The sequence below is a fragment of the Amycolatopsis acidicola genome (genome assembly GCF_007713735.2).
Lineage (GTDB): Bacteria > Actinomycetota > Actinomycetes > Mycobacteriales > Pseudonocardiaceae > Amycolatopsis_E > Amycolatopsis_E acidicola.
Window position 1 is genome coordinate 1 of the sequence record NZ_VMNW02000049.1, and the last position, 57265, is coordinate 57265.

Below are 57265 nucleotides of genomic sequence, written 5' to 3' on the forward strand. Positions count from 1 at the left end.
CCACCAACCCCAACCACCAACCCCAACCTCAGCCCAGGAGCTTCACCAGCTCCTCTCGCGCCGCCTCGCCACTGCCTGTCGGGTCCTTGCGGGCCAGGAAAATCGGCAAGTCGCCCGCAGGTGCATCGAAGTACGGTGCCGCCTGCGCGGCGGCATCGGCGGCGTCGCGGGCCAGTTCGTGCGAAACCAGCACCGAGACGGCGCCCTCCCACAGCTCCGGCGCATCCACCAGATCCCGCACCGTCCGCACTGGCCGCTGCTCCGGCGCCGGCTCGGCCACCGTCCACGAATGCCGCCCGTGCCGCACCACTTCCGTCCCGCCGCCGGGCAGGTGCACCGTCGCGCGGCTGCCCGGCGGCACAGTGACCTCGAGCGTCAGCTGCGAGTCCGCGCGCCGCCACGAGACCTCGGCCTCACCGTACGGGGTGTCATGCCGGGCCGTCGCGTGCGTCAAAGCCTTGTACGGCAACGGCTTCACCACGATCTCCCGATACCCCGGCGCCGCGGGCGCGAGCCCCGCCACCGACCGGTGCATCCAGTCCGCCACCGCCCCGAGCGCGTAGTGGTTGAAGGACGTCATCTCCCCCGGGTTGATCGTCCCGTCCGGCAGCATGCTGTCCCACCGCTCCCAGATGGTCGTCGCCCCCATCGTGACCGGGTACAACCACGACGGACACCCCTTCTCCAGCAACAGCCGGTACGCCAGGTCCGGCCGCCCGGCCTTCACCAGCGCGTCGGTCATCAGCGGGGTACCCACGAAACCCGTCGCGATGCGGAAACCGTTGCCCCGCACCAGATCCGCGAGCCGTGACGCTGCGTGGGCGCGCTGCGAAGCCTCCGGCAGCAGTGCCCATTCGAGCGCCAACGCGTACGCGGTCGGAGCGTCCGAAAGCACCCGGCCCGAGGGCGTCACGTAATGGCGCACGAACGCTTCGCGCGTCGAAGCGGCCAGGGCGGCGTAGTGCGCAGGGTCCTTGCCGATCACGCGCGCGGATTCGGCCACGATCTCCGCCGAGCGCGCCAAATACGCGGTCGCCACCACGTCGGGATAAGCCTGCGCGGCGAACGGATTGTCGGGCGGCGCGGTCGGGTCGAGCCAGTCACCGAACTGGAAACCGCCCGCCCACACGCCATCCGTGGTCAGCGACGCGATCTTGTCCACCCAGGCGCGCATGCTCTCGTACTGTCGCGCCAGGATCTCCGCATCGCCGAAACGCTGGTACAGCACCCACGGCACGACGGCAGCGGCATCGCCCCAGGCCGTTGCCGTGGGCTCCGGGTCATAGAGCACATCGGGGATCACGTACGGCACCGCGCCGTCCTTGTGCTGGTCAGCGGCAAGATCGCCGAGCCAGCTGGACAGAAAACCCGCGGTGTCGAACAGGAAACTCGCGGTCGGCGAGAACACCTGGATGTCCCCGGTCCAGCCGAGCCGCTCGTCGCGCTGCGGGCAGTCCGTCGGCACGTCGAGGAAGTTCCCGCGCATCCCCCACACCACATTCCGGTGGAACTGGTTGAGATCCTCGTCGGAACAGTCGAACCATCCCGTGCGCCGCAGGTCGGTGCCCACCACGACGGCCTCCGCGGTGAACTCCGCGACCCCGCTGACCTCGGCATACCGGAAACCGTGGAAGGTCAGGTTCGGCTCCAGCACGTGCTCGCCCTCGGGCAGCAGATAGCTGTCTGTCGCCTTCGCCGAGCGAAGCGGCCGCACGCCGAGCTCGCCGTCCTCCAGCACCTCCGCGTGCCGCACCGTGACTTCGCCCGGCCCATGCGCCCGCAGCCGCACCCAGCCCACGAGGTTCTGCCCGAAGTCCACCAGCGTCTTACCCGACGGCGACTCCCAAACCCGCACCGCGGGCAGCACCTGCGTCACCCGCACCGGCGGCCCCTCCGGCGCGACCAGCCGGCCGAGGTCCGCCTCGACCACCTCGACGGAGTCCACAGTGGACTCGCGAGGACGTAGATCCGTGCGCTGCCCGTCGTACAGGTCGTCGGCAAGGATGCCGCTGTCGTGCGCGGACCACTGCTCGTCCGTGCCGATCACCTCGGTGGTGCCGTCCTCGTAGGTGACCTCCAGCTGCGCCAGCAGCGCCAGCCGGTCACCGTAGAATGCGCTCTTGCCCGACCACGTCAGCCTGCCGCGGAACCAGCCGTTGCCCAGCAGCACATCGAGCGTGTTCTCGCCCTCCCGCAACAGCGTGGTGACATCGTGCGTCTGGTAGCGCAAGCGGTGTTCGTACGACGTCCAGCCGGGGGCCAGCACCTCGTCGCCGACCCGGGATCCGTTCAGCGTCGCCTCGTAGACACCCTGTGCCGTCGCGTAAAGCCGGGCCGACCGGATGCCTGGGCGCAGCGTTACGGTCCGGCGCAGGATGGGCGCCGGGCCGTCGTGCGCGGGGCTGATGAACCGAGCCGACCAGTCCTCCGGAGCCAGCAGCCCAGCCTCCACTGTGGACGGTCCGCTCCAGTCCGACCACGCCCCGCCGGAAGCCACCCGCACCCGCACTTCGGCGCGTTCCCGCGAGGCCAGCGGCTCGAACGGCCACGGCACCAGCACCTGCTCGGCCGACTCCACCCGCACCACCGTGCCGCCGGACTCGAGCTCGTAGGCCGTCTGCGCCCATTCCGGGTCTTCGGTTCTCACCTGCCACGACAACCGTGGCGTGGCGGTGCCGACGCCCAGCGCGGAATCAAGGTGCTCGAACCGAACGGGACTGACTGTCATGGCCTCTCTCCGTACTCGATGAGCCGCACCGGCCCGAACAACCCGGTGCGGACCTGCCCGGCCGCGACGGCTGTGGTCGGCGACGCGTCGTCGAGGTACCCGGCGAGGGTGCCCCGCACGACGATCTCCAGCTCGTTTTCCCCGGCCCGCACCACATCGGTGACCTCGGCCTGCCACGGAGCCCACACGAGCCGGTCGACGAGTTCGCCGTTGACCAGCACATCCGCGGTGCCACGCACGCTTCCGAGATCCAGCACCGCCCGGCCGCCCGGAGCGTGAAAAGTCGTGCGGTAACGAACCTGCCCGCCCAGCGCGCGCAGCCCGAGATCTTCCCAGCTCAGCAGGGTTGTCTCGGCTTCGGCGACCTCGACCTCCACAGCCGAATCCACCAGCGCTCCGCCGCGCCGGCCGTCGGTCGCCGTGATCCGCAGGATCACCGGAGTACCGGCGGGCAACGGCTCGGGCAGCCGGACTCGCTGCTCCACCGGCTTGTACTCGGCGTCGCCGACACGCACCACGACGTCGAGATCGGTCGGCACCCGCAACGCGGTCATCCCCAGCGGCGCCGGGAACCCCAGCTCTTCGACGCGCTCGCCGCCGGGCCGGACGTCGGGAATCACCGGGACCACCACATCCCCCTGCGCCGCACCGGGTTCGAGCCAGTGCGCGCCCGGCAGCGGATGCGGCCTCGGCCCCGCGCACAGGAACCGCGGGTCGCGGGTGTGCTTCCGGCGCAGCGTCGCGCCGTCCCACCCCGGCCCGCTGAGCAGGCCGAGTCCGGGCGCGTCCACGCTCGCGAAAGCGTCCTCGGTCAGCTGCAGTGAGACTGTGTTCTCGCCTGACCGCAGAAATTCCCGCAGCTCATAGGGGTGCACCCGGATTTCGCGATGCCCGGGGTACGGATTGAAGTCGCCCTGTTTTCCGACCTCGACGCCGTTGACGAACACCCGGCAAGCTCCTTCGCTGCCGACGTGCATCGTCGCGTCCGCCGGCCACTCGTCGAGCCGGAAGGTGTGGCTGATCTCGGTGCCACAGAGCCATTCCGGCCGTCGGTAGGCGTCGGGATCGGCGACCACGGCGAACGACGCGCGCACCGGCCCGTCCTCGTCAGCCGTGAGCTCCAGCTCCAGTGGCACCGTCCGACTGGCCGTTTCCGCTGGTAGTGGGCTGAAAGTCTGGTAGCCGTCGCCCTCGGCGGCCAGTTCCCGCCCGTCGACCCACACCCGGCGCGCGGCACTCGAGCCGACCGCGAGGAACAGCCCGGACCGCTCGGGCAGCGGCAGATTCGTCCGCACCCGCACCGTTTCCCCGGCTCGCACCTGCCGCCAGTCGAGGAACTCCTCGGGCACGTAACCCTTAGGCCCCAGCGTTTCGTTGTGGATGGGGTCCTTGAGGATGCCCCGGGAAAGCGACCATTCGACGCCCTCGGCGAACTCACCGTAGCCCGCGACTACAGTGCGGCCCTCGTGCTCGAACCGCCACACTTCGATCGGCAGCACGCCATCCCGTGCCGACGCGGCGAGGTCGCCATCGCTGTTGTCCAAAGTGGACTCCGCGAGCGCCCGCCACGGGCCTTCGAGCGCGGTGACGCCGGTGGGCGCAGGTAGCGTGGCGCGGGTCGGCTCTGGCAGGTCGTCACCGAACACCACCAGCGAAACCGGACCGTCGCGGAACGGCACTTCGGTGACTCCGTTCGTCACCGTCAGCTCCGTGCGCGCTCCGGTGCGCGGATCCCATTGCTGCGCACGGGAAGTCAGCCCTTCGACGCGGGCGACTCGCGTTGCGGGCGAGACGAAGTCGTACCCGTTCTCGCGAAGCTGGCGCCAGTAGTCCTCCCAGGGAAAGCCATTGCTCGCCCAGTTCTCGTCGGCCAGGTGGACCATCGGCGCCTGCGTGCCGGTGCGCTCGTCGTGCGCGGTCAGCAGGAGCACGTGCGTGTTCCCGTATCGTCGCAACAGGAACGGCGCGTCCGCGCGAACGGCGGGCGCGGGCAGAGCGAGTTCCGAAGGGCTGTCGATCTGTATTGCTCCGGTCAACCCGTCGGGGATCGAGCCGATGCAGACCACCGTTCCGCCCGAGGCTGCCAGCTCGGAAAGGCGTTGTGTCGCATCGGGATCGAGCAGGGTTACGTCCGGCACGACGACATTGCGGTACGTCTCCTCGCCGATGCGGAGTCCGTTGTGGACGATCGTGCCGCCCGCGATGGTGTGCTCGTCCAGCGCGTCGTGGTCGATCCCGGCCCGTTCGAGCACCCCGCGCTGTTCGGCGAACCAGGCGCTGACCCCGTTGAGTTCGTGGAAACACGCCGCCGCGCGTTGGGCCGGTTCCAGCGGCCCGTCCAGCGTTGTGAACGCCTGCGCCGTCGTGGTCGGCGAGAGCAGGATCGTGTCGCACACGTGCGTACCCGCGCTCAGCACGGAGCACAACCGTGCGACGGCCGTGGAAAACTGGTGGTAGGAGGGCCAATACGGCTGTCGCCAGCACGTCGACGGCGGCGCCCACTCCCACCAGCCGCCGACGGTCGAGTAGTACACGGCGTGCGGGTCGTAGAGGTTCGCGCCACGGCGGAGGAACGGCGCGAGCCAGTCGTAGGTCTCCTCCAGCGAACCGCCCCAGCCAGAAGAATGGAACGCCTCGATCCACGTGCGCGGGCGGCCGTGCGCGTGCGCGAGTGAGCTGTGTACCTTCGGGTCGCCCCAGTGATCGCTGCCGGGCGCGCCGAAGCCCGAATGCGTGCCGAGGTAGTCGCCGTAGAGCTGCACCCCGCCGACCGGATCCCCTTCCCGCGCCGGGGAAGCCTGGTCGAAACCGCAGATCAGGCCGCGGTCGGCGAACCATTCGTCGAGCGGGTCGAAGAACGCGCGCCGGGCCAGCCGCGCGCGGTGTTCGTGGTAGTCACGCCGGATCCACGGCGAATGCCCTTCCTCGAACAGCGCGGGCAGCGGCAGTTCGTAGCCGTAGTGCTCGGCGAACGTCTCCGCGAAATCGCGGCCCCAGGTCGGCATCGCGGGCAGTTCGTCCTGGAAGAAGCCGGGGATGACGGTGCCGAACCAGCGGCCGACCGTGCGCTCCAGCGTGCCGTGGACCTGATCCAGCAGTGCCGCGCAGGCCTCGACGCCGAAGTAGTCGAAGCCACTGACGCGATGCGTGATCTCGCCGCCTTCGCGGTGCAGCGCGAGCCCCGCGAACTCCGGGTTCGCCGCGGTCAGGCGGCCCTGGAAGTTCGCGCCGGAGAAGCCGATCTGGTCGTACATCCACAGGTGGAAACCCAGCTCGGCGGCGTCCGCGCAGGCCGCGTCGAGCAGCTCTGTCCATTCCGGACTGAGGAACGGCGGATCGTCCGCCACCGAACCGAACATCGGGCCGGTGGGAGCCAGGCACATCACGACGGCCTGCCGGACGCCCTGCGCCACGAGCCGTTCCAGCTGGCGGCGCAGCCGGTCCCGGGTCACCCTGGCCCCGCTCCACCACCAGATCGGCAACGGCGAGAACTCGGGGCCAGGGTGGGAAAACCGGTCGAGCAACGTCATGCGGCGGCCCGCTCCGCCTGGATCTGCTCCAGCGACTTACCGGTGGTGTTCGGCATGAAGAAGTACCCGGCGACCCCGCTGATCAGCAGGCACCCCGCCAGCAGCGCGGCGACCGGCCCGATGCCCGCGCTCGCCAGTGTCGGCACGAAGAAGCTCCAGATGCCGAGGAAGGTCCGCGCGATGCCGAAGGTGAAGCCCTGCGCGGTGCCGCGCAGCATCGTCGGGAACAGCTCCTGGCTGAAGATCTTGTACACCGCTTCGCCCGCGAACGCCGCGCCGACGCCGAACAGGACGATGTTCGCGATGATCACCGGGATGTTGAACGGGAACACCAGGTAAGCGACGTAGGCGAGCACCTGCATCACCGCGCCCGCGGCCCACATCCGCTTGCGGGTCAGGTGCCCCTTGTCGACCAGCCGCATGAACGGGATCGTCGCGAGGATGCCGATCACGAACCCGGCGCAGGACAGCGCGACGCTCGCGGCCTGGCTGCCCGCGTGCAGGGTCTTGATGATGTACGGGGTGAAGATGCCGTTCGTGCCTGCCGCGATGTTCCAGAACAGGTAGATCGTCGCGGTCCAGATCAGCGCCTTGAGGTTCGGGCCGGAGAACAGCGCGCGCAGCTTCTGCTTCACCGGCTCCTGGGAAGCGGCCTGCCAGCGGGCGGATTCGGCGAGCCCGCGGCGGAGTGCCCACGTCACGAGCGCGACCACGAACAACATGCCGAACACGATCCGGATGCCGAGCAGGTCCAAAGAGGACAGTGCGAGTGCCATCAGCAGCACGATCACCGGGCCCACGTTCCACGCTATCTGCGTGAAACTCAGCAGTTTCCCGCGATGCTTCGACGGGGAGAACTCGCCGACCAGCGCGAGCGACGTCGGCACGTCCGCGCCGACCGCGAGCCCGACGACGAAGGTGCCGATGAACAGCATCGGGGCGTTCACCGCGAGCCCGATGCAGGCGATGCCCAGCGCGTAGACCAGGAGGTCGTACTTGTAGATGCGTTTCCGGCCGAGCCGGTCGCCGAGCCGCCCGCCGATCACCGCGCCGATCGCGCAGCCGATGGCGTTCGGGCCGATCGCGGCGAGCGCGCCGACCGCGCCGTCGCTGAGCCCGAGGTACACCTGGAACAGGGCGAGCCCGGACCCGAGCGCCACGATGGACCCCGCGTCGAGGTAGGAAGCCATCCCGGCGAGCACGGACCATTTCCACTGTTCACGAGTGACGGTGCCGCCGTCCTCGGCCGGCGTGACGCCGACGGTCTCCGGGGATGTCATGTGGGCCTCCTAGTCGACATTGACGTAGGTCACATATTGAAACGTATTAAGCGGTGAGGGTAGCCAACCGCGCTCGCCCGGACAAGACCCGTTTCGCGATGAGCCGGAATGTTATGAATCGTTTCACGGCGAGTGACCGGATTGGGGACCCGCTGTGTCCGGCGGCGGCCGGGAGCTGGGGGTGATCGAGTGGGGGGCGCTGGGGTTTCTTGGCTCTCCCGGGAGTCCTGGGGTTTCTTGGCTTGGCGGGCCCGCGGGGGCGATTGGGCGGCGGACGGTTTGGGGTGCCGAGGTTTGGTGGTGCGCTGGGATGTCGGGTCTCTTGGCGCGCCGCGAGTTCGGGGTAGCCATGGGTTTGGTGATCCGTCGGCGAGTCCTCGCGGTGGCGAGGTTTCATGATCCGCCGCGGCGCGCTGAAGGTCCAGCGTTTCCTGCTCTGGTGATCGGCACGGCAGGCCGGTTCGCGAGTGCGTGCGACGTCGGCGAGAATACGCGGGAGTCCTTTGCGGGTGCGGGTTTCCTGGTACCTGAAACGTTTCATCCGCGTGGTACGCTGTCGTCCGGACTTGAGCGAGGGGGCCAATGGTCGGCATCAAGGAAGTCGCCCGGCGCGCGGGCGTTTCCATCGGCACGGTGTCCAATGTGGTCAATCGGCCACATGTGGTTTCGGCCGCCACCCGCTCGCGCGTGCTTTCGGTGATCGAGGAACTGGGCTACGTCCGCGACGAGTCCGCACGCCAGTTGCGGGCGGGCCGCAGCCGGATCATGGCCTTGCTGGTGCTCGATCTCGGCAACCCGTTCTTCGTCGATCTCGCCCGCGGCGCCGAGGAAGCGGCGCACGACGAAGGCCTGAACGTGATCACCTGCAACAGCGGGCAGCGCGTGGAGCTCGAGGCTTCGTACCTCTCGATGCTCGCCGAGCAACGCGTGCGTGGAGTCCTGCTCAGCCCGGTGGACAGCAACGGCGCGGCGCTGCGGACGTTCCGCCGCCGCGGGATCCCGTACGTGCTGGTGGACCGCAATGTGCCGGTGGCGGAGGCGAGTTCCGTCTCGGTGGACGACGTGGCGGGCGGGGCGCTGGCGGCGCGGCATCTGCTGGAGACGGGGCACACCGACATCGCCTTCGTGAACGGGCCGACGATCCTGACCCAGTGCCGCGAACGTGAGGAAGGTGTGCGTTCGGCGTTGGAGAACTCGGGCGCGCGGCTTTCCGTGCTGGAGACGGGTGCGCTGGACGTGGCGTCCGGGCGTGACGCCGGTGCGCGGCTGCTCGGGATCAGTCCGCGGCCCACCGCGGTGTTCTGCGCCAACGATCTCCTCGCCTTGGGCGTCTTGCAGGCGATGGTCGCCGCCGGGGTGCGGGTGCCGTCGGAGATGGCGATCGTCGGCTATGACGACATCGAGTTCGCCGGTGCCGCCGCCGTCCCGCTGACTTCGGTGCGTCAGCCCGCGAAACGTCTCGGCCGCACGGCGGCGGAGCTGCTGATCGCGGAGACGAGCGAGCGCGAGGGGCCGGTCGAGCACCGCGAAGTGGTGTTCAAACCGGAGCTGGTGGTTCGCGCTTCGACGAGGCTGCATCGAGAGTGAGCCGTGGCGGACCCCGGAGAGGAGACGCGGAACCAGCAGCTTTCACGCAATGTGAGCGATCTGCTCAGTGAATTGCGCGTCGCGCAGGCCGGGGTGCAAATCCTGTTCGGTTTTCTGCTGTCGGTGGTGTTCACCGCGCAGTTTCGCGAGGCCGCCGGGTTCGAGAAGGGTATGCATCTGCTCGCCGTCGTGCTCGCCGCGCTGGCCACGGCGTTGCTCACCGCGCCGGCGGCATGGCACCGGATCCTCTTCCGCACCGGGAGCAGGGACGTCATTGTCCGCTGGGGCAATCGGGCGGTGCTGGCGGGACTGGTGTGCCTGGCGGCGGCGGTCACCGATACCGTCGCGCTGATCGCGAAGGTGGTTTACGGCCCGGTCGCGATGGGCGTTGTCGGCGGGCTGGTCGGCGTGGGGTTCATCGTGCTCTGGTTCGTCGTCCCGCGATTGATTTCCCGCGCCCGTCCGTAACGGTTTTCGCCGAACCGTACAGCGGGCGCGTCCTTCGCCGATAAACTGCGTGTCCCCGCGTTGTCCTATTCGGAGGTCTCCTTGGCCCGGCTCACCGCATTCCTCGCCTGGTCCACCCAGGCCGGCTCACCGGACGCCGTGAAGAAAGCGCTGTCCGTGATGAAGACCAAGCTCGGTGAGCACGGCTTCGACTATTACGACTGGAACGAGAACCAGAGCGTCAACAAGGACATCGGTGCCAAGGTGTCCGACGAACTGGTGAAATCCGATCTGGTGATACTGGAGGGCAGCAAACAGCGCCCGAACCTGGCCTACGAAGCGGGTTACGCGCACGCACTGCACCTGCCGCTCGTGGTGGTCAAGCAGTACGACTCCGAGCGGCTGCCGGAGAACTTCGGCGAACCCGACTACCTTTCGTACCCGGCGGACGTCGGGGACGAGCTGGGGTTCAAGGATTTCGAGTCCCGGTTCGCCGACTGGCTGGGCAAACTCGCCGCGACCACGCTCTCGCCGGGGCAGCGCTCCGCCCGCCACGGCCGCAACTCGCTGAACGAGCAGATCAACAAGTTCATCGACGGCTACCCCGAGGAGCACGCGAGCCTGCACCTGCTCGGCGGCTGGGCCGGCGCGCTCGCCCACGAGCTGGACTCCGGCGGCGCGTCGCAGCTGGTCGTGGACGCCGACTACTACCTGCCCAGCTTCTCCAGCCTGCGCGGCTGGGACGGCGGTGAGGTCCGCGCGATCGCCGACCTGACCGACGAAACAGAGCAGTTCTGGACTCCGGACCACCCGGAGGAGATGACGGCCAACGTCAGCGAGCGCGTGTTCCTCATCGACTGGTCGTGGTTCTTCGAGGAAGAGAGCAAGCTCGCCCGCCAGATCAACCTGTGGAAGCAGCACCAGGCCCGGCACCGCGACAGGCCGTACGAGATCTTCATCGCCGCCAAGGAGGAGCTGCGGCCGGGCGAGGTGCACCCGATGGGGCCGGGCGCGGTCGGGCATCACCTGCTGCTGCTCGACCCGGACCTGATCGGCGGCTACCGGCCGAACCCCGGCCGCATCGACGGCCGCCAGCTGGTCATCGAGCGAAATGCGCTGCGGTTCGCCAGCGCCACCCAGTTCTACGACTCGATCAAGGCGCGCGCGGTCCGCTTCGAGCCCAGCATGAAAGCGGCCGACCTGCGCCGCGCCTGGGTGGCGCGCAACGACATCGGGCACTGGGACGAGGACTGGACGAGCGAGACGGAATTCCGCTCCCCGGACTACTTCGACGACTACGAACGGCACATCCGGTGCTGGATCCCGAACTACGCGCAGATGATCCGGGACTGCGCGGCCACGGTGTTCCGGGAGATCCTGCGCATCTACGCGGACAGCATGCGGTCGGTCGGCGTGCTCGAAATCGGGTATGGCACGGGCAGGCTGACCAGCGAGATCGTGCCGTGGATCCGCAACATCAACCGGCCGTTCTACGACCTCGAGCACCACGGCCCGGTGCGGCAGTACCGCGGTGTCGACCGGGCGGAGCAGATGGTCCAGTTCGCGCGTGAGCGGCTGATGCCGGAACAGCAGACGGGGCTGGACATGCGGCTCGTCCGCGGCACGGCGTGGGAAGACGTGGACGGCCGGTACGACGTCGTGTTCGGCTCGCTGGTGATGCACTTCCTGATCGGCCCGGACCCGACGGACGAGACGCTCGACGAGTTCTTCGGCAACTGCGCCGAGCACACCACCGAAGACGGCACGCTGATCTTCGCGGACGTGTTCGGCGTCAACGGGGATCGCAAGGGCTCGTCGTCGATGGAGAAATGGCGCGAGTGGATGGCCCGGTACGGCCTCTCGGACGACAAGGTCGAGGGCTACATGGCCGGCAACACCGACATGACCAGCGCGGCGCCGGTTTCGTTGCTGCGCAAGGCCGCGGAGGCACACGGCTTCAAGACGCGCGTGAAGGTGGTCGGAGCGCCGACGCTGCCGTTCCGCATCGTGGTCTTCCAGAAGGACCGGCCAGGCCGCGATTGAGGCAGGTCTTGCCGTTGGGCTCGGCCGTGTTTGCCGGTGGCGTCGGCGTGTTTGCTGTCGGCGCGCGTTTGTTGGCTCGTGGGGTTGGTGTGTTGGTCACCCTCGGCGGCCAACATGCCAGCGGGAGCGCCGACGCGCGGACGGGGGCGGCCCACTCGCTTGACGGGGCGGCCAACATACCCACGTGGCGGGCCAACCCGCGGACGGGGGCGGCCAACATGCCGACGCCACCGGCAAACACGCCCGCGTGGCGGGCCAACACGCCTGCGTGGCGGGCCAACACGCGGATCCTGCGAGCGCTGACGCCGACTACCGTCGCGACCCGGCCAGATAGCCCACCGCCTGCGTCCACGCTACCGCGCCCACCGCTTCCGCCGGTGGTAGGAACTCCGGGTGGTGCAAGGGCCGCGGCCGGAAGCCGGGGGCGTCGCGGAGGCCGACGAAAGCCATGAGTGCCGGGCCCAGCCGGTGCAGGTGGGCGAAGTCGTCGCCGCCGCAGGAGCGCCACGGCGCGGCCACCGCGAGGCCCGCTGCGGGGGCGAGCGCGGCGGCCAGCGAAGCGAGCGAGTCGTCGTTGACCAACGGCGGCTCGCTTTTCGTGAACCGCACCGTGGCCGTGCAGCCGTGGGCCCTGGCGACGGCCTCGATGGTCGAAACAACCGCCTCCCGCAACGTCGCCTGATCGTCCGCGTCGAGTGCGCGCAGCGTCGCCCACGCGCGCGCCCGGGGCGGGATCACGTTTTCCGAAGTCCCGGCCTCGATTTTGCCCACCGTCAGCACCGCCGCGTGCGTCGGATCCACGCGCCGGCCCACCAGCGTGTGCAGCGCGACCACGACCTGCGCCAGCGCCAGCACGGGATCCGACGTGAGATGCGGGTACGCGCCATGCCCGCCGACCCCGTCGAGCACGATCTCCACCGCGTCCGAGGCCGCGTTCACCGCACCGGGCTCCACGCCGATGGATCCCCACGCCAGCAAGGGATGCAGGTGCGCGGCGACCACCGCGTCGAAGCCCTCCGTGAACTCTTCGAGCAACGCCAGCGCACCCGAGGGATGCCGCTCCTCGCTGGGCTGGAACACCGCGGTGAACGGCGCGGGCAGCTCGTCCCGCATCCGGTGCACGGCACGCGTCAGAGCGACCAGCGCGGCACTGTGCACATCGTGACCGCACGCGTGCATGTGCCCGTTCGTCGAGGCGAAGGGCGCGCCCGTCTCCTCGGGGATCTCCAACCCGTCCAGCTCGGCGCGCACGAGCACTCCGCGCGGCCCGCCAATCCTTGACACCAGGCCGGTTCCCGCCACTGGACGCGGTTCGGCGGGCAGCGCCGCGGCGATCAGCTCCGCCGTGCGCACCTCCCGGAAACCGCTTTCCGGAACCGCGTGCAACCGTTCCCGCAGTGCGATCGCGGACGGTAACTCGTCGTCGACTAACCGCAGCAGTTGCTCCACACTGGACACGCCCCTGTTCTTACCGTGCGGAGAGCTCGTTGACGTCACGACCGGCAGTGCTGATCCGGGTGCTCTTCGCCGTACTGGCCGTGGTTTCGCTCGTACTCGGCTACGTCGGCCTCGCCGAGTACCTCGCGGGTTCGCCGCAGTTCGCGCATCGCCCGATCGACCTCGCCTACTACGACCTGCAGCTGTTCGTGATCAACTCCGCGCCGGTGAGCAACGGCGGCCCGTACCCGTGGCCGCTGGAGATCAGCCGCTTCCTGACCCCGGCGGTCACCGGTTACGCGGTGCTGGAAACGGCGCGGTTGCTGTTCGCCAGCGAGATCGCGCGGCTCCGCGCCCGCCGCCGCGCGGGGCACATCGTCGTCTGCGGCGAGTCGGTGGCCGCCCGCACGCTCGTGGCGCACCTCGCCGACGCCGGGCATCGCGTCGTTTCCGTTGCCAGCGCGCGGAACGCGGGCGTGCTGAACGCCGCCGGGCTGGCCCGCGCCACGCGGCTGTACGCCTGCGCGGACGAGACGCCGGCGAACATCGCGACGGTGCTCGCCGCCAGCCAGGTCGAGCGGAAAGTGCACACCCCGCTGGAGATCTACGCGCACGTCGCCGATCCCGAGCTGGGCGAGGCGTTGCGCGACGGGCGCTGGCAGGCGGGACTGGAGGTGGACTTCTTCTCCCTGGACGGCGTCGCCGCGAAGGAGGTCGTGCAGACCGAACAGCCGGACGGCGAACGGCTCGTCGTGATCGGGCTGAGCGCCTTCGGCCGGGCGCTGCTCCTGGAGCTGGCGCGGCGCGCGGACCGGGCCGGGACCGGGCCGGTGGAGGTCACCGTCGTCGACGCCGACGGGGCGGCCGCGGTGGCCGAACTCCGGGCCAGGCACCCGTTCTTCGCCGCGTCGTGCGTGGTCGAGGTGGTGCCTGTCTACCATCCGGAACCAGGTGTGCACCGGGTGTTCGTCTGCCACGATGACGAAGAGCGGGCGCTGCGCGACGGCCTCACGGCGGCGGCTACCGTGGACGCGACCCGGGGCACTGTGATCGTCAGAATGGCGCAGCTGGCCGGTGTAGGTGAGATGATTGTCCAGCACGGTCAAGAGGACCGGCTGCGGTTCGTAGGAGTACTGGACATGGCCAGCGTTTATCTGTCCGAGCGGATCACCGATTCGCTGGCGCGCGCCGTGCACCGGCGTTACCTGCGGGACCAGCAGGCGCTCGGCCAGACGCGGGCCACCAACCCGTCGCTGGTGAACTGGGACGACCTGCCCGAGACGCTGCGCGAGGCGAACCGCGCACAGGCCGGGGATATCGAGCGCAAGCTGGAGCTGGTGGGCTGCGCGGCGGTGCCGAGCCTGGAAGAGGCGCCGTTCACGTTCGAGCCGGACGAGATCGAGCGGCTGGCCGTGATCGAGCACGAGCGCTGGATGAAGGAGCGTCAGGCCGACGGCTGGCGCTACGGCCCGGTGCGGGACAACGAGCGCAAACTCCACCCCGATCTGCGGCCTTGGTCACAGCTGGGCGAGGAAGAACGGCAGAAGGACCGCAACGTGGTGCTGTCGCTGCCGACGGTGCTGGCCGACGCCGGCTACAAGATCGTGCGCCGCGGTCAGCGCAGGCGGTAGAGCCAGGTTCGCCAGACGATCGCCGTCGGCACCCCGATGCAGAGCACGGTGCCGAAGACGATCAGGAACGAAGTGTGGGCTTGCGCACCCGCCACCATCAGGAACAAACCGCAGGCTATCGAACAGAGGGCGCCCAGTATCGCGAGAACCACACTCGGAATCCGCATCGGCCGCAGTTCTGCCAACCGCTGGGCCAGGCGTGGATTCTCCTCGGCGAGCTGCCGTTCGATCTCGGACAGCCGCCGCTGCTCTTCTCCGTGAAGTGCCATGCCCGCACCGCCTCTTCCCATTCATTATGGGCCGGGCCCGGGCGGTTGTCATCGCGACGTTCTGTGTGAACTTTTTTCGGTTGTCAGGCGGTCGCTCACTGTGAGTAGGTAACATAATCTTGCGTTAACACTCTCGTAGGACGCAGAGGCGTAGGGGACGGTGCCTTTCCTGCGAGAACGAACCGCACGTGACCACACGGGCGGGTGAGGAGGGTGTACGACATGAGTGTGTCCCAGAAGGAGCTGGAGACCACCCCGATCTTCGCCGCGTTGACCGCGGAGTTCGGTGTCGAGCGGCTGGAGCAGCTCGTCGGCGGCGACGCCGAGCAGCAGCCCGAAGAGGGCGAGGAGAAGGCCGGCTGATCCCGGCCTGGAGCCCGCCGGCGCCACCGTGACCCGGGACGCCGGCGGCCTCGAGCAGGCGTTCATGCCCCGGACAGGTGATCGTGCCAAGCTGGGGTCATGATCGATGAGATTCGGGCCGGAACGATCTCGATCGCCGGGCACGGTGGCGACGAGATCGAGGCCTACCTGGCGACTCCCGAGGACGGCGCCCCGCACGGCGGGGTCGTCGTGATCCATCACATGCCCGGCTACGACGCCGCCACCAAGGAGATGGTGCGGAAGTTCGCGGTCAACGGCTATCAGGCGCTGTGCCCCAACCTGTACTCGCGCGAAGCGCCGGGCGCCGACCCGGACGACGCCGCCGCCACCGTCCGCGCCGCGGGCGGGGTGCCGGACGCCCGCCTGGTCGGCGATGTCCTCGGCGCCGCGGAGCACCTGCGGGGCCTGCCCGACGCCAACGGCAAGATCGGCGTGATCGGGCACTGTTCCGGTGGCAGGCAGACGTTCCTGGCCGCGTGCAGCCTGGAGATCGACGCGGCCGTGGACTGCTACGGCGCCTTCATCGTCGAGGACCCGCCGCCGCAGATGGCCGACATGAAGCCGCTGCTGGGCCTCGCCCCGCAGCTGTCCTGTCCGCTGCTGGGCCTGTTCGGCGCGGAGGACCAGCACCCCTCGCCGGAGGCCACGGCCCGGTTGAGCGAGGAACTGGACAAGCTGGGCAAGCCGCACGAATTCCACACCTACGAGAACGCCGGGCACTCGTTCTTCGCCGTGGACCGGCCCGCCTACCGCCCGGAGGCGGCGGTCGACGGCTGGCAGCGCATCTTCAGGTTCTTCGGCGAGCACCTCGCGGCGTAAGGAGTTCTCATGTGCACATACCAGACCGACAAGATCGAGGTCACCGGCAGCGGCAAGGCCGCGCGGGGCTGGTTCAAGCTCTCGCACGCCACGGTGTACGTCGACCACCCGGTGCACGCGCCCTTCGGCCACACCGTGAACATCGACTTCATCAACCCCGATGAGGGCCCGTCGGCCCGGGTGCCGGTGGAGCTGACCGAGGAGGCCGCGCTCGCGCTGGCCGACGCGATCCACCGCGCGGTGGCCGCCGCGCCCAAGGGACTGGCTTCGGTCAACCAGTGACCTCACCCGCGGGACTGTCCAGTGAGGACAGTCCCGCGTGAGGCTCACCCGTAGAACGCGGGGCGATCTTTCAGCAGCACGGAAACGACGTGGCCGGAGTGGAGTGCTTCCGTGGTGGCGTCGCTGATCACGGCGGCGGCGTAGCCGTCCCAAGCACTCGGGCCGGCCGGTCGTGCGTCCTCAATGGACGAAACCCATTCGGTGAACTCCAGGTCGAAGGCCGCGCCGAACCGCTGTTTCCAGTCCTGCACCACATTCGCGCGCAGCTGCCCGGCGCCGCGCACCCACACCGATTCCGGGTCCGGCAGGCGCACCGTGCCGGTCTCTCCGACGGTCTCGCACTGGATGTCGTAGCCGTACCGGCAATTCACGAACACCTCGAGGTCCACCCGCGCGCCGCTCGCGGTCTCGAACAGCATGAACTGCGGGTCCTGCAGGTGCTCGAACCGGTTCGACGTCCTGCGCGGTTTCACCACCTGCGCGCTCACGATGTCCTCGTCGAGCAGCCAGCGGATGGTGTCGATCTCGTGGATCGCGGTGTCCTGCACAGCCATGTCGGAGTGGTAGCTCTCGGGCGCGCTCCGGTTCCGGTGCACGCAGTGCATCAGCAGCGGAGCGCCGATTTCGCCGCTGTCGATGACCTGCTTCATCGCGCGGTACCCGGCGTCGTAACGGCGCATGAACCCGACCTGCACCAGCCGCCGCCCCGAGGCTTGCTCGGCGTCGACGATGCGCAGGCAGTCCTCGGCCGTGGTGGCCAGCGGTTTCTCGCAGAACACGTACTTGCCCGCTTCGATCGCGCCCAGCACGTACTCGGCGTGTGTCGGCCCCCAGGACGTGACGACGACCGCGTCCACGAGGTCGTCGTCGATCACGTCCTGCCCGCTTGCGAGCGCCCTGGCGTGCACCCTCGACGCGACCTCTTCGGCGCGGGCGGCGTCCACGTCCGCCACCGCGACCACCTCGGCGCCGGTGACCACGTCGGTGATCCGGCGGACGTGGTCCTGGCCGATCATCCCGGCCCCGATCACCCCGATGCCGACGGTCATGCGGTCACCCCCGGGCGGGTGGTGCCGGCGAGCCCGCGGCTGCCCAGGTACTCGCGGGTGCGCACGGCTATCGGCAACGGCACGTCCGGCGCGCACGGATACAGGTCCTGCTCGACGATCACGAAGATCTGTGCGTCCAAAGTGGACAACGCATCGACGATCTCCGCCGGGTCGGGCACACCGGCGGGCGGTTCCACGCACACACCGCGTCTGACCGCCTCGCCGAAGCTGAGCTTTTCCGCATACACCTGCTCGACGATCGCCGGGTCCATCTGCTTGATGTGCACGTACCCGATCCGTTCGGCGTACCGGCGGATCAGGTCGAGGTTGTCGCCGCGGCCGTACGCCACGTGCCCGGTGTCCAGGCACAGGTTGGCGTACCTCGGGTCGCTCTCGTTGAGGTAGCGCTCGATTTCGGGCTGGGCCTGGATGTGGCTGTCCGCGTGGGGGTGCAGGCACAGCCGGACGTCGTACTCCTCCAGCAGGATCTTGCCCAGCTCGCTCGCGCGTTGGCCGAACGACGCCCATTGCGCGGCCGTCAGCTCGGTCGGTTCGGTGAACTCGCCGGTCTTCTCGTCCCGGTACATCGGCGGGATGTAGACGAGGTGGTGCGCGCCGGCCGCGGTGGTCAGTTCGGCCACTTTCCTCGTCTGGGCAAGCATTTCCTCCCACAGCTCGGGCCGGTGCAGCGCGCCGAAGGTGGTGCCGCCGGAGACCTGCAGGCCACGCCTGGCGAGCTCCTCGGCGAGCACCGCGGGGTCGGTCGGGAGGTAGCCGTACGGGCCCAGTTCGAGCCACTCGTACCCGGCTTCCGCGAGTTCGTCGAGGAACCGGGTGTACGGGGTCTGGTGCTCGTCCTCGGGGAACCAGACGCCCCACGAGTCGGGTGCGCTGCCGAGGCAGAGGTTGCCGATGAGCGACTCCGTTGTCACGTGCACTTCTCGCTCCTACAGGTAGTGGCGCTGGGTCCGCTTGAGCGCGGCGTAGGTTTCGCGGGCCTTGGCGGTGGATTCGAGTTCGGACACCTCGCTGACCGGCACGTCCCACCACGCCGAGCCGGGCGGGTTCGGGCCGTACGGATCGGTTTCCACGTGCACGACGGTGGTCGTGGAGTTCGCCTTGGCCTGGGCGATCGCGGTGCTGAACTCGTCCACAGTGGACGCCGTGAGCACTTCGGCGCCGAGGCTCGCGGCGTTGGCCGCGAGGTCCACCGGCAGCTTCCCGCCGTCGAGCAGCCCGGTTTCGCTCCGATACCGGTACGAGGTGCCGAACCGTTGGGAGCCAAGGGATTCCGAGAGCGAGCCGATGGACGCGAAGCCGTGGTTCTGGACCAGCACGATGATCACCTTGAGCCGCTCGGCGATCAGCGTGACGATCTCCTGCGCCATCATCAGGTACGAGCCGTCGCCGACCAGCACGACGACCTCGCGGTCGGGTGCGGCCAGCTTCGCGCCGACGCCGGCGGCCACCTCGTAGCCCATGCACGAGTAGGCGTACTCGACGTGGTAGGCCTTGGGATCCCTTGCGCGCCAAAGCATCTGCAGGTCGCCGGGCATCGAACCGGCCGCGTTGAGCACCACGTCGCGGTCGTCCAACGCGGCGTTGAGGGCGCCGAGGATCTCGGTCTGCGCGGGTAGCGGGCCGTGGCCGAGCGTGAAGCACTCGTCGGCCTTGCGGTTCCATTCGTCGGCCAGCCTCCGGACGCGCGACCGGTACGACTCGTCCACCTGCCACCCGCGCAAAGCCTTGTGCAGCGAGGTGATTCCGAGCCGCGCATCGGCGAGCAGCGTTTCCGCCGAGTGCTTCGCCGCGTCGAGGCGGGCCACGTTGAGATTGACGAACCGCACGTCCGGGTTGCCGAACACGGTGTGCGAGGCGGTGGTGAAGTCGGAGTAGCGGGTGCCGATGCCCAGCACCACGTCCGCCTCCGCGGCCAGTGCGTTCGCCGCCGACGTGCCGGTGGAGCCCAGGCCGCCGACCGCGCACGGGTGGTCCCACGGAACGGCGCCCTTGCCGGCGTGGGTGTCGGCGACCGGGATGCCGGTGGCCTCGGCGAACTCCCGCAGCACCTGCCCGGCTTCGGAGTACACCACGCCGCCACCGGCCACGATCAGTGGGGTTTCGGCTCCCCGCACCAGTTCTACCGCGCGAGCGAGCGCAGCTTCTTCGGGCGCGGGCCTGCCGATGTGCCAGACCCGGCGGCGGAAGAACTCGTCGGGCCAGTCGTAAGCCTCGGCTTGCACGTCCTGCGGCAGCGCGAGGGTGACCGCGCCGGTCTCGGCCGGATCGGTGAGCACGCGCATCGCGGCCAGTGCGGCCGGAATGAGCTGCTCCGGGCGGCTGATCCGGTTGAAGTACTTCGACACCGGGCGGAAAGCGTCGTTCACCGACACGTCGCCGCCGCGGGTGTCCTCCAGTTGCTGCAGCACGGGGTCGGGGACGCGGGTGGCGAACACGTCGCTCGGCAGCAGCAGCACCGGCAGCCGGTTCGTCGTCGCGAGCGCCGCGCCAGTGATCATGTTCGTCGAGCCGGGCCCGGTGGAAGCGGTGCACGCGAAGGCCTGCAAGCGGTTGCGCATCTTGGCGAACGCGGCCGACGCGTGCACCTGGCCCTGCTCGTTGCGCGCCAAGTAGTACGGCATTTCCCGCGGGTACTGCACCAGCGCCTGCCCGATGCCCGCGACGTTGCCGTGCCCGAAGATCCCCCACATCGCCGGGATGAACCGCTGCTCGACGCCGTCGCGCTCGGAGTACTGCGCCGCGAGGAAGCGGACGAGCGCCTGTGCCGTGGTGAGTCTCATCGGTCGCTCCCGAAGGGCAGGCGCGGGTCGACGTCCTGGGCTTCCCAGGTCTGGCGGACCCAGCCGTGCGCGGGGTCGTCGCAGATCAGCCAGGCCCTGTCCGGCCCGGGCCCGGCCATGACGTTGAGGTAGTAGAGGTCGTAGCCGGGCGCGGCCATCGACGGGCCGTGCCAGCCGTGCGGGATCAGCACCACGTCGCCGCCGCGCACCTCGGCGAGCACGTCGATCGGACGTTCTCCGGTGCCGTAAACACGCTGGTAGCCCATGCCTTCGCGAGCGACTTCGAAGTAGTAGATCTCCTCCAGTTCGCTCTCGTCCTCGCGCGCCTCGTCGTGCTTGTGTGGCGGGTAGGACGACCAGTTGCCGCCCGGCGTCAGCACCTCGCACACCAGCAGCCGATCGGCCTCGAAGGTGTCGGGCAGGCAGTAGTTGTTCACCTGGCGACTGCAGTTGCCCGCGCCGCGCAGCTCCGACGGCGTCTTGTCCGCGGGCTGATAGCGAGCGGGGAGCTTCACTTCGGTTTTCGCCGCAGGCAGGGCGATTCGGCCGCTGCCGGTGAGCGTGGCTTCGGTTTCCCTTGGCAGGTAAGCGAAATCGGTTACGGCGTCGAACACCCCGGCGCGGCCGGTGAGGTCGAACGTCTCCCCGTCCACGGCCACCGTGCAGCGGCCGGACAGTGGTAGCACGAGGCTCTCGAACTCGCCGGTGGTCACGGTTTCGGTGCCGTCGAGTTCGAGGATGCGCAGCCCCGAGTAGCCCCAGCCCGCGGATTCAGGCGTGATCACCGCGCTGAACGGCTTTTCGGCGGTGCTGCCCGCCGGGCGATACAGGTTCATAGCAACCCCACTGCCGTGTCGACTGCCTTGGCGACATCTCCGTCGTGCGGGTAGAGCAGTGAACGCCCCACCACAAGCCCCTGCGCGGTCGGGAGGGAAAGCGCTTTCTGCCAGGACGCGTAGGCCGTGTCGACGTCCGCGACCTCGCCGCCGAGCAGCACCGCGGGCAACGTCGACGAGGCCAGCACGCGCTCCATGTCCTCGACGACGGGCAGCTTCAGCCAGGTGTACGCCGAGGTCCGGCCGAGCCCGGAGGCGATGGTGACCGAGCGGATCACCGCCTCCGACGACAGGTCGTTGACGAGCTTCCCGTCCACCCAGCGGGACAGGAACGGCTCCACCATCGCGATGAGGCGTCGCCGCGCCAACTCGTTCACCGCCTTCGCGGAATCGGCGAGCACACCCGGGGTGTGGAGGTCGTCCAGCGCGATGCGGGTGAGCATCTTGCCGCCGTCGAACCGCATCGCCTCGATGGTTTCCGCGTCGTAGCAGGCGAACCGGTCGTCGATCTCGAAGCTCGACCCGGCCAGCCCGGTGCGGTTCATCGAACCGAACACACTCTTGCCCTCGAGCACGCCCAGCAACAGCAGGTCCTCGAGGATGTCCGCGGTGGCCAGCACCCCTGTCACGCCAGGACGTTCGAGCGCGAGGCACAGCCTGTCCAGCAGCTCGCCGCGGTCGGCCATCGCGAGCGGGGCGGCGCCGATCTTGTTCGCGCCGCGCGCCGGATGGTCCGCCGCGATGATCATCAGACGACCGTGCGGGCCGAACAACGACCGCGGCCTGGTCCGCCGCGCCGCCGCCTCGGCGATCGCCTCCGGCCGCCGGACCCGCTGCCGGACGATCGCCGCCACCCTGTCAGACACCCTGTGCTTCTCCCAGTTTCCCGAGCACCTGCGCTTGCGTCGGCATGGCGTCCGAGCAGGCGATCTGCCCGGCCACGTACGCGCCGGCGGCATTGGCGAAGCGCATGATGCGCGCGGTCTCCCAGCCCGCCAGCAGCCCGTGGCACAGCGCGCCGCCGAACGCGTCACCGGCGCCGAGGCCGTTCACCACCTCCACCGGCACCGGCGGCACCTCGACCTCACCGGAGTCGTCCACCGCGAGCACGCCCTTCGGCCCCTGCTTGACGACGGCGAGCTGAACTCCCTTGTCCCGCAACGCTTTCGCCGCCTCGCGAGGATCGCGTGTGCCGACGGCCGTGTCGCACTCGTCGAGGTTGCCCACCGCCACCGTCACGTGGTCGAGCGCCTGTCGCACCCAGCCGCGCGCCTGCTCTCGGGAGTCCCAGAACATCGGCCGGTAGTCGAGGTCCAGCACCGTGATTCCGTTGCGGCCCCTGGCTTTCAGCGCTTCGAGCGTGCTGGACCGGCTGGGCTCGGCGGACAGGCCGGTCACCGTGACCCAGAAGATCTTCGCGTCCCGCACGGCGTCGTGGTCGAAGTCCTCCGGGTGCAGGTCGAGGTCCGGCGCCTTCGGGAAACGGTAGAAGTAAAGGGGAAAGTCGTCCGGTGGGAAGATTTCGCAGAACGTGACCGGGGTCGGCAGGTGTTCGCTGGTGCCGACGAACCGGTCGTCGACGCCGTAGCCGCGCAGGGCCCGGCGGATGAAGCGGCCGAACGGGTCGGCGCCGGTCTTGGTCACCACCGCGCTGCGCAGCCCGTACCGCGCCGCCGCGACGGCGACGTTCGTGGCCGAGCCGCCGAGGTACTTGCCGAAGGTCTCCACGTCCTCCAGCCCGACGCCCGTCCGCAGCGGGTAGATGTCCACTCCGATCCGGCCCGCGGTGACGAGGTCGAAGCTGCGGACCACGGCACACCTCCGCATGTTAGCGCGCTCTACTAGCGCGCTCTAGTCTCCGTACTATGGAGGCCGCTTCGGGTTGATGTCAACCGGGCTTCGGGTTACACGGGCTGCAGGGCCGAATCCGTCTGAGGCGGTGGAAGGATGTCGCTTCCGGAACCGGGCCCGAGCTGCGTCCACAGCACGACCTCGCCGCCGCGGGTGGCGCCCGCCCCGGCGACCGGCGCCTGCGCGACGACCACGCCCGGCTGCGGCGACGCCTCGCCGTCCGGCCCGCGTGGGACCAGCCCGGCGCGGCGGACGATGTCGCACGCGTCCTCGGTGCCCAAGCCGATCACATCGGGCACCTCGGTCACCGGACGACGTCCGCGCATACCTTCGAGTTTAGAACGCCGCGACCGGGTAGCCAGGAATGTCAGCCCCTGGAAGGAGGCCGTCATGGTGCACCCCGTGCCACCCGGCCCTGACCCGCTGCCAGACCCGGGACCAGGGCCGATACCGACGCCGGAGCCACCCGTGCCCCCGTCGCCGCCGGAGCCACCGCCGCCGGACCCGCCACCGCCGCCGGGGTGAGCGATCACCCCGCCGTGAGCACCTCGACCAGCCGGTCCGGCTCCGTCACCAGCACGTCGTGCCCGGACGCGATTTCGACCGCCGGCCAGCCGAATTCGGCTGCCCAGGCGCCGAACGGGATCTTGGTGTTGGGCACGCACAACACCGCCTGACAGGGGATTTCCTCGACCGCGCCGGTGAGTTCGGTGGGCTCGGCGAAAGTGAGCCGCGGCTGCGGGGTCATCCTCGACTCCACCCACCGCACGTCCTCGGGCTCGGTCACACCGACGTTCGCGGCCCGTGCCACCGCGATGATCCCGTCGGTCGTCAGCTTGTCGATCCAGGCACGGAAACCGGCCGGGGCGCGGCTGTCCATCGACTCGCCGTCGCGCCCCACCCAGCCGTCGACCAGCACGATCCGCCGCACCTTGCCCGGCTGGCGGTCGGCCGCCTCGCGCACCACGAAACCGCCGTAGCTGTGCCCGACGAGCACCACGTCGTCGAGGCTTTCGAGGAGCGACGCGAGCTCCGTGGCGTGCCGGCGCAGGCCGATCTCCGGGCTCAGCCCGTCCGCGCGATCGCCGAGACCGGCGAGGTCGGGGGTGTGCACCTCGTGGCCCTGCGCGCGGAGCTTCGCCGCCACGCGCTCCCAGGCCCAGCCGCCGTGCCAGGCCCCGTGCACCAGAACATACGTCGTCATTCCCCCACTCCACACGATCGAACCGTTCCTCGGCAAAACCGGTGTATCAGGCATCTTGATACGGTCCGGAAGTGCGATCAAGGTACCGGCCGGAACTGCAGGGACTACGGGCACTCGCGTGCGTCCTGGTGGTGGTCTACCACGTCTGGCTGGGCCGGATTTCCGGCGGCGTGGACGTGTTCTTCCTGGTCTCCGGCTTCCTGATCACCGGACAGCTGGTCCGCGCCGGCGTCCGCGGCCGCATCGCGCTGCGGGCGACCTGGGGCCGGATGATCAAACGGCTGTTCCCCGCCGCACTCACCGTGTTACTGGTCGTGGCCGCCGCGAGCGTGGTGTTGCTGCCGCAGGCGCGCTGGCTGCAGACGATCCGCGAGGTGCTCGCGTCCGCGCTCTACCTGGAGAACTGGCGGCTGGCGGCGGACTCGGCCGACTACTTCGCGCAGCACGACGCCGCCAGCGTGGTGCAGCATTTCTGGTCGCTGGCGATCCAGGGCCAGTTCTACGTCGTCTGGCCGCTGCTGTTCGCCTTCGTCTTCTGGGCGCGGCTGCGGCCGGTGTTCGTGCTGGCCGTCCTGTTCGCCGGCTCGCTCGCGTTCTCGATCTGGCTGACCGCGGTGAACCAGCCGCTGGCGTACTTCCACTCGCTGACCCGCGTGTGGGAGTTCGCCCTCGGCGGGCTGCTGGCGCTGGCGATCGACCGGATCGTGCTGCCGCACCTCGCGCAGGTTTTGGTCGCCTGGCTCGGGATCATCGGGCTCGTCTCGTGCGGGCTGGTGTTCCAGGTGGGCACCGTCTTCCCCGGTTTCGTCGCGCTCTGGCCGACCCTGTCCGCGGCGCTGGTGCTGCTCGGCGGTGGCGCGGAGCGGGTGCTGTCCACGAGGCCGCTGAAGTACGTGGGAAACCTCAGTTTCTCGCTCTACCTGTGGCATTGGCCGGTGCTCGTGTTCTACCTCGTCGTCCGCGAGCGGGCCGAGGTCGGCCTGCTGGGCGGCGCGTTCGTGATCGGCCTGTCGGCGCTGCTGGCCGTCGCGACCTACCACTTGATCGAGAACCCGGTCCGGCTGACGAACTGGGGTGCGTACCGGTTCGCGGCCGTCGCGATGCTGCCGCTGGCCGCGGTGCTCGGCGGCTGGCAGCTGTACGGCACGGGTGCACACGATCCCGGTCGGCGACCGCGACCATCCCGGGGCGATGTCGCGCACCGCGGGCTTCGAGTACGACGGCGCGCCCGACGCACCGCTCGCGCCGTCGTTCATCTCGCTGCCGGAGGACTGGGCCTGGATCGACAACTGCGAGGACTCGCCCCGCGGCGCGGAACTGCAGGTGTGCCGGACCGAAAGCGACGAGCCGGAACGCCGCATCGTCATCGTCGGCGACTCGCATCCGACGCAGTTCATCGCGGCGCTGGAGCCGATCGCGCAGCGGCGGAACTGGCAGCTGATCGTGATGTCGCGCGGCGGCTGCCCGTTCTCCGTCGACTCCGAGATCGTGCCCGACGACGCCGCCTGCCGGGACTGGAACGCCGCGGCCGCCGACGAGATCATCGACCTGCAGCCGGACGCCGTGTTCACCACCGCGACGCGCGAGGTCAGGGTCGGGCTGACCGAGTACACCCCGCCAGGTTTCGTTGCCCAGTGGCAGAAACTGGACCAGGCGAACATCCCGGTGTTCGCCGTGCGCGACAACCCGCGCTACGACTTCGATCCTTCGGCGTGCGCGGAGACCAACGGCCAGGACGCCCCCGAATGCGCGACGGCCAGGGCGGACCTGCTGGCGCCGGAAGCCCCGTACACACAGCTCGACGACGTCCCGCCGAACGTGTCCTTCGGGGACTTCAGCGACTACTACTGCACGGCCGACGTCTGCCCGCCGGTGCTCGGGAACGTGTTGATATACCTGGACAACAACCACGTCAGCGCGACCTACCTGAGCACGATGTCGTCCATTGTGGAGCGTGCGCTGGACACCGCGCTCGGCTGGCCGGAGCCCGACGCCCCCGAGCCCGCATAGCCCCGGCTGCTGTGTTGGCCCCTCCCGCTGGCGTGTTGGCCGCTGGCGCGCGTGTGTTGGCCCCTCCCGTCGGTGTGTTGGCCGCTCAGCGCAGGCACTGCTCCAGCGTGTCGATGAGCTGGAACGGCGGCGCGTCCAGTTCGGCGATCTCGGCCGCGGGCAGCTTCTCGTCGTTGATCAGGCACGGGTTGCTGACCTGGGCGAGCAGCGGCTGACCGTCGGTGGTCTGCGTCAGATACAGCGCCGTCTCGTCGACGAGGCGCGCGATCGTGGTGCAGTTCAGCTCCGGGTTGGAGCTCGCGAACCTGGCGCCGGTGCCGAGGTACAGCGCGTCCTCGTCGGCGTCGACCTCACGCCAGCTCTGGTCGGCGCCTTCGGTCCGGCGCGGGTCGAGGTCGGCGGCCTTGAGCGCTTCGACAGCGGTACGGGTCAGCTCGGGGAGTTCGAGGGAGAAGTCCGCGGGCTGGCTGGTCTCATAGATCGCGAACCGGCTGCTGCCCTCGGCGGGCGGGAGCAGGAAAAGATGCAGGAGAGAGGTGGTGGCCGGGGCTTCGCAACCGGCCCGGATGAGCTGGCGGAGCACGATACCTCGGAAACGGGCGGCCTTCTGCTCGTCGAATGCGGCCAGCTGCGCGGTCAAGGTTTTCATGACACCGTCTCTTGATCTGAACTGTTTTCCGGGCGGAAGGCGGATGGTAGCCCACCCGTGGCAGGGCTACTGACGGCTGTTCACGCGAACCGCTCCTATGTGGAGGCTGCCGCGTGGCAGGCGCCCCATCCCTCGGCGCGCGCGACGATCCGGTTTTCCCTGATCCGGACGGCGGTTTCGGTGGCATCGCTGACCGCGGACACCCCCGCGGCGGCGGCCACCGCGCCGGATTCGTCGTGCACGATCCGGAGTCGGGGCCAGTGCTTGGGCGGTACGGCGGCGCGAAGGCAACGGCGCAGATCGGCGACGGCGAGGCGGGCGAGCGGGCCCAGCTCGCCGGGATTTCCGGTCACCAGAGCCAAAGTGACACTCGGTGCGACACGGAGCGCTTCCTCGACGGCGGACAGCCGGTGCAGCCCGAGCACGGCGACCACTTCGTCGTCGCCTGGCTTCACGGGTTCGTCGCGGAGCGCGTCGGTCAGCTCCGGTGGCGTCCACGGCTGGTCCACCGGCCGCGCGGGCGAAATGTGCTGGAGATACGCGGGTTGCCACACGTCGTCGAGATCGAGTCCGGCGAGCTGCTCGCAGGCGAGGACGAGGTGGAAAGGGTCGCCGAAGCCCGGCGCCGCCGAGGCGAGCTGGCTCGCGCCGTGCAGTGTCGTCAGTGCGAGCTCGGCGACCTGGACCATGCGCGACCGGTGCCGCGTGTGCTCCAGGCAGAGCCCGAGCACGATCGCGCCGAGGTTCGTCAGCTGCGCGAACGGCAGGCTGGTCCGCTGGTCGGAGGCGATCTCCGGGAGCAGGTCGCGGTCCAGCCGGGCCGGGCTGTGCTGCTCGTCGCTGGCGAGTGGGATCCGGTCCACCCAGGCGCGGGCGAAGTCCGCCAGTGCGTCGCCGGCGGTCCGTGCCGTCGGCGGGTGCTCCGGCTCGGCGTCTTGCTCGGCCACCTGCGCCAGCACGGCGAAGTACAGCGCTCGTTTGCTGGGGAAGTTGGAGTAGACGGCGCCGCGGGTCAGCTCCGCGCGTTCGGCGATCCGGTCGATCTTGGTCTCGCGGAAGCCGCGTTCGGTGAACTCCGCCTTGGCCGCGGCGAGTACCTTCCCGCGGTTCTGCGCCTGCGTCTCCACCCTGCTCAGCCGGGCCATCTCGTCCCTTCCTCGACGTGCTCGCGAACGTAGGATACGGTGACCATCCAAATGATGTGAACATCTGGGATAAGCATCTGGGAGTCTTTCATGGTCGCGGTGCCCGAACTCGAGCTGTCCGACCCCGAGGTCCTGCGGGATCCCATCGCCGCCTACGGCGACGCGCGCGAGCGTGGCCCGCTGGTGCGGCTGCGCACGCCGGGCTTCGGCGCGATCGTGGCGGCGACCCGGTACGAGGAGGCGAAGGCGCTGCTGGTCGACCCGCGTTTCGAGCGGAGCGCGGACAGCTACCTGCGGCCCGACGTCCCCGAGCACTGCCTGAAGTACATGCGGACCATGCAGGAGATGGAGGGCCCCGAGCACCTGCGGCTGCGCCGGCTCGTCTCGCCCTCGTTCACCGCGCGCCGTGCCCAGGAGTTCCGGCCGCGTATCGCGTGCATCGTCGACAGGCTGCTCGACGAGCTGCCCGCCGCGGACCCGGTGGACCTCCTGCCGCATTTCGCCCGGCCGCTGCTGATGGACGTGATCTGTGAACTCGTCGGCATCCCGGCCGAAGACCGCGCCGCCTGGCGCACTTACGGCGCCGCGATCGCGTCCGGGCGGCCGCGCGAGTTCGCCGAGGCCATCCCCGACATCATGCGCGACGCCGAGGCCGCGGTCGGCCGCCGCGAGCGCGAGCCCGGCGCGGACCTGTTGTCCGAGCTGATCGGTTTCCAGCTCAGCGAGACCGAGCTGGTCACGTTCGTCTGGCATCTCGTCCTCGCCGGCCAGACCCCGACGAACCTCGTCACGAACGCGGTCGAGGCATTGCTCCGCCATCCCGGGCAGCTGGCCGCGGTGCGCGCCGAGCCGGGCCTGATGCCGCGCGCCGTGGAGGAACTCACGCGCTGGTGCGGGCCGCAGCTGCTGAGTGTGGTGCGGTTCGCGCGCGAGGAGGTCGAAATCGGTGGAATGCCTGTGGGCAAAGGAGAAGCCGTCACCGCCGCGCTCGCCGCGGCCAACCGCGACCCGCGCGTGTTCAGTGACCCGCTGCGGCTCGACGTGCGCCGGGACGAGGTGGCGCACCTCGGTTACGGCCACGGCCCGCACTTCTGCCTCGGCGCGGCGCTGGCCCGTGTGCAGACGGAGGTCGCGCTTACCGCTCTGTTGAGCCGTTTTCCCGACCTCACGCTCGTCGATGCCCCGCGTGTGCCCGACCCCGGGACGTGGCGGCTCGCCTCGCTCGTCGTCAGCCGGACTCGTTGACGGGCCGCGGTGCCTGCCGCCGCCGGAAGCGGCGGCAGGCACCGGGCTCAGTCCCAGTCCAGCGATCCGCCGGTCTGGTACTCGGTCACGCGGGTCTCGAAGAAGTTCTTCTCCTTCTTCAGATCCATCGCCTCCGACATCCACGGGAACGGGTTCTCGGCCTCGCCGAAGATCGGGGCCAGGCCGATCTGCTGGGCGCGGCGGTCGGTGATGAAGTGCATGTACTGCTCACACAACTCCGCCGAAAGCCCGAGCATCCCGCGAGGCATGGTGTCGCGCGCGTAGGCGACCTCCAGCGCGCACGCCTCGGTGAGCATCCCGCGCACCTCCTGCTGGAACTCCGCGCCCCACAGGTGCGGGTTCTCGAGCTTGATCTGGTTGATGCAGTCGATCCCGAAGTTCAGGTGGATCGACTCGTCGCGCAGGATGTACTGGTACTGCTCGGCGATGCCGACCATCTTGTTGCGCCTGCCCAGCGACAGGATCTGCGCGAACCCGGTGTAGAACCACATGCCCTCGAACACCACGTAGAACGCCACGAGGTCACGCAGGAAGTCCTGGTCGTCCCGCAGCGCCCCGTTTTCCAGGCCCTGGGTGTACTTCAGCGCCCAGGCGTCCTTGGCGGTGATGGAGGGAACCTCGCGGTACATGTTGAACAGCTCGCCCGCGGAGAGGCCGAGGCTTTCGCAGATGTACTGGAAGGTGTGCGTGTGCACGGCTTCCTCGAACGCCTGGCGCAGCAGGTACTGCCGGCATTCGGGGTTGGTCAGCCGCTGGTACACGGCCAGCACGAGGTTGTTCGCCACCAGGGATTCGGCCGTGGCGAAGAACCCGAGGTTGCGCTTGAGCATCAGCCGTTCGTCCTCGGTCAGCCCGGTCGAGGACTTCCACAGCGCGATGTCGGCCTGCATGGCGACCTCGGTCGGCATCCAGTGGTTGTTGCAGCCTGCGAGGTACTTTTCCCAAGCCCACCGGTATTTCAGCGGCAGCAGCTGGTTCACGTCGGCGCGGGCGTTGATCATCGCCTTGTCGTCGACGTTCACCCTGGCCGCGCCGTGGGCGATGGCCTCCAGTCCGGTCAGGTCGGAGGTCTCGAGGTCGGTCACTGGCAGGCCTCGCAGTCGGGGTCGTCGATCCGGCATGCGGCCGGTTCTTCGGGGATGGGCGACGGGGTGGCCGAGACGGCGTTGAGCTTCCCGTCCGTGCCGCGCAGCGTCGACTTCTCCACACTCGTCGCGGCGCGGGCGCGCAGGTAGTACGTGGTCTTGAGCCCCTTGCGCCACGCGTAGCGGTAAAGCTCGTCGAGCTTGCGGCCGCTGGGCGCGTCGATGTAGAGGTTCAGCGACTGGGCCTGGTCGATCCACTTCTGCCGCCGCGAGGCCGCGTCCACCAGCCAGCGGGACTCCACCTCGAAAGCGGTGGCGTAGAGCTGTTTGAGGTCCGCGGGCACCCGGTCGATCTGCCCCAGGCTGCCGTCGAAGTACTTCAGGTCCGAGACCATCACCTCGTCCCAGATCCCGCGCTGTTTGAGTGCGGCCACCAGGTGCGGGTTGATCACGGTGAAGTCGCCGGACATGTTCGACTTGACGAACAGGTTCTGGAACTGCGGCTCGATCGACTGGCCGACCCCGCAGATGTTGGAGATCGTCGCGGTCGGCGCGATGGCCATGACGTTGGAGTTGCGCATCCCGCCGGTGCGCACTCGCTGCCGCAGCGCTTCCCAGTCCAAAGTGGACGAAGTGTCGACGTCGAGCGCGTCGCCCTGGCGCGCCTCGGCGAGCAGGCGCAGCGAGTCGATCGGCAGGATTCCCTTGCTCCACAAGGAACCCTCGAACGTCTCGTACTGCCCGCGCTCGGCGGCCAGTTCCGAGGACGCGGAGATCGCGTAGTAGGACAGGTGCTCCATGCTGAGATCGGCGAAGTCCACCGCGGCCTGCGAAGCGAGCGGCAGGCCGAGCTCGAACAGCGCGTCCTGGAAGCCCATCAGGCCGAGGCCGACCGGACGGTGGCGCAGGTTGGAGCGGCGGGCGTCGGGGATCGTGTAGAAGTTGATGTCGATGACGTTGTCCAGCATGCGGACGGCGGTGCGCACGGTGCGTTCGAGACGCTCGGTGTCCAGGCCCGCGGGTGTCACGTGCCGCAGCAGGTTGACCGAGCCGAGGTTGCACACCGCGACTTCGTTGCCGGCGCTGGTGTTCAGCGTGATTTCGGTGCACAGGTTGGAGGAGTGCACCACGCCGACGTGCTGTTGCGGGGACCGCAGGTTGCACGGGTCCTTGAAGGTGATCCACGGGTGCCCGGTCTCGAACAGCATGGTCAGCATCCGCCGCCACAGCTCGACCGCGCGGACCCGGCGGAACACCTTGATCTCGCCGCGGTCGGCCGCGGCCTCGTAGGCGCGGTAGGCGTCGGCGAAGGCGTTGCCGTAGAGGTCGTGCAGGTCCGGGGTTTCGTCGGGGGAGAACAGGGTCCACTCGGCGTCGGCCTCCACGCGGCGGAGGAACTCGTCCGGCACCCAGTTCGCCGTGTTCATGTCGTGCGTGCGCCGCCGGTCGTCCCCGGTGTTCTTGCGCAGGTCGAGGAACTCCTCGACGTCGATGTGCCAGGTTTCGAGGTAGGCGCAGGCGGCGCCCTTCCGTTTCCCGCCCTGGTTCACGGCCACCGCGGTGTCGTTGGCGATCTTGAGGAACGGGACCACGCCCTGTGACTCGCCGTTGGTGCCCTTGATGTGCGCGCCGAGCCCGCGCACCGGCGTCCAGTCGTTGCCCAGGCCGCCCGAGTACTTCGCCAGCAGCGCGTTGTTCTTGTAGGACTGGAAGATCGAGTCCAGGTCGTCGTCCACAGTGGTCAGGAAGCACGAGGACAGCTGCGCGCGCGTGGTGCCGGAGTTGAACAGGGTCGGCGTGGACGCCATGAAGTCGAACGACGACAGCAGCTCGTAGAACTCGATCGCGCGGGCCTCGCGGTCGTCCTCGCGGATCGCCAGCCCCATCGCCACCCGCAGGAAGAACGCCTGCGGCAGCTCGAAGCGCGTGCCGCCGTGGTGCAGGAAGTAACGGTCGTAGAGGGTTTGCAGGCCCAGGAAGGAAAAGTCGAGGTCACGCTCGGGCCTGATCGCGGCCGTGACCCGGTCGAGGTCGAAGGTGGCCAGCCGCGGGTCCACCAGTTCGAGCTCGACCGCCCTGGCCAGGTACGCGCGGAAGTAGCCGGGGTAGTCCAGCTCGTGCTGGCTGGATTGCCTTGGCTCGCCGGCGAAGTAGGTCAACGCCTCGCCGCGGAGCTTGTCCAGCAACAGGCGTGCCGTGACGTAGGAGTAGTTCGGCTCGCGCTCGACCAGCGTGCGCGCGGCCATGATCAGCGCCGTCGCCAGTTCGCCGGAGCCGATCCCCGGGTAGACGTTGCGGCGCACCTCGGCCAGCACCGGCTCGGCCGACACGTCGTCGACCCCCGCCACAGCCTCGGCGACGATCTTCTCGACACGGGCCCAGTCGACGTCCGAGGAAGCCGCGCGGTCCACGGGCTTTTCGCGCGCCTTGGCCCTTTCCTCGCGGTAGAGGACGTAGGCGCGGGCGACCTTGTGGTGGCCGCCGCGCATCAGCGCCAGCTCCACCAGGTCCTGGATCTGCTCGATGTGCACGGCCTCGCCGTTGGCGTGCCGGCGCAGGGAGGCCTCCACCTGCCCGGTCAGCTCGGCCACCACGTGGTGAATCCGGGACGACGCGGCTGCCCCGTCCCCCTCCACCGCGAGGAACGCCTTGGCCAGCGCCACCGAGATTTTGTCGGCGTCGAACGGGGAAACGTTCCCGTCGCGCCGGAGTACCCGGAGTGTCCCGGTTTTTTTGGCAGCAGGAACCGCCACACTGTGGGTCACAGCTCTCTCCTCGCGAGCTCGCACCGGACCCGGCGGTCGTCGCCGCCGGGTTGCCGCGCGCCGGTCGGCGCACGGGCAGGTGGCAGGTCTTCGGACTCACGGGCGCCCACCTCGCGGTGGACCTACCGGCCGTCGCTTCCCAGACTCGCGCCCAGTGCTCCGTGACGGCTTTCGTTCCCGCTCACCGCTGCGGGGCAGTCCCGGACTCCCACCGGGTTCCCTCTCTCGTCGCCCCGGCCTCGGAAGACCAAGGGCGAACCACCAGCACGAGAGACACTACATGTTGTGCCAATCTTCGGCAGGTGCCCCACAGAGTGTGGGCGTGTCGTGCCCGCGTGGGCGGACGCCGATCTTGGCTGTGGGGCCGATGGGCGATCCGGCGAGTGTCGGAGCTCTTTGAGGGAGGGGTTTGTGGCGGTCGCGCCGACGGGCTGCGGGCTGCCGCTGCTGGGACTTTGACCAGGCGAAAAAGTGGGCCGCCCGGGGCTCGAACCCGGAACCTATGGGTACAAGATCAACACTGCCGGATGGTTGTTGATCTTTCTCGTTGTTGCTCATGACCTGGCGTTCGGGCTCCGGCGGCCTTCCGGTGGTTTCCGGACCGTTCCGGGGTTCTGTGGTCGTTTAGCTGCAGTAAAGCGGCAGCCCGGCGACGGTGCAGGTGGGCGGAGACAGTCCCGGCGCGAAGGCGAGGCAGGGACGAAGGGTACGCCTCCACCCGTTCCGCGGTTCCGACGCCGCGCCGCCCGCTTGCCCCGATACCCGTTGGCCGTGGCGCGAAGTGTCGCCGGGCGTCGATCGCCGTACCCAGCTTGAGCAAGGCGACCACGTCGGCGATCGTTGCGGACGTGGGCGGCTCCTTCTGCGTTGTCGTTCCGACTGATCACTTTTCCGGATCGGGGTCGTTTGCTCCGGATACCACGTTGCGATTGTCGGAGCTGTCTTCAGGTGGCTGCGATCGATTAAGCAGTGTCCGCAGCACGTCATGGGACGCATCTCGCCGATCCAGGTCTCGTCCACGAGCCGCAGTGAGGGTGATTATGGCGAAGAGGACTGCGGCAGTTGCAGCCAATAGCAAGACAGAAGGGACGAGGATCCAGAGGAGCGCGGGCTTTACAACAGCCGTTGCTGCCACCGTCGCTAGCGTGCCCGCAGTCCCTGCGGCCCTTCCTGATCTCGTTGCGGTCCAGTGTCCCCGAGTATCGCGAGGCTGATCCGGGTGGTACGACCGTGCCTCGTTACCTTGCCTAGCCTCAGACGCCACCCACCAGGCCACACTTCCAGGGGTGAGAGGCGTCCGCGTGACACGGTGCGTAAGAAAAGCGGTGACGACCGCCAGGGGCAAGAGCCCCCAGGGCAGCCAAAGGTGGACCGGAATCGACTCGAAGAACCACCAGGCTATGAGTCCTGCCAGGATGACGATCATTGTCGTCTTTGCGATCAACCAGCCAGGTCGCATGACACCCCCATCGATGAGCTTGTGGTCAGCGGCAAGTTTGTCGTAGCCACAGGCAGAGCGTTAGGGCCGTGCCGGTAGGGCAGCCGTCCGTGTCAACCTGTCAGAGCTGGTCCAGGGGTCTTCTGCTGAGTCGAGCTGATTGCCCCGGAGGGTTCCGGCCACCGGCTTTGTGACTGAGCGTGGCCCGAGCGGCGCGTTTACGCGCCGCCTTTGATCCCGTAGAGCCAAGTTCGGCAACGTCAAGCGTCAACTGAAGCCCGACAGCCCTTGACGTCGAACCAAACAGCTGTCCGACTGGCAGATCTTGCGAGCGACGGCGGAGGTGGTCTTGATGACCGGCCCGTGCGGCGGTGTGTCGCAGCCAGTAGATGTGAACTTCGCTGTCATGATATGCACATGGCAAGCTACCGTGACACTGTGCAGGCGATCCAGCCTGTCATTCCAGCTCTGTTCGATGCCCTTCAGTACGGGTTGACTACTGCAACGTCTGATCACGCGGACTACAGGTTGAAACGAGACGACGATCAGCACTACTACGTCCACCAGGCTCGACGTCTCGCTGTTGAGGAGCTCACTCGACAAGGCTTCTTGGCCCGCGACGAGGATTCTGGCCGCCCGCTGGTTCCTATGTCGGGCATCTTCATCGGCTACAGGGGGGTAGCGCTCCGGGTCTACCGAACAAGTAAGGCGAGGTCTGGAAAGATCGCACCGCCTCTCCCCGGCCGGTCGGTAAAGAAGCAAGAGTTCTGGCGACAGGAGCCCGCACTCGATGGGCTTGATGCAGACAACATCCTTCTCACCTGGAGTGATGATCAAGGTAGGCTCGACGAGCAGATGCGGATGTACCGGCCGGTAGCAGGCGACCACCGCAGGGATAGCTTTAAGTGCAGTTGGGAGGGCAAACTTACGCGAGCGATGGCGAACCTGCGCGCGGAAGACTTGCGCCTCCTTCAAGCCGACATTGAATATCCTAACCTGGAAACTGGAACGACATAATGTTTTACGGGGAACGAATTAAGCAGTTGCGAGAAATGCATAAGCTTACTCAGGCTGCCTTAATACAGAATATCCCCGAAATAACTCAATCGCAATTATCTCGCATTGAAAAGGGTAGAGTGGAAGCCACCGAAGAGGTCGCTACACTGATTGCGGCTTCCACGGGTGTGACGGTCGACTTTCTTACGAGATCTCCTGATGTTGACCTTCGAGCGCACACGCCCCAATTTCGAGCGCGAAGCAGAGTGACTGAAAGTGCGCGAAACTCCGCGCTGCAATGGGCGCGTTTGATTGCGGAGAAATTTGAAGAACTAAGTGGCGGGAACACGCTATTCCCGGTCGGCCTGCGTCAACTTTATGGCGCAAATCCCCGTGATGCTGCACAGGAAGTTAGGTCCTGGCTAGGATTCAATTCAGACGAGCCGATACACTCGTTGATCCTTGATGTTGAAAAGGTCGGCGTGACGGTTATAGGTCTCCCCATCGTCGAATCAAACATCGATGCTTTCTGTGCTTGGAGAGAGGGAGTACCCACAATCTGTCTTTTGGACGGGGTTCCCGGAGACAGGCTACGGTTCACGGCAGCACACGAACTGGGGCACCTCGTGTTGCATGACGGTCAACGCAGCGGGCAAGAAGTTGAGCGGGAGGCAGACGCCTTCGCGGCTGAGCTGCTGACGCCCATCAATAGCATCAAGAACGAGTTTCCGAGTAAAATAACGTTGTCAACTTTGACTATGATGAAGACAAGTTGGGGCGTCTCGCTTCGAACGTTGATCAGGCGAGCGCGTGAATTGAATCTCATAGACCAGGATCGGGCTGTCGGCCTTTACAGGCAGATTAGTGCACGTGGATGGAACCGGGCAGAGCCAGGACATGTTCCGGTGGAAAAACCGCGTGCTTTTAGAAAAATGGCCGAAATGCGATACGGGCCTGGGCCGAACATTCCATTGCTTGCAACCGAAGCGGCATGGTCGGAAGAACTCGCGTCCAATATTGTCGATAGGCACGCCAAGGCTTCGGAGCTCCCGTTTGTTGGCCCGAGTTTTACGCGCGTCAAGGGTGAGAATGTGGTCGATTTTCAAGCCAGGCGTGCTGCGCGTTCGGGTTAGTTATTGAAAGACCTCTTAAGTAAATCCTGCAACTCTTTCCTTGGGCTATTGAGAGAGGCTGGCCAGGCAATTAGGTTGAGATGTTCCAGCGTGTTGTAAGCGCCGTCTGTTGCTGCCGCTAGCCAGGGTGTGTCTGAGGCGTGCCTGGGTCACTCCGATGCCGTGCCATGCAGCTTCGGGTGCCGTCTCGGCGATCCAGTACCTGCCTTCCCTATTCCGCAACTCCGCCTGCTCGTCGTCGTACCCATACCCAGCGGCCAAGCGCTCCCGGTACTTCCGCCGTGGCTCAAGATCCAGCCGGTCCATCCGGTCATCAGTCAGGATCTCGTCCGGCAAGATCACCGTGTTGTCACCAAGCAGCAGGAGATCCAGATGTTCCCCGCGCTCGCGCGTGTACCAGCAACGCGCCACCGAGCTTGCCCGCCTGCGGAAGGCCGCGATTGAAGAGGCTCACCGCGACCAGGGGATGAGCTACACGGAGATCGCGGCGGCGCTGGGCATCACGAAGGGCCGGATCACGCAGATCCGCAGCACGGCCCCGGTCGCCGAGCGGGTGTTCTTCGGCGTCGGCCCGGTCAGTATCGGTGTGCCGTACCGCTACCAGACGACCGACCGCGAACGCCCGTTGATCGCCGCTGAGGACGCGGAGACCGGCAACCAGCTCGAAGTCCTGTTGACCAGCATGTCTCTGGGAACCAGCCGTTACACCATCGAACCCGAGCGAACGGAAGTGCCGGCGGGAGACGTCATCGTGGTCTGCGGCCCGAAGTCCGCCCCGATCGGCGCCGACCTCATGGCGCAAGATCCCGCGTTGGGCATGGTCGAGGACGACGGCCGATGGTGGATCGAGCAGCGAGTGGACGGATCCCGCGTCGGCTCACCCACCGACGACCCGAAGCAGCCGCAGCCCGCCGACGTGGCGTATGTGGCACGGCACATGATCGACAACCGTGTGATCGTCCATATCGCGGGTATCCACGGAATCGGATCACTCGGCGCGACGCACTACCTGACAACGCATCTCGCCGAGGTGTTCCGGGAAGTCGGTGCACAGCCGATGTCGATGGTCGTCCGCGCGACCTACGACGGGCTGGCCATCACCGACAGCGAACTTGCCGCCGGTCCCTACGTTTGGTGATTTCATGCGCGTCACAACCGCCCAACTCCCGCCAATGGACGAGAGCGACGACAAGATCTTCGCCACCCCGCAGGCCGTGATCATGCTGGATGGAGCGGATACGTGTTTCTTCAGTCGCAGGTCTTACTGTATCGGCTAGCCCCGCCCCGTGCGACCGTCTCGTTCATATTCGCCTGCCGTCCTCGGGAGTACGGCGAACAAGACCCTCCTGTGCCTGCCGCGCGATATGCGTCTACTGCGTCAAAGGCTTGCGTGTTTTGCTGTGGCCGAGTGCGCGGAGAATGTCGGCGATCCAGATCAGGTGTTGGGGGATCGCGGCCGAGGTGTCTTCGGTCAGCTTCTGGATGTTTTGCCAGGATTCGGAGAGCTGTCCGATTGTGAGTTCTTGTGGCTGCTCATAGACGTTGTAAAGTTCGTTCGGCGGAACCGACCAGAAATAGTCGCGCTCCAGGGTGATGTTTTCCCCCTCTTGCTCGGTAAGGCGGGTTAGAGCTGCCTCGAAAGCCGCGCGAAGGTGCTGTGTGGAAATTTGTAAGGGGTCACTCATTACCCGCGGCCTCCGAGGATGTCGTTGATCTGTTGTTTGAAGGTGGATATTTCGGTTTCCAGGTGTCGGATCCTGCCGTCGATGATACGTTGCCGTATCTCGGGTGTCGGTGCGTTTTTCAGGATTCCCTGGTTGTCGTAAGCGTCCGGGTTTTCGCGGTATTTCGAGAGTTTGTCCTCGTGTTCTTCGATGTTGCGTTGCAGTGAGCGAACTGAGCGCTGCTGGGACGCGGACAGTTCCTGCACGTCGTCGGAGGAGCTTGCCGATGACTCAATGGGAGAGACGTGGTCGTCGCCGGAGGCGTGCATTGCCATGTCGGCCACAGCGCCGGTTGCCATCGTGGCTCCGGTGGCCATACCCGCCGCCGAGATGGCGTTGATCGGTACGCCGGCAGCGGCGCCGATGCCGGTCGCGTCCAGGGCGACGCCGAGTCCCTCCCCGGCGGCGCTGATGACGGTCAAGCCTGCGCCGGCGGCGGCCGTGAGAACGTCGAGGGGGTGGTTGATCATCGCGTTGCCGAATGACGCAAGTCCGTTCACCAGGTGAGTTCCGGCATCCACGACGAAGTTCCCGAGGTCGTCGAGCCAACTCGATTCCTGCGGGGCCGGTGTCGCCTGGTCCCGTAAGGCGTTCGCCGTGGAGTCGCCTACGTATGCCAGTTGAGTCCTGGCACGGTCCAGCGTGTCTCGGGCGGCTTGTCGGTTCGCTTCTCCGGGGTCGGAGAAGGCGGGTGGTGGTTGGTTCTGCGCTGCGGCTTGCGCCGCTGCCTGGTTGTGTTCCGCCGTGGCTTGCTGTGTGGCGGATTGGCCCTGGTTCCACTGCGCGATGGCTTCGGTGGCTTGTGATTGTGCCCAGCGAAGTGTGGTGGCGTAGTCCTCGAGCGTGCCTGCGGCTGCTTGCAGCGCATCGGAGGCGGTGAGCCATTTGCCGGGCTCATAGCTGAATTTGTCGTGGAACGCCTTCGCTGCCGGTCCGTCCCAGGCACCGGTGTCGATCGCCTGCAGCCCTTCACCGGCGCGGCCGGCCCGATCGGCGCGGGCGCGCAGGACTCGCGCGTTCTCCTCGATCGCTTCGGGAGTCCCGGGCACAAGTTGTTTCGGGTCTTGTGTGTCGCCGAGCTCAGCCACCGTCGACAGCCTGTTCGCCGGGGTCGCTGGTCAGGGTTTTGATCGTGTCCGTGTCGATGCTGCGGTAGGCCTGCACCGCTTTGGACAGGGCATCGCTAATGGCGCCGGCGTCATCGGTCAGTGTGTCCAGACCGTCGCTCCAGCGGACGCACAGGTCCATCAAGGCGTCGTGCACGCCGGTGTGACCGTATAGCGCAGCGTCGCCACAGAGGTCTCGTAGCTCGAAGTTGTCCTGGTCATCGACGCTTTGCTGGATGCCTGCTGCGGCCTCGTCGACCCGGTCGACATCCACATGGAAACCCGGTCCATCCACTGCTCGCATACCCCCACGGTCACTGAAAGCGCTCCACGAGTGTCCATTGCGTAGCCAACCTGTGCAAACGCCTGAGCGAGGGCCGTGGACAAGGACATGCTCGGGCACGCCAGCATCGTGCTCACCGCCGGCACCTGTTCCAGCGTCCTGCCGACCCTTGCCCGCCAGGCTGCCGAGGCCACCGCAAAGCTTGTGCTCAAGGCCGCAGCAACCACCGGCACCCGCCTGCGCGCACGGCGCTGGCGGCGAACTGGGCTGCGCCGACCCGTCGCAGCTGGCACACGGCGCCGAAGATGACCTATTCATGCAGGTCCGTGCACTGGGCGAGCCCTTGAGGAGCCCACGCAAGATCACAATTTCGCCCGGCAAGATCCGTCGGAGTCGACATCCGGGCAGGTCAGCAAGGGTGTTAATCTTGTGGGCCGCCCGGGGCTCGAACCCGGAACCTATGGATTAAAAGTCCACAGCTCTACCAATTGAGCTAACGGCCCTCACCCGGCAGTCTAACGGGCGGCGTCGCGCGGTCGTCGTCAGGCTGGGTGATCATGGGAGCCTGCTGCACAGTCCTACGAGCCCGTGGCCACCCGCGCGGTGCGGCGCAGCCAGTACAGCCCGATGATCGGCAGCACCAGCGGGATGAACAGGTACCCCTCGCCGTAAACGGACCACACCGTGGCGTCCGGGAAGGCCTCGCGGTCGAAGATGCTCAGCGTGCCCACCACGAGCACCCCGAGCAGCTCCACGGACAAGCACACGAGCGCCACCCGCCAGGACGTCGCGCCGCGGCGGGCCAGTGCGACGGTGGCCACGATGTAGATCACCGCGGCGACCGCCGACAGGAGGTACGCGAGCGGCGCTTCGTGGAACTTGGTGGAGATCTGCACGGCCGCCCGCGACGTCGCGGCCAGCGCGAAGATCCCGTAGACAGCCACCAGGATCCGGCCGGGCCCGGTCGCGGTGTTCTTCTGTTCAGGCACTCGCGCCTCCCCAGATCTCGTGCAGCCGCAGCACCATCACCGGGATCGCGAGGCAGGCGATGCCCAGGATCACGGTGCTCGACCGGCTGCGCTCGGCCAAGGCCCACGCCGCGCCGATCGGGATGATCACCAGCGCGCCGATCAGATAAGCCAGATACGTGACCAGGTTCCCCGGCTTCCCGCCGCCGATGAGCAGCACGACCCCGATCACCAGCTGCGCGACCAGCAGCACCTCGACCACGCCGAGGCCGGCCAGCAGCGCCTTGCTCGGCTCCTTGTTCCGCGCGGCCTGCAGGAAACTCCAGCACGCGACGGCCAGTGCGCACACCGTCACGGCTATCGCGAAACCTGGGATCACGGCCGCAGTTTAGCCCGGCCTAAGTCGCGCTCGTCGCGCGCGTGAGGTGGGAGCGGCGCAGGCCAAGTGCGCCGCTCCCGGCACCAGTTTGCCACCGCCGTGTCGCTCCTTGGCTGAACGTCACCTGAGAGTCCACTGTGGTCAGGCGGGCCGGAGCGCCTCCAGGCAGTCGCGCAGTTTGCCCTCGACCGGCACCGGGCGCCGCGTCTCGCGGTCGACGAACACGTGCACGAAATGTCCCTCCGCGATCACTTCCGCCCGGTCCTGGCGATGGATCCCGATTTCGTAGCGAACACTGGACCGGCCGAGGTGCGCCACCCGCAGCCCCACTTCGAGCGTGTCCGGAAAGGACACCGAACCGAGATAACTGCAGTGCGACTCCACGCACAGCCCGATCACCGGGCTCCGCTCCACGTCCAGCCCGCCGCGCTCGATCAGCCACGTGTTGATCACCGTGTCCATCACCGAGTAGTGCACGACGTTGTTGACGTGCCCGTAGACGTCGTTGTCCTTCCAGCGCGTCGGCACCGTCCGCCAGTGCGGGTAACTCACCACAGGCTCACCGAACGACGCAGGATGCCGGCCAGATCCTCCTCGGTCGGCGTGCGGGGCGCGATGGACAGCAGCCGCTGCTGCTTGACCGCGCCTTCGACGAGGCTGTCCACATCGGACTCGCCGTAGCCGACCGCGCCGATCCCGTTCGGGATCCCGATACGGGACATCAGGCGTCGCAGCACTTCGGGGAGGTGGTCGGCGTCGTCGGCGGGGCGTTCGACGTCCGGGCCGAGCAGCTCCGCCACCCGCAGGTGCCGCTCCGGCGCCGCGGTGAACGTGAACCGGAACGCCTCCGGCGCGGTGAGTGACACGGCCATCCCGTGTGGCACAAGGGGTTCCTCCGGCGGATAACCGTCGGGCACGAAGTCGCGGACCTGCCCGGCGATCGGGTACGCGTTCGCGTGCGGGATGTGCACGCCCGCGTTGCCGAAACCCATCCCGGCGAAAGTCGCCGCCAGGGCCAGATTTTCCCGTGCCCGCAGGTCGTCCCCGTCGGCCACCGCGGCGGGGAGCGCCTCGCGCAGCAACGTCAGCGCGCGCTCGGCGAACATGTCCGCGACCGGGTTCGAACCGCAGTAGGGGACGCGCTGTTCAGGCTGTTTGCGCTCGAATTCCGTGTAGGGCTTGGCTGTGTAGCTCTCCACGGCGTGACACAGGATGTCCATCCCGCTCGCCGCCGTGACGCCGGCGGGCTGTGACGCGGTCAGCCGCGGGTCCACGACCGCCAGCGTCGGCCGCAGCTTCAGATGGCTGATGCCCGTTTTCACCCGCAGCGACAACACGTCCAGCACACACACGGTGGTGCTTTCGGCCCCGGTGCCGGTGGTGGTCGGGACGGCGACGAGCGGTTTCAGCGGCGCCGCGGGCGCGCGGCCGCCGCCGACCGGCGGGTTGATGTAGTCCATCAACTCGCCTTCGTTGCTGGTCAACAGGTTCACGGCCTTCGCGGTGTCGATCGAGGACCCGCCGCCGACGGCGACGAACGCGTCCCACGGGCCGGTGCCGCGCGCGAACTCGACCGCTTTCGCCATGCTGACGTCGGTCGGCTCGACGTGCACTCCGTCGAAAACCTCCGCCAGCAGGCCGTATCCCGCCAGCCCGTCGGCGATCCGCTGGGGCCAGCCCGTGGCGGCGACCCCGGGGTCGGTCACCACGAGCACGCGCCGCGCGCCGGTCTGCTTGAGGTCGTAGCCGATTTCGTCGCACGCGCCGGCTCCGTACTTCAGCGCGGGCGCTCCGTAGGTGAACACGCTCTCGTTGGGCACGGCCCCGAGCTTAGGCGCACCAAGGAAACTTGACCGGTCCCGTGAGCGCTGTTTAACTTGATCTATTACATATCAGCGAGCGTGGACCGTTGCGCGCACGGCGGTCCGGATATTGGTCGACGCCGGGGTGCGGCGTGCGTACACCGTGCCGGGTGACTCGTTCCTCGAACTCCTCGACGCGATCCAGTTCGACCCCTCGATGACTCTGGTCACCGTCCGCCAGGAGTCCGCGGCCGCGTTCATGGCCGAGGCCGAGGGCAAGCTCCGCGACGTCCCGGCGATCCTGCTCGGCCCCACCGGGCCGGCGGTGATGAACCTGGCGATCGGCGTGCAGACGGCGCATCAGGACGAGACCCCGCTGATCGTGCTGCTGGCCGACCGCCCGTCGAAGAGCCTGAAACCGGACGAGGAGGAAGGCCCCGACCAACTCGGGTTGTTCCGTCCCTTCGCGAAGTGGACGGCCCGCGCCGAGACGGCGGCCGAGGTGCCCGGGTTGCTCGCCGAAGCGCTGCACGAGGTGCAGCGCGGCAGGCGCGGCCCGGCCGTGTTGTCGGTGCCGACGGACTTCTGGGTGGCGCCGTTCGACGCGGTGCTGCCGAAGCCGGACCCGCCGCCGGACCGGTCCGGCCAGCTGATCCGCTCCGCGGACGAGGTGGCGGCCCTGCTCGCCGATTCGCGCTATCCCGTGGTGATCGCGGGCAGCCGCGCCCGGCCGGCGCGCGACGAGTTGATCACCGCGGCCGACCAGCTCGGTTTCGCGGTCTACAACGCCTTCCGCCGCCAGGACGCCTTCCCCGAGAATCACGCCCGTTACGCCGGGCACCTCGGGCCCGGCATCCCGGCGCGGCAGCTGGACGCGCTCGATCGCGCCGATCTGGTGCTGGCCATCGGCACCCGGCTCGACGAGACCACCACGCAGAACTTCCGGTACCCGTCGGCGAGCCAGACCCTGGTCATGATCGGCACCGGGCTCACCCCGCACCGCCGCCGCGGCCTGACGTTCCGCATCGACTGCGAGATCGGCCCGTTCCTGCGCGAGCTGTGCGCGGTGGCGCAGCCGCGCACCCGGCGCAGTTCGGCGGCGAACGCCTCCACGCACACGTACATGACCCCGCCGGACACCAGCGAAAGCGTGCTGGTGCACCCGGCGGAGGTGGTCCGCGCGGTGCGGAAGGTGGCGCCGGAGGACACCGTGGTGACCAGTGACTCGAGCAGTTTCGCCGCATTCGTGCACCGTTATTGGTGTTTCACCGAACCGCGGACGCAGCTCGGCCCGGCGGACCGGATCATCGGTTATGCCGTGCCAGCGGCGGTCGCCGCGAAACTGGCCGAGCCCAAACGCGCGGTGGTCGCGATGGTCGGCGACGGCAGTGTGATGATGACGGGCCAGGAACTGGAAACGGCGGTGCGCTACCGGGCGCCGATCATCGTCGTGGTGATCCAGAACGGGTTGTACGGCGATGTCGCGATCCATCAGGCGCGCACGCACGGCAGGCTCTCCGGCGTCGCGCTCAACCCGGTCGACTTCGCGTCGTGGGCGCGTTCCTTCGGCGCGGTGGGCTACACCGTCGAGTCGCCGGAGCAGCTGGAGCCCACCGTGGGCCGGGCGTTGCGCCACCAACGGCCGAGCGTGATCGACGTGCGCACCGACCCCGACGTGATCAACCCGGACGTCCGGCTGAGCGCGCTGTTCCGTGCCGAGCACGGGGCCGACTGACCGTTATACGCGTGTGATATCCGCGTGTGGTTGCTGAAGCTATTCCTCGCCTTCCCGCTTGCCCTCGCGTAGTGTCTGTATTTACTCGCCATTTTCCCCGAAACATGAAATTGGTATTTTTGCATGCCTGTCGAATCTCCGGTCCGCAAACCGAAGCCCATCATTTCCGGTACCAGGTCGCTGCCGGAGCACGTACTGGTGAAGGTGTTCGTGCTGCTGCCACTGGTCGCGCTCGCCGTGGCGGTGCCCTTCGCGTGGGGCTGGGGGCTGAGCTGGCTCGACATCGGACTCGGGGCGGCGTTCTTCGTGATCTCCGGGCTCGGCGTGACGGCGGGCTACCACCGGCACTTCACGCACGGCTCGTTCAAGGCGAACCGGCCGCTGCGGATCGCGCTGGCGATCGCCGGGAACCTGTCCGCGCAGGGGCCGGCGACCACGTGGGTCGCCGACCACCGCAGGCACCACGCCTTTTCGGACCGCGTTGGCGACCCGCATTCCCCGTGGCTGTTCGGCACCGGGCCGAGGGCGCTGGCCAAGGGCTTCTGGTTCGCGCACATGGGCTGGCTGTTCGAGCGCGAGGTGACCAACGCCGAGCGCTTCGCCCCCGACCTGCTCGCCGACAAGGACGTCCGCCGGGTGGACGCGCTCTTCCCGGTCTGGGTCGCCGCCACGTTCCTGCTGCCCGCGATCATGGGCGGGCTGATCACCTGGTCCGTCTGGGGCGGCGTGACCGCGTTCTTCTGGGCCGGCCTCGTCCGGGTCGCGCTGCTGCACCACGTCACGTGGTCGGTGAACTCGATCTGCCACATGATCGGCGAACGCCCGTTCGTCAGCCGTGACAAGGCGGCGAACTTCTGGCCGCTGGCGATCTTCTCCTTCGGCGAGTCCTGGCACAACCTGCACCACGCCGACCCCACCTGCGCGCGGCACGGCGTCAAGCGCGGGCAGATCGACATCACGGCGAGGCTGATCTGGATCTTCGAAAAAGTGGGCTGGGCCTGGCAGGTGCGCTGGCCGACCCCGGCGAGGCTGAGCAAACTGGCGCTCGAGCCCGATCTGTGATGTACTGATCGTGGTCTCAGGATTTTGTGTTCGTGTTCACCCACGCTCGCAAGACTTCGCGGGCGTAGTGGTTTCCCATTCGGGAGAGCAAACCGTCTCGCGGTCGACCTGGGGTACCGAAACGGTGCCTCGTTGATTTGCAGTATATGGAGAATACTTTTATGGCTCAGGGCACTGTGAAGTGGTTCAACTCCGAGAAGGGGTTCGGCTTCATCACTCCCGACAACGGTGGCGGCGACGTCTTCGTTCACTACTCCGAGATCCAGGGCAACGGCTTCCGTAGCCTCGAGGAGAACGCTCGCGTCGAGTTCGAGATCGGCCAGGGCCAGAAGGGTCCGCAGGCCACCTCGGTCAGCGTCATCTGATCTAGGTCTTCGAAAGAGGCCCTCGTCCGTTCCGGGCGAGGGCCTCTTTCGTGCGTGCAACCCCTTGCAACCCTTCCGCGACGGCCGTCGCGAGGTGTCCCATTGAAGTGTGACCGAGCACACAGTGGGCGTCGTGGCGAACCCGGCTTCCGGCCGGGACATCCGCCGCCTCGTCGCCAAGGCTTCGGTCTTCCCGACCGCCGAGAAGGCGAACATGGTGCAGCGGATGCTCACCGCGCTCGCCACCGTCGGCGTCGGCCGGGTGCTGCTGTCCACCGATCTCGCCGGGATCTCCGCCGCTGTTCTGCGCGCTGTACGCGCGCGGCGTGACCCCTGGCCGGAGGTCGAGTTCTGCGACCAGGACCCGCTCACCGGAACAGCCCGCGACACCACGAACGCCGTCCGCCGGATGATCGCCGCCGGTGCGGGCGCAATCGTTTGCCTCGGTGGGGACGGCACGGCGCGGGTGGCCGCGGGCGCGTGCGGGGACGTGCCGCTGCTCCCGCTTTCCACCGGCACCAACAACGCCTTTCCGCAGTTGCGGGAGGCCACCGTTGCCGGGCTCGCCGCTGGGCTCGTGGCCACCGGAGCGGTCGACGCGACCCACCGCGCGGCGGTGCTCGAAGTCGCGGCCGGTGATCGCGTGGAGCTCGCGCTCGTCGACGTGTGCGGCTCCACCTCGCCGTACGTCGGCTCGCGTGCGTTGTGGGAGCCGGCGCTCCTGACCGAGCTGTACTGCACGTTCGCCGAGCCCGATGCGATCGGTTTGTCCAGCGTCGCCGGGCAGTTGTGCCCGTCCAGCCGTGCGACGCCGTCGGGCGTCGCGCTCACCTTCGCCCCGCCCGAGCAGGCGCGCTGGGTGGTCCGTGCGCCGATCGCGCCCGGTCTCGTCGTGCCCGTCGGCGTTGGTGAGTTCCGCAAGCTGCCGCCCGACGAGCCCGTGGAGATCGCGCCGTGCGGAGTCATCGCTGTCGACGGCGAGCGCGAGCTGGAGCTCCGCCGCGGCGAAGGCGCCACTGTCCGGCTGCGGCTCGACGGACCGCGCTGCGTAGACGTCACCGCTGCCATGACCGAAGCGGCTCAACTCGGTTTGTTCACCACAGAAAGGAACGTCGACGATGACGGACACCTTGCGAACACGCGCCGCGCGCGGCCTTGACGCCGACGCGCTGCTCGACGCGTACCGGATGATGCGTACCATCCGCGCCTTCGAAGAACGGGTGCACGACGAGTTCGCGACCGGCGACATCCCGGGCTTCGTGCACCTCTACGCCGGGGAGGAGGCGTCCGCGACCGGCGTGTGCATGCACCTCGACGACCGCGACTCGATCGCCAGCACGCACCGCGGGCACGGGCACTGCATCGCCAAGGGGGTGGACGTCAAGGCGATGATGGCCGAGATCTACGGCCGGAAAACCGGTTCCTGCCACGGCAAGGGCGGGTCGATGCACATCGCCGACCTGTCCAAGGGGATGCTCGGCGCGAACGGCATCGTCGGCGGCGGCCCGCCGCTGATCTGCGGCACCGCGCTCGCCGCGAAGCAGCAGGGCACGGGCGGAGTCGGCGTCGCGTTCTTCGGCGACGGAGCGAGCAACCAGGGCACGACGTGCGAAGCGCTCAACCTCGCGTCGGTGTGGCAGCTGCCCGCTGTCTTCATCGCGGAGAACAACGGCTACGCCGAAGCCACGTCCAGCACCTGGTCGGTGTCCGCGGACAACATCGCGGACCGGGCCGCCGGGTTCGGGATGCCGGGCGTGATCGTGGACGGGTTCGACTTCTTCGCCGTGTACGAGGCGGCGGGCGAGGCGATCCAGCGCGCCCGCGAGGGCGGCGGCCCGACGCTGATCGAGGTCAAGTTCACCCGGTACTTCGGGCATTTCGAGGGCGACCAGCAGACCTACCGCGCCACCGAAGTGGCCGACGCGCGCGAGAACCTGGACTGCCTCAAGCGGTTCCGCGCCCGCGTCACCGAGACCGGCCAGCTCGAAGAATCCACTTTGGACTCCGTCGACACGCAGGTGGCCGACCTGATCGAGGCTGCCGTCACCGAGGCCAAGGCCGCGCCGAAACCCGGGCGCGCCGATCTGGAAACCGACGTCTACGTCTCGTACTGAGGAGCTACCCATGGCACGCACGATCAGCTACCGCGAGGCCATCAACGAGGCGCTCGCGCAGGAGATGGAACGGGACCCGGCGGTCATCGTGATGGGCGAGGACAACGCGGGCGGGGCGGGCAGCCCCGGCGAAGACGACGCGTGGGGCGGCGTTCTCGGTGTCACCAAAGGGCTTTATCACCGCTTCCCCGGCCGGGTGCTGGACACCCCGATCACCGAGTCGGCGTTCATCGGGGCCGCGATCGGCGCGGCCACCCGCGGGCTGCGGCCGGTGGCCGAGCTGATGTTCATCGACTTCCTCGGCGTCTGCTTCGACCAGATCTTCAACCAGGCGGCCAAGTTCCGCTACATGTTCGGCGGCAACGCGCAGACCCCGGTCGTCATCCGCACGATGTACGGCGCCGGGCTGCGGGCGGCGGCCCAGCATTCGCAGGCGCTGTACCCGATTTTCACGCACATCCCCGGGCTGAAGGTGGTCGTCCCGTCCAGCCCGTACGAGGCGAAGGGCCTGCTCACCCAGTCGATCCGCGACGACGACCCGGTGATCTTCTGCGAGCACAAGGCGTTGTACGACTCCAGCGGCGAGGTGCCCGAAGACAGCTACACGATCCCCTTCGGCGAAGCCAACATCGTGCGCGACGGGGACGACGTGACGATCGTGGCCATCGGCCGGATGGTGTCGGTGGCTGAGGCCGCGGCCGCGGAGCTGGCCGGTTCCGGGATCGAGGCCGAGGTCATCGACCCGCGCACGACCAGCCCGCTCGACACCGAGACGATCCTGGAGAGCGTCGAGAACACCGGCAGGCTGGTGGTCGTCGACGAGGCGACCCCGCGCTGCAACCTCGCCACGGACATCTCCGCGCTGGTGGCGAAGGAGGCGTTCGGGTCGCTGCGCGCGCCGATCGAGATGGTCACCGCGCCGCACACCCCCGTGCCGTTCTCGGACGCGCTCGAGGACCTCTACATCCCGGACGCGCAGCGGGTCGTCAACGCCGCCAAGGCGGTGGCCGGGTGGACGCGATGATCGCCAAGGTCGCGATGCCCAAATGGGGGCTGTCCATGGCGAGCGGCAAGGTCACCGAGTGGATCGCGCACGAGGGCGACGAGATCGCCGACGGCGACGAGCTGGCCGACATCGACACCGACAAGATCACCGGCACGTTGGAGGCTTCCGACGAGGGCGTGCTGCGCCGGGTGATCGCGCAGGTCGGCGAGGACGTGCCGGTCGGCGGGACGATCGCGCTCATCGCGTCGGCGGACGTGACCGACGCGGAGATCGACGAAGCGGCCCGCCAAGCCCGCGAAGAGCTGGACTCGGGCGCGGTCGCCGAGGTCGCCGGCCCGCTCACGGGGACGGTGCAGGTGGACGGGCGCACGATCTCGTTCGCCACGCTCGGCGAAGGCGAGGAGCACGTCGTGCTGATCCACGGCTACGGCGGCGACAAGAACTCCTGGCTGTTCGTGCAGGAACCGCTTTCCGAGACGCGGACCGTGCACGCGCTGGACCTGCCAGGGCACGGCGAGTCGACGAAGGACGTCGGCGACGGTTCCCTCGACACCCTGGCCGGCGCGGTACTGGGTTTCCTTGCCGCGCAAGGGATCGAGCGGGCTCACCTCGTCGGGCACTCGCTCGGCGGGGCGGTGGCCGTCGCCGTGGCGGCGCGCGAGCCGGGCCGGGTGGAGTCGCTGACGCTGGTGGCGCCGGCCGGGTTCGGCGACGAGGTCAATGCGGACTACCTGCGCGGGTTCGCCACCGCGTCGTCCCGGCGTGAGCTGAAACCGCACCTCGCAGCGCTGTTCGCCGACCCGTCGCAGGCCACCCGAAAACTGGCCGACGACCTGATGAAGTACAAACGGCTCGACGGGGTGGACAAGGTGCTCACGACCCTGCTCGACACCCTCCTGCTGAGGCCACTGAACGTGCGGCCGCTGCTGTCCGAAGTGGACGTTCCGGTCACGTTCGTGTGGGGTGGCCAGGACGCGGTCATCCCGCCGGTCAACGCGCGTGAGCTCGCCGGGGTTCGCCTGGTGGAGGGCGCCGGGCACATGGTGCACATGGAATCCCCGGCGGCCGTTGTGGAAGCGGTGCCGCCGGTGTCACGCTGAGGAGGATGGCTCAGCACCTCGAGGCAGCGCTGCCGGTCGGGGCGGACCCCCGGCGGTACGCGCGCGCCCTCGCGAAGGTGCGCGAAGCCGCGCTGTCCGGCGAAATCTCGCCGGACAGCCCACGGCCCGTGATCGGTGCTTCGTGGCAGCGGATGCGCAGTCTCGGCGTGGATCCCGACCGCGGCGGGCAGGCCGAGCCGCTGGATCCGGCTGGCGTCGAACAACGGCGGGCGGACAGCGGGCTGGCCGGTGTGCTGCCGATCCTTCGCGACGGGCTGGTCGGGGTGGCCGAGGAAGCCGCGCACATCATGGTGGTGGTCGACCCGGAGGGTGCGGTGCTCTGGCGCGAAGGCAGCAGCACGGTCCGCCGCCGGGCCGACCGGCTCGGGTTCGTCGAAGGCGTGTGCTGGCACGAAAACGTGGTGGGCACCAACGCGATCGGCACCGCGCTCGTCGCGCGCAGGCCGATCCAGGTCTACTCGGCCGAACACTACGTGCGCACGCACCATGCGTGGACCTGCGCCGCCGCGCCCCTGCGAGACCCGCGCGACGGTCACCTGCTCGGCGTAGTCGACCTTTCCGGACCGGCACAGACAGTGCACGCGACTACCCTCGCGCTCGTCGATGCGGTCGCCCGGCTGACGGAATCCAAGCTACGCAACGACCATCTCGCCGAACTGGAGCGCCTGCGCGCGTCCGCGCTGCCGACGCTGGCGAAGCTGAGCGGACGTGCCGTGGTCGCGGACGGGCACGGCTGGGTCGCCGCCACCACCGGGCTCGCGCCGGTGGATCGCATCGCGCTGCCCGCGCACTGCGCGCCCGGCCAGGTGTGGCTGCCCGCGTTCGGGAGCTGCGTGCTCGAACCGGTGCCCGGCGGCTGGCTGGTCCGGCTCGCCGGTGAGGACGGCGTGCCGACACGCGTCGAACTGGACCTGAGCAAATCGGACTCGACACTCACCATCGCCGGTACGGCCGGTTCCTGGACCCACACGCTCAGTCCCCGCCACGCCGAAATGCTCTACCTGATCAGCCTTTTCCCCGAGGGGCGTTCGGCGGCCGAGCTCGCCGCCGACCTGTTCGGCGACCCCGCGCGCACTGTCACCGTGCGGGCGGAAATGTCGCGGCTACGCCGAAACTACGGTTCAGTGCTCGCGCGGCGCCCGTACCGGTTCGCCGATGGCGTGGAGGTGGTGGTGCGCGGGCCCGACGCGCCCGGGCGGGTACTGCCTTTTTCCACCGCGCCGGGGATCGTGACTCGACGCGGCAACCGGTCAGCCACATATCAATAACGCCCCGCGTCCGCAGGGTGTGAATCTCCGCGACCCGGCGGAGTCGATGGCGACGGCCACGGCGACTCGGATACCTTCATGCCGGTGGTAGAACCGGGCGAGGGGTGGAATTGATGACGAGCACCGCGACGCGGCCTGGCGCGCCGACGGCCGAACCGCCGCCCGCGCCCGACGCGCCCCCCTCGTCCCAGCCCACCCGCTCCGGGTTCGCGGGCCTGATCGACCTGCCGGCCGCGGCCGTGCGAGGGCTGATCCGCTCAGTCCGCACCACCCCGGGCAGGCTCACCGTGATCGCGGTCGGGCTCGTCCTGCTCACGCTGGTCACCGGCATCGTGGGCACCTTCGTCGTGCAGGGCAAGAAGGACACCATCAACGAGCTGATCGACCACCGCGAGCCGCTGACGGCGGCTTCGCAGGAGGTCTACCGCTCGCTGTCGGACGCGGACGCGACCTCGGCCAACGCCTTCCTCGTGATCGGCACCGAGCCGCCGGAGCTGCGCGCCCGCTACGACCAGGACATCGCCAGCGCCGGCGCCGCACTCGCGAAGGCGGCTTCGGACTCCGAAGGCGTGGCCGACGCGGCCACCAAGGTCGACATCATCAGCCGGAACCTGCCCGTCTACACCGGCATCATCGAGACCGCCCGCCAGAACAACATGCAGGGCTTCCCGGTCGGCGCCTCGTACCTGCGCGAGGCGTCCAACCTGATGCGGGCCACGATCCTGCCCGCGGCCTCCGATCTCTACCACATCGACACCGACCGGCTCGGCGCCGAACAGGACGACGTGAGCGGCTTCCCGTGGTTCACCACGGCGTTGCTCGTGGTGCTGCTCGCCGCGCTCGTCGTCACCCAGGTGTATCTGACACGGCGGACCAACCGGCTGCTCAACATCGGCCTCGTCGTGGCGACCGGCGCGATGGTGGTCGTGCTGTTGTGGGGCGCGGTCGCGCTGATCATCCAGTCCGCGCTGGTCGGCTCCGGGCAGGACGACGGCAGCCACCCGGTGGACGTGCTCGTCCGCGCGCGCAGCGCGGCGGTGCAGGCCAGGGCCGACGAGACGATGACGCTGGTGGCCCGCGGTGACGGCGCCGACTACGAAACGAACTTCCAGCAGCTCGCGCCGATCTTCACCGGTCTGCTGCACGAGGCACAGGGCCTGATGTCCGGCGAAGCGGCGCAGAACATCGACACCGCCGTGTCCTCCGCGGACGCGTGGCTGGTGGCGCACAAGGACGTTCGCGCCAAGGACGACGGGGGCTCCTACTCGGACGCGGTCAAACAGGCCATCGACACCTCGCTGCCGAACGGTTCCGCGGTCGCGTTCACCAAGCTCGACAACGCGCTCGTGAAGGCGATCAGCATCGGGCGGCAGAACTTCCTCGACAGCACGCGCGGAGCCGATCGGGCGCTCACCGCGCTCGCGCCGGGCGTGGGAGTGCTGGCCGTGGTGGCCGCGGGCGGGGTGACGATGGGCATCCGGGACCGGCTGAGGGAGTACCGGTGAGAAAACTGAGACTCGCGGCGCTGCTGGCGGCGTTCGCTCTCTTCGGCGCGGCCTGCGGCAGCGCGGGCACGCCCGTCGACCCGGCTCCGGTCGGCAGCGTTCAGCCGCCGATGCCGGCGAAGGTCGGCGGCGCCGAGAAAGCGGCCGGCGGTAGCGCCTCGTCCAGTTGCGACACCCGGAGCCTGTCGCCCGATCCGTCGCTGTCCGGGTCCACGGTGAGCAAGATCAAGCAGCGCGGCCGGATCATCGCCGGAGTGGACCAGACCACTTACCTGTTCGGCTTCCTCAACCCGGCCACCGGCAACCTCGAGGGCTTCGACATCGAGATCGTGAAGCAGATCGCGGACGCCATCTTCGGCACGTGGCAGGGCCACGTGCAGTGGACGGCCATCCCGTCTTCGCAGCGCGAAGCCGTGCTGGAGAACCACACCGTCGACATCGTGGTGCGAACCTACAGCATCACCTGCGACCGCCTGCAGAAGATCGACTTCTCCTCGAACTACTACCAGGCCGGCCAGCGCGTGCTGGTGCGCAAGGACTCCGGCATCACCGGGCTGACCGACCTCGGCGCGAAGAAGGTCTGCGCGGCCAGCAGTTCCACGTCGCTGCAGGCGATCCAGAACGCGCCGGCGAAGCCGATCCCGGTGTCCGTGAGCAATTGGTCGGACTGCCTCGTGCTGATGCAGCAGGGGCAGGTCGACGCGATCTCGACCGACGACGTGATCCTCGCCGGGATGGCCAAACAGGATCCGAACGTGGTGGTCGTCGGCGCCCCGTTCACGAAGGAGAACTACGGGGTCGGCGTCGCCAAGGGCCAGGAGGACCTGGTCCGGTTCGTCAACTCCGTGCTCGACACCATCCGCGGCAACGGGGTGTGGCAGCAGAACTACGACTACTGGGTCGCGCCCGTGCTCGGCCCCGCGACGCCGCCCGCCGTTTCGTACCAGTGAAGGTTGCATGATGCCGGAAGAGTCCCGCCCGAGGCACGCGGCACCGGACGACAACGAGCCGATCTCCGGAAGCCTGGAGGGCATGGCCGAAAACGCCGCCGAGCGCACGAGCTACATCCAGCCCGTCGCGCCGCGGCCGCCCCAGCCGCCACAACAGCAGGCACCACAACAGCCGCCACGACAGCGGCCGATGCCGCCGGTCACCCCGCAGCAGCAGGCGAACAGGCCGCCCCGCGCGATGCCCGACCCGCAGCTGACCAGCGTGCTCGCCAACCCGGCGCCGCCGACGTCGAGCATCATGCCGCCGTCGCCGCCGGTGGAAACCCCGTCGGACAAGGTCGAACTCCCCGACCCCGGCACGGAAAGCGTGGTCCCGGAACGCTCCAGCGACGGCAGGCACACCGGCTCGGGCAGTGGCCCGGTCAGCGGAAGCGGCCCCAGCAGCGGGCCGGGCACGGGCTCCGGGTCGTTCCCGCACGGCTCGCGCCGCACCGGCCGGCGCACTTCGCGTCGCGGCAGGCTGGGCGCGGGCCTGGTCGACGTGCCACCGGTGCCCTACCGCGACCCGGCCTCGGCCGTGCTCACCGATCCGATGGTGAGCGAGGGGAAACGCTTCTGCGGCAACTGTTCCGCGAAGGTCGGCCGCGGCGAGGCCGGCCCCGAGGGCGTGTGCGAGAAGTGCGGCACGCCTTACTCGTTCGTGCCGAAACTCGGCGCGGGTGATCTGCTCGGTGGCCAGTACGAGGTGCTGGGCGCGATCGCGTACGGCGGGCTGGGCTGGATCTACCTCGCCAAGGACCGCAACGTCAACGACCGCTGGGTCGTCCTCAAAGGACTGATCGACACCGGCGACGCGACGGCCGTCGCCGCGGCGGTGAACGAAACCCGGTTCCTGTCCGAGGTCGAGCACCCGAACATCGTCAAGATCTACAACTTCGTGCAGCACCCCGACCCCACGACGGGCCATTCGGTCGGCTACATCGTGATGGAGTACGTCGGCGGGCAGTCGCTGCGGCAGCTCGCTTTGGCGCACTACCGCGAAGCCGGGCGCCCGGAGCCGCTGCCGATCGCGCAGGTGCTCGCGTACGGGCTGGAGATCCTGCCCGCGCTCGGCTACCTGCACAGCCAGAACCTGCTGTACTGCGATCTCAAGCCGGACAACGTGATCCAGACGCACGAGCAGCTCAAGCTGATCGACCTCGGCGCGGTGCGGCGGCTCGACGACTACGAGAGCCCGCTGTTCTTCACCACCGGCTACAGCGCGCCGGAACTGGCCACGCAAGGCGCTTCGGTCGCCTCGGACCTGTACACGGTGGGCCGCACGCTCGCCGTGCTGAGCTTCGAGTTCAACGGTTACACGACGAAGTACAAGGCCACGCTGCCGAGCCCGGACGACGTCCCGCTGTTCAAGCTCTTCGGTTCCTACCACCGCTTCCTCAAGCGCGCGACGCATCAGGACCCGGATCGCCGGTTCATCACGGCCGAGGACATGGCCGACCAGCTTTCCGGTGTGCTGCGCGAAATCCTCGCGATGGGCACCGGTCGGCAGCGGCCCGGCGTGTCCACTGTGTTCGGTCCGGAGACCACCACCTTCGGCGTGGACATCGTGGTGCCGGAGAGCTCGGGCGAGCGGGTGCCGCCGCCCGCCGCGGGCGAGGTCGTCGCCGGGCTGCCGATCCCGCAGGTGGACACGAGCGACCCGGCGGCCGGTGTGCTGGCGACGATGGCGGCGCTGGATCCGCAGGGCGCCATCGACTCGCTGGAGAGCGCGCCCGCCCAGTCCATCGAGGTGCGGCTGCGCATCGTGCGCGCGCGGATCGAGCTGGGCGAGCTGGCCGAGGCGAGCAGGCAGCTGCAGGCGGCCCAGTACCTCGCGATCCGCGCCGGCTACCCGCACGACTGGCGGATCGACTGGCACCGCGGGCTGATCGAGCTCGCCGGTGGCAGGCAGCGCGTCGCGCAGGTGGCTTTCGAAGCGGTGTACGACGATCTCCCCGGCGAGATCGCCCCGAAGCTGGCGCTCGCGGTGAGTGCCGAAGGCGTCGGCGACTACTTCGCGGCTTCCCGGTTGTACGAACTGGTGTGGCGTACCGACCGGTCGTACGTCAGCGCGGCTTTCGGCCTGGCGCGGGTGTATCTGGCACAGGGCGCGCGAACGAGCGCCGTCGAGGTGCTGGAGTCGGTGCCCGCGTCGTCCACGCACTACACGGCGGCGCAGGTCGCCGCGATCAAGATCAGGACGAGGACGAACGGCAACGCCGTGGTGTCCGAAGGGGATCTCGCCGACGCGAGCGCCCGGCTGGACAGGCTCTCCCTCGACGCCGAGCGCCGCACCAGGATGGCCGCGGAGGTGCTCGAAGCGGCGTTCGAATGGGTGCGCTCGGCCCCGCCGGGGCACAGCACCGGTACCCGCGTGCTCGGCTTCCCACTGTCCGAAAGGGACGTTCGATTCGGGCTGGAGCGTTGCTACCGCACGCTTGCCAGGCTCGCGCACAACCAGGAGGACCGGATCGGGCTGGTCGACAGGGCCAATGCCATCCGGCCACGCACGCTGACGTGACCGGGCGCGCCGGTCACGGGTTGATGTCCCAGTCCTCCCGTGACCGGCCCGCGGTCTGCGAAAACTTCTCGAGCGCGTCCGCGGAGCCGTGCGAGGTGAAGTGCTCGAACGTGACCTCGACGAACAGCGCGCGGGCGCGGACGGCGAGCGGCCCGTCTTCGGCGTCGAGACGGCCGTTGGCGCTGACGTAGATCTTGCGCCCTGCCACGCCGTCCAGCTTCGTCACGATGTACAAGGTGGACCCGACCGGCACCGGGCGCAGGAAATCCGTTTCGAGCTTTCCGGTGACCGCGGGGCGCCGCAGCAGGTTGCCTGCCGCGGAACCGAGCGCCTCGTCGAACGCGCAGGCCAGCAGGCCGCCGTGGGCGAGGCCGGGCGCGCCCTGGTGTGCCCTGGTGACCTCGAACCGCGAGCGCACAAGATGTTCCTCACCGACGGTGGACGTCATGTGCAGCCCGCCGTCCACGTCTCCGCAGCCGAAGCACTCGATGTAGTGCATGGGCAGCTGCGCACCAGGTCCGGGCGCGTCAGGGTGCACGGCCAGTGGCTCGGTCTCCACCGGGGGCCACGGCGTACTGCGCCGGCGCGTCTGGGATACCTCGTCCATCCGAACAAGTTAACCCGGTTGCCCCAACGTTTCGCGCCGACCCCG

47 protein-coding genes, 1 tRNA gene, 2 pseudogenes and 1 riboswitch are annotated in these 57265 nt (G+C 68.6%); of the genes and pseudogenes, 24 read left to right on the forward strand and 26 right to left on the reverse strand.

Annotation, left to right across the window (positions count from 1 at the left end; all coding sequences use genetic code 11):
* Window positions 1-28: 28 nt before the first annotated feature.
* Genes FPZ12_RS27445 through FPZ12_RS27455 form a run of 3 tightly spaced genes read right to left on the reverse strand, consistent with a single transcriptional unit; the run spans window position 29 to window position 7538 of the window.
* On the reverse strand, window positions 29-2728 hold the full coding sequence (locus tag FPZ12_RS27445; protein WP_144761857.1) for a glycoside hydrolase family 78 protein: 2700 nt from the start codon (window positions 2726-2728) through the stop codon (window positions 29-31).
* Window positions 2725-6258, reverse strand: a complete 3534-nt coding sequence (locus FPZ12_RS27450; RefSeq protein WP_144761854.1) for a hypothetical protein — start codon at window positions 6256-6258, stop codon at window positions 2725-2727. The genes FPZ12_RS27445 and FPZ12_RS27450 overlap by 4 nt, the downstream gene beginning before the upstream one ends.
* A complete protein-coding gene (locus FPZ12_RS27455) occupies window positions 6255-7538 on the reverse strand; it encodes an MFS transporter (protein WP_144761850.1) in 1284 nt (427 codons plus the stop codon). Before FPZ12_RS27455 ends, FPZ12_RS27450 begins: the two co-directional genes overlap by 4 nt.
* 582 nt (window positions 7539-8120) lie before the next feature.
* On the opposite strand from FPZ12_RS27455, the gene FPZ12_RS27460 reads away from it, so the two are divergent.
* The 3 genes from FPZ12_RS27460 to FPZ12_RS27470 are packed head-to-tail and all read left to right on the forward strand — an operon-like array spanning window position 8121 to window position 11615.
* Entirely contained in the window at window positions 8121-9125 is a 1005-nt protein-coding gene (locus FPZ12_RS27460; RefSeq protein WP_144749334.1) for a LacI family DNA-binding transcriptional regulator, read from the forward strand.
* A gap of 3 nt (window positions 9126-9128) precedes the next feature.
* Entirely contained in the window at window positions 9129-9593 is a 465-nt protein-coding gene (locus FPZ12_RS27465; protein ID WP_144749332.1) for a DUF6328 family protein, read from the forward strand.
* A gap of 60 nt (window positions 9594-9653) precedes the next feature.
* The gene (locus FPZ12_RS27470; protein ID WP_144749329.1) at window positions 9654-11615 is read left to right on the forward strand and encodes a class I SAM-dependent methyltransferase; all 1962 of its coding nucleotides are present in this window, start codon (window positions 9654-9656) and stop codon (window positions 11613-11615) included.
* 309 nt (window positions 11616-11924) lie between these two features.
* Here the strand turns inward: FPZ12_RS27470 and FPZ12_RS27475 are convergent, their stop codons facing one another.
* Entirely contained in the window at window positions 11925-13073 is a 1149-nt protein-coding gene (locus FPZ12_RS27475; RefSeq protein WP_166462927.1) for a M20 metallopeptidase family protein, read from the reverse strand.
* Window positions 13074-13102: 29 nt separating this feature from the next.
* On the opposite strand from FPZ12_RS27475, the gene FPZ12_RS27480 reads away from it, so the two are divergent.
* Complete coding sequence (locus FPZ12_RS27480) at window positions 13103-14683, forward strand: RyR domain-containing protein (RefSeq protein ID WP_144749324.1); 1581 nt, start codon at window positions 13103-13105, stop codon at window positions 14681-14683.
* Here the strand turns inward: FPZ12_RS27480 and FPZ12_RS27485 are convergent.
* On the reverse strand, window positions 14668-14952 hold the full coding sequence (locus FPZ12_RS27485) for a DUF3040 domain-containing protein (protein WP_144749322.1): 285 nt from the start codon (window positions 14950-14952) through the stop codon (window positions 14668-14670). The two genes, FPZ12_RS27480 and FPZ12_RS27485, sit on opposite strands and share 16 nt — an antisense overlap.
* Window positions 14953-15174: 222 nt before the next feature.
* Here FPZ12_RS27485 and FPZ12_RS45740 point away from each other — a divergent pair, with 222 nt between their 5' ends.
* The 3 genes from FPZ12_RS45740 (at window position 15175) to FPZ12_RS27495 (ending at window position 16437) form a co-directional block, all read left to right on the forward strand.
* Complete coding sequence (locus FPZ12_RS45740; protein WP_166462928.1) at window positions 15175-15315, forward strand: hypothetical protein; 141 nt, start codon at window positions 15175-15177, stop codon at window positions 15313-15315.
* A 99-nt stretch (window positions 15316-15414) separates the two neighbouring features.
* Window positions 15415-16155: a dienelactone hydrolase family protein gene (locus tag FPZ12_RS27490; RefSeq protein ID WP_144749320.1), complete on the forward strand. Its 741-nt coding sequence runs from the start codon at window positions 15415-15417 to the stop codon at window positions 16153-16155.
* Window positions 16156-16164: 9 nt separating this feature from the next.
* A complete protein-coding gene (locus FPZ12_RS27495; RefSeq protein ID WP_144749318.1) occupies window positions 16165-16437 on the forward strand; it encodes a DUF6295 family protein in 273 nt (90 codons plus the stop codon).
* Between the two features lie 44 nt (window positions 16438-16481).
* Here the strand turns inward: FPZ12_RS27495 and FPZ12_RS27500 are convergent, their stop codons facing one another.
* The 8 genes from FPZ12_RS27500 to FPZ12_RS27540 all read right to left on the reverse strand — a co-directional run bounded on the left by FPZ12_RS27500 (window position 16482) and on the right by FPZ12_RS27540 (window position 24178).
* Window positions 16482-17486: a Gfo/Idh/MocA family oxidoreductase gene (locus FPZ12_RS27500; protein WP_144749316.1), complete on the reverse strand. Its 1005-nt coding sequence runs from the start codon at window positions 17484-17486 to the stop codon at window positions 16482-16484.
* Window positions 17483-18418 (reverse strand): TIM barrel protein, encoded by a 936-nt coding sequence (locus FPZ12_RS27505; RefSeq protein WP_144749314.1) that lies wholly within the window; start codon window positions 18416-18418, stop codon window positions 17483-17485. The genes FPZ12_RS27500 and FPZ12_RS27505 overlap by 4 nt, the downstream gene beginning before the upstream one ends.
* 15 nt (window positions 18419-18433) lie before the next feature.
* On the reverse strand, window positions 18434-20287 hold the full coding sequence (gene iolD / locus FPZ12_RS27510; protein WP_144749312.1) for a 3D-(3,5/4)-trihydroxycyclohexane-1,2-dione acylhydrolase (decyclizing): 1854 nt from the start codon (window positions 20285-20287) through the stop codon (window positions 18434-18436).
* Window positions 20284-21123 (reverse strand): 5-deoxy-glucuronate isomerase, encoded by an 840-nt coding sequence (gene iolB / locus FPZ12_RS27515; RefSeq protein ID WP_144749310.1) that lies wholly within the window; start codon window positions 21121-21123, stop codon window positions 20284-20286. Before iolB ends, iolD begins: the two co-directional genes overlap by 4 nt.
* Window positions 21120-21989, reverse strand: coding sequence for a Cgl0159 family (beta/alpha)8-fold protein (locus FPZ12_RS27520; RefSeq protein ID WP_144749308.1), 870 nt, complete (start codon window positions 21987-21989; stop codon window positions 21120-21122). Before FPZ12_RS27520 ends, iolB begins: the two co-directional genes overlap by 4 nt.
* Window positions 21982-22950 (reverse strand): 5-dehydro-2-deoxygluconokinase, encoded by a 969-nt coding sequence (gene iolC / locus FPZ12_RS27525; protein WP_144749306.1) that lies wholly within the window; start codon window positions 22948-22950, stop codon window positions 21982-21984. The genes FPZ12_RS27520 and iolC overlap by 8 nt, the downstream gene beginning before the upstream one ends.
* A 77-nt stretch (window positions 22951-23027) precedes the next feature.
* Window positions 23028-23300 carry a PASTA domain-containing protein gene (locus FPZ12_RS27530; RefSeq protein WP_144749304.1) on the reverse strand — a complete coding sequence of 91 codons (273 nt, stop codon included), beginning with the start codon at window positions 23298-23300 and terminating at the stop codon, window positions 23028-23030.
* A gap of 203 nt (window positions 23301-23503) precedes the next feature.
* A complete protein-coding gene (locus tag FPZ12_RS27540) occupies window positions 23504-24178 on the reverse strand; it encodes an alpha/beta fold hydrolase (protein ID WP_144749302.1) in 675 nt (224 codons plus the stop codon).
* A gap of 71 nt (window positions 24179-24249) precedes the next feature.
* Here FPZ12_RS27540 and FPZ12_RS27545 point away from each other — a divergent pair.
* Window positions 24250-26188 (forward strand): annotated as a pseudogene (locus FPZ12_RS27545) (acyltransferase family protein).
* 85 nt (window positions 26189-26273) lie between these two features.
* On the opposite strand, the gene FPZ12_RS27550 reads toward FPZ12_RS27545, so the two are convergent.
* Together FPZ12_RS27550 and FPZ12_RS27555 are read right to left on the reverse strand one after the other, a co-directional pair.
* Window positions 26274-26837 carry a hypothetical protein gene (locus tag FPZ12_RS27550; protein WP_144749300.1) on the reverse strand — a complete coding sequence of 188 codons (564 nt, stop codon included), beginning with the start codon at window positions 26835-26837 and terminating at the stop codon, window positions 26274-26276.
* A gap of 95 nt (window positions 26838-26932) precedes the next feature.
* Window positions 26933-27982: a TetR/AcrR family transcriptional regulator gene (locus FPZ12_RS27555; protein WP_144749298.1), complete on the reverse strand. Its 1050-nt coding sequence runs from the start codon at window positions 27980-27982 to the stop codon at window positions 26933-26935.
* 90 nt (window positions 27983-28072) lie between these two features.
* Between FPZ12_RS27555 and FPZ12_RS27560 the strand changes: the two genes are divergently transcribed.
* The gene (locus tag FPZ12_RS27560) at window positions 28073-29227 is read left to right on the forward strand and encodes a cytochrome P450 (RefSeq protein ID WP_144749296.1); all 1155 of its coding nucleotides are present in this window, start codon (window positions 28073-28075) and stop codon (window positions 29225-29227) included.
* 47 nt (window positions 29228-29274) lie between these two features.
* Here FPZ12_RS27560 and FPZ12_RS27565 read toward each other — a convergent pair whose 3' ends face one another.
* Window positions 29275-30333, reverse strand: a complete 1059-nt coding sequence (locus tag FPZ12_RS27565; protein WP_144749294.1) for a ribonucleotide-diphosphate reductase subunit beta — start codon at window positions 30331-30333, stop codon at window positions 29275-29277.
* On the reverse strand, window positions 30330-33098 hold the full coding sequence (locus tag FPZ12_RS27570) for a ribonucleoside-diphosphate reductase subunit alpha (RefSeq protein ID WP_144749292.1): 2769 nt from the start codon (window positions 33096-33098) through the stop codon (window positions 30330-30332). Before FPZ12_RS27570 ends, FPZ12_RS27565 begins: the two co-directional genes overlap by 4 nt.
* A 64-nt stretch (window positions 33099-33162) precedes the next feature.
* Window positions 33163-33376, reverse strand: a riboswitch (cobalamin riboswitch).
* A 1577-nt stretch (window positions 33377-34953) separates the two neighbouring features.
* On the opposite strand from FPZ12_RS27570, the gene FPZ12_RS27575 reads away from it, so the two are divergent.
* The 4 genes and pseudogenes from FPZ12_RS27575 (at window position 34954) to FPZ12_RS27585 (ending at window position 37803) form a co-directional block, all read left to right on the forward strand.
* A complete protein-coding gene (locus FPZ12_RS27575) occupies window positions 34954-35553 on the forward strand; it encodes a hypothetical protein (RefSeq protein ID WP_144749290.1) in 600 nt (199 codons plus the stop codon).
* A pseudogene (locus FPZ12_RS47140) lies at window positions 35553-35726 on the forward strand (helix-turn-helix domain-containing protein); the annotation flags it as partial. The gene FPZ12_RS27575 and the pseudogene FPZ12_RS47140, both read left to right, overlap by 1 nt.
* 72 nt (window positions 35727-35798) lie before the next feature.
* Entirely contained in the window at window positions 35799-36665 is an 867-nt protein-coding gene (locus FPZ12_RS27580) for an ImmA/IrrE family metallo-endopeptidase (RefSeq protein ID WP_243770055.1), read from the forward strand.
* A 466-nt stretch (window positions 36666-37131) separates the two neighbouring features.
* A complete protein-coding gene (locus tag FPZ12_RS27585) occupies window positions 37132-37803 on the forward strand; it encodes a hypothetical protein (protein ID WP_208026033.1) in 672 nt (223 codons plus the stop codon).
* Window positions 37804-38035: 232 nt separating this feature from the next.
* Here the strand turns inward: FPZ12_RS27585 and FPZ12_RS27590 are convergent, their stop codons facing one another.
* The 8 genes from FPZ12_RS27590 to FPZ12_RS27630 form a co-directional block, all read right to left on the reverse strand.
* On the reverse strand, window positions 38036-38350 hold the full coding sequence (locus FPZ12_RS27590) for a hypothetical protein (protein WP_144749284.1): 315 nt from the start codon (window positions 38348-38350) through the stop codon (window positions 38036-38038).
* Window positions 38350-39477 carry a putative T7SS-secreted protein gene (locus tag FPZ12_RS27595; protein ID WP_144749282.1) on the reverse strand — a complete coding sequence of 376 codons (1128 nt, stop codon included), beginning with the start codon at window positions 39475-39477 and terminating at the stop codon, window positions 38350-38352. Before FPZ12_RS27595 ends, FPZ12_RS27590 begins: the two co-directional genes overlap by 1 nt.
* Window positions 39470-39799 (reverse strand): hypothetical protein, encoded by a 330-nt coding sequence (locus FPZ12_RS27600; protein ID WP_144749279.1) that lies wholly within the window; start codon window positions 39797-39799, stop codon window positions 39470-39472. Before FPZ12_RS27600 ends, FPZ12_RS27595 begins: the two co-directional genes overlap by 8 nt.
* A 409-nt stretch (window positions 39800-40208) precedes the next feature.
* Window positions 40209-40281, reverse strand: a tRNA-Lys gene (locus tag FPZ12_RS27610).
* A gap of 75 nt (window positions 40282-40356) precedes the next feature.
* Entirely contained in the window at window positions 40357-40728 is a 372-nt protein-coding gene (locus tag FPZ12_RS27615; RefSeq protein ID WP_144749348.1) for a hypothetical protein, read from the reverse strand.
* Between the two features lie 31 nt (window positions 40729-40759).
* The gene (locus FPZ12_RS27620; RefSeq protein WP_144749277.1) at window positions 40760-41125 is read right to left on the reverse strand and encodes a hypothetical protein; all 366 of its coding nucleotides are present in this window, start codon (window positions 41123-41125) and stop codon (window positions 40760-40762) included.
* A 141-nt stretch (window positions 41126-41266) separates the two neighbouring features.
* Window positions 41267-41680, reverse strand: coding sequence for an acyl-CoA thioesterase (locus tag FPZ12_RS27625; RefSeq protein WP_144749275.1), 414 nt, complete (start codon window positions 41678-41680; stop codon window positions 41267-41269).
* On the reverse strand, window positions 41674-42945 hold the full coding sequence (locus FPZ12_RS27630; protein ID WP_243770056.1) for a hydroxyacid-oxoacid transhydrogenase: 1272 nt from the start codon (window positions 42943-42945) through the stop codon (window positions 41674-41676). Before FPZ12_RS27630 ends, FPZ12_RS27625 begins: the two co-directional genes overlap by 7 nt.
* A gap of 64 nt (window positions 42946-43009) precedes the next feature.
* On the opposite strand from FPZ12_RS27630, the gene FPZ12_RS27635 reads away from it, so the two are divergent.
* The 11 genes from FPZ12_RS27635 (at window position 43010) to FPZ12_RS27685 (ending at window position 56613) form a co-directional block, all read left to right on the forward strand.
* Window positions 43010-44662: a thiamine pyrophosphate-binding protein gene (locus FPZ12_RS27635; protein WP_144749273.1), complete on the forward strand. Its 1653-nt coding sequence runs from the start codon at window positions 43010-43012 to the stop codon at window positions 44660-44662.
* A 123-nt stretch (window positions 44663-44785) separates the two neighbouring features.
* A complete protein-coding gene (locus FPZ12_RS27640) occupies window positions 44786-45724 on the forward strand; it encodes an acyl-CoA desaturase (protein WP_144749271.1) in 939 nt (312 codons plus the stop codon).
* Between the two features lie 161 nt (window positions 45725-45885).
* Complete coding sequence (locus FPZ12_RS27645) at window positions 45886-46089, forward strand: cold-shock protein (protein ID WP_144749269.1); 204 nt, start codon at window positions 45886-45888, stop codon at window positions 46087-46089.
* Window positions 46090-46198: 109 nt separating this feature from the next.
* Window positions 46199-47248, forward strand: a complete 1050-nt coding sequence (locus FPZ12_RS27650; RefSeq protein WP_144749267.1) for an ATP-NAD kinase family protein — start codon at window positions 46199-46201, stop codon at window positions 47246-47248.
* Entirely contained in the window at window positions 47208-48203 is a 996-nt protein-coding gene (locus FPZ12_RS27655; protein WP_144749266.1) for a thiamine pyrophosphate-dependent dehydrogenase E1 component subunit alpha, read from the forward strand. The genes FPZ12_RS27650 and FPZ12_RS27655 overlap by 41 nt, the downstream gene beginning before the upstream one ends.
* A gap of 10 nt (window positions 48204-48213) precedes the next feature.
* The gene (locus FPZ12_RS27660) at window positions 48214-49227 is read left to right on the forward strand and encodes an alpha-ketoacid dehydrogenase subunit beta (protein ID WP_144749265.1); all 1014 of its coding nucleotides are present in this window, start codon (window positions 48214-48216) and stop codon (window positions 49225-49227) included.
* Window positions 49224-50309 (forward strand): acetoin dehydrogenase dihydrolipoyllysine-residue acetyltransferase subunit, encoded by a 1086-nt coding sequence (locus FPZ12_RS27665; RefSeq protein ID WP_144749344.1) that lies wholly within the window; start codon window positions 49224-49226, stop codon window positions 50307-50309. The genes FPZ12_RS27660 and FPZ12_RS27665 overlap by 4 nt, the downstream gene beginning before the upstream one ends.
* A 5-nt stretch (window positions 50310-50314) precedes the next feature.
* Complete coding sequence (locus FPZ12_RS27670) at window positions 50315-51598, forward strand: GAF domain-containing protein (protein WP_144749264.1); 1284 nt, start codon at window positions 50315-50317, stop codon at window positions 51596-51598.
* Between the two features lie 113 nt (window positions 51599-51711).
* The gene (locus tag FPZ12_RS27675) at window positions 51712-53103 is read left to right on the forward strand and encodes a hypothetical protein (protein WP_144749263.1); all 1392 of its coding nucleotides are present in this window, start codon (window positions 51712-51714) and stop codon (window positions 53101-53103) included.
* A complete protein-coding gene (locus tag FPZ12_RS27680; RefSeq protein ID WP_243770058.1) occupies window positions 53100-54053 on the forward strand; it encodes a glutamate ABC transporter substrate-binding protein in 954 nt (317 codons plus the stop codon). The genes FPZ12_RS27675 and FPZ12_RS27680 overlap by 4 nt, the downstream gene beginning before the upstream one ends.
* A gap of 7 nt (window positions 54054-54060) precedes the next feature.
* Entirely contained in the window at window positions 54061-56613 is a 2553-nt protein-coding gene (locus FPZ12_RS27685; protein WP_144749262.1) for a serine/threonine-protein kinase, read from the forward strand.
* A gap of 13 nt (window positions 56614-56626) precedes the next feature.
* Here FPZ12_RS27685 and FPZ12_RS27690 read toward each other — a convergent pair whose 3' ends face one another.
* Window positions 56627-57220, reverse strand: a complete 594-nt coding sequence (locus FPZ12_RS27690) for a PaaI family thioesterase (RefSeq protein ID WP_243770059.1) — start codon at window positions 57218-57220, stop codon at window positions 56627-56629.
* Window positions 57221-57265: the final 45 nt, after the last annotated feature.

What these genes read in the sequence shown, in the direction of transcription:
- FPZ12_RS27530 (WP_144749304.1), bottom strand. Translation starts at nt 23,300, where the DNA reads ATGCGCGGACGTCGTCCGGTGACCGAGGTGCCCGATGTGATCGGCTTG.
- iolB (WP_144749310.1), bottom strand. Translation starts at nt 21,123, where the DNA reads ATGAACCTGTATCGCCCGGCGGGCAGCACCGCCGAAAAGCCGTTCAGC.
- FPZ12_RS27575 (WP_144749290.1), top strand. Translation starts at nt 34,954, where the DNA reads ATGGCAAGCTACCGTGACACTGTGCAGGCGATCCAGCCTGTCATTCCA.
- FPZ12_RS27660 (WP_144749265.1), top strand. Translation starts at nt 48,214, where the DNA reads ATGGCACGCACGATCAGCTACCGCGAGGCCATCAACGAGGCGCTCGCG.
- FPZ12_RS27495 (WP_144749318.1), top strand. Translation starts at nt 16,165, where the DNA reads ATGTGCACATACCAGACCGACAAGATCGAGGTCACCGGCAGCGGCAAG.
- FPZ12_RS27640 (WP_144749271.1), top strand. Translation starts at nt 44,786, where the DNA reads ATGCCTGTCGAATCTCCGGTCCGCAAACCGAAGCCCATCATTTCCGGT.
- FPZ12_RS27460 (WP_144749334.1), top strand. Translation starts at nt 8,121, where the DNA reads ATGGTCGGCATCAAGGAAGTCGCCCGGCGCGCGGGCGTTTCCATCGGC.
- FPZ12_RS27670 (WP_144749264.1), top strand. Translation starts at nt 50,315, where the DNA reads ATGGCTCAGCACCTCGAGGCAGCGCTGCCGGTCGGGGCGGACCCCCGG.
- FPZ12_RS27450 (WP_144761854.1), bottom strand. Translation starts at nt 6,258, where the DNA reads ATGACGTTGCTCGACCGGTTTTCCCACCCTGGCCCCGAGTTCTCGCCG.
- FPZ12_RS27490 (WP_144749320.1), top strand. Translation starts at nt 15,415, where the DNA reads ATGATCGATGAGATTCGGGCCGGAACGATCTCGATCGCCGGGCACGGT.
- FPZ12_RS27455 (WP_144761850.1), bottom strand. Translation starts at nt 7,538, where the DNA reads ATGACATCCCCGGAGACCGTCGGCGTCACGCCGGCCGAGGACGGCGGC.
- FPZ12_RS27655 (WP_144749266.1), top strand. Translation starts at nt 47,208, where the DNA reads ATGACGGACACCTTGCGAACACGCGCCGCGCGCGGCCTTGACGCCGAC.
- FPZ12_RS27645 (WP_144749269.1), top strand. Translation starts at nt 45,886, where the DNA reads ATGGCTCAGGGCACTGTGAAGTGGTTCAACTCCGAGAAGGGGTTCGGC.
- FPZ12_RS27590 (WP_144749284.1), bottom strand. Translation starts at nt 38,350, where the DNA reads ATGAGTGACCCCTTACAAATTTCCACACAGCACCTTCGCGCGGCTTTC.
- FPZ12_RS27585 (WP_208026033.1), top strand. Translation starts at nt 37,132, where the DNA reads ATGAGCTACACGGAGATCGCGGCGGCGCTGGGCATCACGAAGGGCCGG.
- FPZ12_RS27485 (WP_144749322.1), bottom strand. Translation starts at nt 14,952, where the DNA reads ATGGCACTTCACGGAGAAGAGCAGCGGCGGCTGTCCGAGATCGAACGG.
- FPZ12_RS27600 (WP_144749279.1), bottom strand. Translation starts at nt 39,799, where the DNA reads ATGCGAGCAGTGGATGGACCGGGTTTCCATGTGGATGTCGACCGGGTC.
- FPZ12_RS27560 (WP_144749296.1), top strand. Translation starts at nt 28,073, where the DNA reads ATGGTCGCGGTGCCCGAACTCGAGCTGTCCGACCCCGAGGTCCTGCGG.
- iolC (WP_144749306.1), bottom strand. Translation starts at nt 22,950, where the DNA reads ATGCGGAGGTGTGCCGTGGTCCGCAGCTTCGACCTCGTCACCGCGGGC.
- iolD (WP_144749312.1), bottom strand. Translation starts at nt 20,287, where the DNA reads ATGAGACTCACCACGGCACAGGCGCTCGTCCGCTTCCTCGCGGCGCAG.
- FPZ12_RS27500 (WP_144749316.1), bottom strand. Translation starts at nt 17,486, where the DNA reads ATGACCGTCGGCATCGGGGTGATCGGGGCCGGGATGATCGGCCAGGAC.
- FPZ12_RS27675 (WP_144749263.1), top strand. Translation starts at nt 51,712, where the DNA reads ATGACGAGCACCGCGACGCGGCCTGGCGCGCCGACGGCCGAACCGCCG.
- FPZ12_RS27540 (WP_144749302.1), bottom strand. Translation starts at nt 24,178, where the DNA reads ATGACGACGTATGTTCTGGTGCACGGGGCCTGGCACGGCGGCTGGGCC.
- FPZ12_RS27555 (WP_144749298.1), bottom strand. Translation starts at nt 27,982, where the DNA reads ATGGCCCGGCTGAGCAGGGTGGAGACGCAGGCGCAGAACCGCGGGAAG.
- FPZ12_RS45740 (WP_166462928.1), top strand. Translation starts at nt 15,175, where the DNA reads ATGAGTGTGTCCCAGAAGGAGCTGGAGACCACCCCGATCTTCGCCGCG.
- FPZ12_RS27690 (WP_243770059.1), bottom strand. Translation starts at nt 57,220, where the DNA reads ATGGACGAGGTATCCCAGACGCGCCGGCGCAGTACGCCGTGGCCCCCG.
- FPZ12_RS27685 (WP_144749262.1), top strand. Translation starts at nt 54,061, where the DNA reads ATGATGCCGGAAGAGTCCCGCCCGAGGCACGCGGCACCGGACGACAAC.
- FPZ12_RS27445 (WP_144761857.1), bottom strand. Translation starts at nt 2,728, where the DNA reads ATGACAGTCAGTCCCGTTCGGTTCGAGCACCTTGATTCCGCGCTGGGC.
- FPZ12_RS27550 (WP_144749300.1), bottom strand. Translation starts at nt 26,837, where the DNA reads ATGAAAACCTTGACCGCGCAGCTGGCCGCATTCGACGAGCAGAAGGCC.
- FPZ12_RS27665 (WP_144749344.1), top strand. Translation starts at nt 49,224, where the DNA reads ATGATCGCCAAGGTCGCGATGCCCAAATGGGGGCTGTCCATGGCGAGC.